At 51.7% G+C, this 57,671-nt stretch carries 52 protein-coding genes; 28 read left to right on the top strand and 24 right to left on the bottom strand.

What is annotated here, in order from left to right; genetic code table 11:
• The first annotated feature begins 20 nt into the window (after positions 1–20).
• The 3 genes from grxC to CLV80_RS14615 are packed head-to-tail and all read left to right on the top strand — an operon-like array spanning position 21 to position 1,548.
• Positions 21–275, top strand: a complete 255-nt coding sequence (gene grxC, locus CLV80_RS14625) for a glutaredoxin 3 (RefSeq protein WP_106358680.1) — start codon at positions 21–23, stop codon at positions 273–275.
• Positions 275–1,105 (top strand): carbon-nitrogen hydrolase family protein, encoded by an 831-nt coding sequence (locus CLV80_RS14620; RefSeq protein WP_106358679.1) that lies wholly within the window; start codon positions 275–277, stop codon positions 1,103–1,105. The genes grxC and CLV80_RS14620 overlap by 1 nt, the downstream gene beginning before the upstream one ends.
• Positions 1,105–1,548, top strand: a complete 444-nt coding sequence (locus CLV80_RS14615; RefSeq protein WP_106358678.1) for a MarR family winged helix-turn-helix transcriptional regulator — start codon at positions 1,105–1,107, stop codon at positions 1,546–1,548. The genes CLV80_RS14620 and CLV80_RS14615 overlap by 1 nt, the downstream gene beginning before the upstream one ends.
• Before the next feature lie 7 nt (positions 1,549–1,555).
• Here CLV80_RS14615 and ubiG read toward each other — a convergent pair whose 3' ends face one another.
• Entirely contained in the window at positions 1,556–2,302 is a 747-nt protein-coding gene (gene ubiG / locus CLV80_RS14610; protein WP_106358677.1) for a bifunctional 2-polyprenyl-6-hydroxyphenol methylase/3-demethylubiquinol 3-O-methyltransferase UbiG, read from the bottom strand.
• A gap of 49 nt (positions 2,303–2,351) precedes the next feature.
• Between ubiG and pip the strand changes: the two genes are divergently transcribed.
• From pip to infB, 9 genes are all read left to right on the top strand, one after another.
• Positions 2,352–3,347: a prolyl aminopeptidase gene (gene pip / locus CLV80_RS14605; RefSeq protein ID WP_106358676.1), complete on the top strand. Its 996-nt coding sequence runs from the start codon at positions 2,352–2,354 to the stop codon at positions 3,345–3,347.
• 59 nt (positions 3,348–3,406) lie between these two features.
• Positions 3,407–4,399: an ABC transporter permease gene (locus CLV80_RS14600; protein ID WP_106358675.1), complete on the top strand. Its 993-nt coding sequence runs from the start codon at positions 3,407–3,409 to the stop codon at positions 4,397–4,399.
• Entirely contained in the window at positions 4,396–5,595 is a 1,200-nt protein-coding gene (locus CLV80_RS14595; RefSeq protein WP_207766594.1) for an ABC transporter permease, read from the top strand. The genes CLV80_RS14600 and CLV80_RS14595 overlap by 4 nt, the downstream gene beginning before the upstream one ends.
• Complete coding sequence (locus tag CLV80_RS14590; RefSeq protein WP_106358674.1) at positions 5,592–7,238, top strand: ABC transporter ATP-binding protein; 1,647 nt, start codon at positions 5,592–5,594, stop codon at positions 7,236–7,238. Before CLV80_RS14595 ends, CLV80_RS14590 begins: the two co-directional genes overlap by 4 nt.
• A 73-nt stretch (positions 7,239–7,311) precedes the next feature.
• A complete protein-coding gene (locus CLV80_RS14585) occupies positions 7,312–8,853 on the top strand; it encodes an ABC transporter substrate-binding protein (RefSeq protein ID WP_106358673.1) in 1,542 nt (513 codons plus the stop codon).
• A gap of 225 nt (positions 8,854–9,078) precedes the next feature.
• Entirely contained in the window at positions 9,079–9,654 is a 576-nt protein-coding gene (gene rimP, locus CLV80_RS14580; protein WP_106358672.1) for a ribosome maturation factor RimP, read from the top strand.
• On the top strand, positions 9,654–11,267 hold the full coding sequence (nusA, locus tag CLV80_RS14575; protein ID WP_106358671.1) for a transcription termination factor NusA: 1,614 nt from the start codon (positions 9,654–9,656) through the stop codon (positions 11,265–11,267). The genes rimP and nusA overlap by 1 nt, the downstream gene beginning before the upstream one ends.
• A gap of 26 nt (positions 11,268–11,293) precedes the next feature.
• Positions 11,294–11,929 carry an RNA-binding protein gene (locus CLV80_RS14570; protein ID WP_106358670.1) on the top strand — a complete coding sequence of 212 codons (636 nt, stop codon included), beginning with the start codon at positions 11,294–11,296 and terminating at the stop codon, positions 11,927–11,929.
• Positions 11,926–14,424 (top strand): translation initiation factor IF-2, encoded by a 2,499-nt coding sequence (gene infB / locus CLV80_RS14565; protein WP_106358669.1) that lies wholly within the window; start codon positions 11,926–11,928, stop codon positions 14,422–14,424. Before CLV80_RS14570 ends, infB begins: the two co-directional genes overlap by 4 nt.
• 72 nt (positions 14,425–14,496) lie before the next feature.
• Here the strand turns inward: infB and mutT are convergent, their stop codons facing one another.
• The 3 genes from mutT to CLV80_RS14550 are packed head-to-tail and all read right to left on the bottom strand — an operon-like array spanning position 14,497 to position 16,956.
• Positions 14,497–14,895: an 8-oxo-dGTP diphosphatase MutT gene (mutT, locus tag CLV80_RS14560; RefSeq protein WP_106358668.1), complete on the bottom strand. Its 399-nt coding sequence runs from the start codon at positions 14,893–14,895 to the stop codon at positions 14,497–14,499.
• Positions 14,892–16,106: a bifunctional glutamate N-acetyltransferase/amino-acid acetyltransferase ArgJ gene (gene argJ, locus CLV80_RS14555; RefSeq protein ID WP_106358667.1), complete on the bottom strand. Its 1,215-nt coding sequence runs from the start codon at positions 16,104–16,106 to the stop codon at positions 14,892–14,894. Before argJ ends, mutT begins: the two co-directional genes overlap by 4 nt.
• Positions 16,107–16,110: 4 nt before the next feature.
• Positions 16,111–16,956: a peptidylprolyl isomerase gene (locus CLV80_RS14550; protein WP_106358666.1), complete on the bottom strand. Its 846-nt coding sequence runs from the start codon at positions 16,954–16,956 to the stop codon at positions 16,111–16,113.
• A gap of 183 nt (positions 16,957–17,139) precedes the next feature.
• Here CLV80_RS14550 and secA point away from each other — a divergent pair, with 183 nt between their 5' ends.
• Both secA and CLV80_RS14540 read left to right on the top strand, forming a co-directional pair.
• Entirely contained in the window at positions 17,140–19,827 is a 2,688-nt protein-coding gene (secA, locus tag CLV80_RS14545) for a preprotein translocase subunit SecA (RefSeq protein ID WP_106358665.1), read from the top strand.
• A 69-nt stretch (positions 19,828–19,896) separates the two neighbouring features.
• Positions 19,897–20,880: a hypothetical protein gene (locus tag CLV80_RS14540; protein ID WP_106358664.1), complete on the top strand. Its 984-nt coding sequence runs from the start codon at positions 19,897–19,899 to the stop codon at positions 20,878–20,880.
• Here the strand turns inward: CLV80_RS14540 and radC are convergent.
• The 4 genes from radC to CLV80_RS14520 form a co-directional block, all read right to left on the bottom strand.
• Positions 20,877–21,644 (bottom strand): RadC family protein, encoded by a 768-nt coding sequence (gene radC / locus CLV80_RS14535; protein ID WP_106358663.1) that lies wholly within the window; start codon positions 21,642–21,644, stop codon positions 20,877–20,879. The two genes, CLV80_RS14540 and radC, sit on opposite strands and share 4 nt — an antisense overlap.
• A gap of 72 nt (positions 21,645–21,716) precedes the next feature.
• Entirely contained in the window at positions 21,717–22,865 is a 1,149-nt protein-coding gene (gene dnaJ / locus CLV80_RS14530; RefSeq protein ID WP_106358662.1) for a molecular chaperone DnaJ, read from the bottom strand.
• A 76-nt stretch (positions 22,866–22,941) separates the two neighbouring features.
• The gene (dnaK, locus tag CLV80_RS14525; protein WP_106358661.1) at positions 22,942–24,846 is read right to left on the bottom strand and encodes a molecular chaperone DnaK; all 1,905 of its coding nucleotides are present in this window, start codon (positions 24,844–24,846) and stop codon (positions 22,942–22,944) included.
• Between the two features lie 211 nt (positions 24,847–25,057).
• The gene (locus CLV80_RS14520; RefSeq protein WP_311135531.1) at positions 25,058–25,759 is read right to left on the bottom strand and encodes an ABC transporter permease; all 702 of its coding nucleotides are present in this window, start codon (positions 25,757–25,759) and stop codon (positions 25,058–25,060) included.
• A 242-nt stretch (positions 25,760–26,001) separates the two neighbouring features.
• Between CLV80_RS14520 and cysQ the strand changes: the two genes are divergently transcribed.
• The 7 genes from cysQ to CLV80_RS14485 all read left to right on the top strand — a co-directional run bounded on the left by cysQ (position 26,002) and on the right by CLV80_RS14485 (position 33,787).
• Positions 26,002–26,799 (top strand): 3'(2'),5'-bisphosphate nucleotidase CysQ, encoded by a 798-nt coding sequence (gene cysQ, locus CLV80_RS14515; RefSeq protein WP_106358659.1) that lies wholly within the window; start codon positions 26,002–26,004, stop codon positions 26,797–26,799.
• Positions 26,799–27,599, top strand: coding sequence for a 3-deoxy-manno-octulosonate cytidylyltransferase (kdsB, locus tag CLV80_RS14510; RefSeq protein WP_106358658.1), 801 nt, complete (start codon positions 26,799–26,801; stop codon positions 27,597–27,599). Before cysQ ends, kdsB begins: the two co-directional genes overlap by 1 nt.
• A 90-nt stretch (positions 27,600–27,689) precedes the next feature.
• The gene (gene galU, locus CLV80_RS14505) at positions 27,690–28,583 is read left to right on the top strand and encodes a UTP--glucose-1-phosphate uridylyltransferase GalU (protein ID WP_106358657.1); all 894 of its coding nucleotides are present in this window, start codon (positions 27,690–27,692) and stop codon (positions 28,581–28,583) included.
• Positions 28,584–28,601: 18 nt separating this feature from the next.
• On the top strand, positions 28,602–29,618 hold the full coding sequence (locus CLV80_RS14500; RefSeq protein ID WP_106358656.1) for a glycosyltransferase family 2 protein: 1,017 nt from the start codon (positions 28,602–28,604) through the stop codon (positions 29,616–29,618).
• Between the two features lie 28 nt (positions 29,619–29,646).
• Complete coding sequence (locus tag CLV80_RS14495; protein ID WP_243394587.1) at positions 29,647–30,657, top strand: glycosyltransferase family 2 protein; 1,011 nt, start codon at positions 29,647–29,649, stop codon at positions 30,655–30,657.
• Entirely contained in the window at positions 30,654–32,357 is a 1,704-nt protein-coding gene (locus CLV80_RS14490) for a DUF5927 domain-containing protein (protein WP_106358654.1), read from the top strand. Before CLV80_RS14495 ends, CLV80_RS14490 begins: the two co-directional genes overlap by 4 nt.
• Positions 32,354–33,787, top strand: a complete 1,434-nt coding sequence (locus CLV80_RS14485) for a sulfotransferase family 2 domain-containing protein (protein ID WP_106358653.1) — start codon at positions 32,354–32,356, stop codon at positions 33,785–33,787. The genes CLV80_RS14490 and CLV80_RS14485 overlap by 4 nt, the downstream gene beginning before the upstream one ends.
• On the opposite strand, the gene CLV80_RS14480 is transcribed toward CLV80_RS14485, so the two are convergent.
• The 8 genes from CLV80_RS14480 to CLV80_RS14445 all read right to left on the bottom strand — a co-directional run bounded on the left by CLV80_RS14480 (position 33,784) and on the right by CLV80_RS14445 (position 40,625).
• Complete coding sequence (locus tag CLV80_RS14480; protein ID WP_106358652.1) at positions 33,784–34,248, bottom strand: PTS sugar transporter subunit IIA; 465 nt, start codon at positions 34,246–34,248, stop codon at positions 33,784–33,786. The two genes, CLV80_RS14485 and CLV80_RS14480, sit on opposite strands and share 4 nt — an antisense overlap.
• Positions 34,249–34,279: 31 nt before the next feature.
• Positions 34,280–34,855 (bottom strand): ribosome hibernation-promoting factor, HPF/YfiA family, encoded by a 576-nt coding sequence (gene hpf / locus CLV80_RS14475; protein WP_106358760.1) that lies wholly within the window; start codon positions 34,853–34,855, stop codon positions 34,280–34,282.
• A 233-nt stretch (positions 34,856–35,088) separates the two neighbouring features.
• Positions 35,089–35,838, bottom strand: a complete 750-nt coding sequence (gene lptB / locus CLV80_RS14470; protein WP_106358651.1) for an LPS export ABC transporter ATP-binding protein — start codon at positions 35,836–35,838, stop codon at positions 35,089–35,091.
• On the bottom strand, positions 35,838–36,323 hold the full coding sequence (locus CLV80_RS14465) for an LptA/OstA family protein (RefSeq protein WP_243394586.1): 486 nt from the start codon (positions 36,321–36,323) through the stop codon (positions 35,838–35,840). The genes lptB and CLV80_RS14465 overlap by 1 nt, the downstream gene beginning before the upstream one ends.
• A 29-nt stretch (positions 36,324–36,352) precedes the next feature.
• Positions 36,353–36,913 (bottom strand): hypothetical protein, encoded by a 561-nt coding sequence (locus tag CLV80_RS14460; RefSeq protein WP_243394585.1) that lies wholly within the window; start codon positions 36,911–36,913, stop codon positions 36,353–36,355.
• 41 nt (positions 36,914–36,954) lie between these two features.
• Positions 36,955–37,923, bottom strand: coding sequence for a KpsF/GutQ family sugar-phosphate isomerase (locus CLV80_RS14455; protein WP_106358649.1), 969 nt, complete (start codon positions 37,921–37,923; stop codon positions 36,955–36,957).
• Positions 37,923–38,534: a ribonuclease D gene (locus CLV80_RS14450; protein WP_106358648.1), complete on the bottom strand. Its 612-nt coding sequence runs from the start codon at positions 38,532–38,534 to the stop codon at positions 37,923–37,925. Before CLV80_RS14450 ends, CLV80_RS14455 begins: the two co-directional genes overlap by 1 nt.
• A gap of 54 nt (positions 38,535–38,588) precedes the next feature.
• On the bottom strand, positions 38,589–40,625 hold the full coding sequence (locus CLV80_RS14445) for a putative bifunctional diguanylate cyclase/phosphodiesterase (protein WP_243394584.1): 2,037 nt from the start codon (positions 40,623–40,625) through the stop codon (positions 38,589–38,591).
• A 165-nt stretch (positions 40,626–40,790) separates the two neighbouring features.
• Here CLV80_RS14445 and CLV80_RS14440 point away from each other — a divergent pair, with 165 nt between their 5' ends.
• Positions 40,791–42,125: a polysaccharide biosynthesis/export family protein gene (locus CLV80_RS14440; RefSeq protein WP_106358646.1), complete on the top strand. Its 1,335-nt coding sequence runs from the start codon at positions 40,791–40,793 to the stop codon at positions 42,123–42,125.
• Here CLV80_RS14440 and CLV80_RS14435 read toward each other — a convergent pair.
• Both CLV80_RS14435 and CLV80_RS14430 read right to left on the bottom strand, forming a co-directional pair.
• Positions 42,122–42,613, bottom strand: a complete 492-nt coding sequence (locus CLV80_RS14435; protein WP_106358645.1) for a GNAT family N-acetyltransferase — start codon at positions 42,611–42,613, stop codon at positions 42,122–42,124. The genes CLV80_RS14440 and CLV80_RS14435 overlap by 4 nt on opposite strands.
• Positions 42,610–43,200, bottom strand: a complete 591-nt coding sequence (locus CLV80_RS14430) for an HD domain-containing protein (RefSeq protein ID WP_106358644.1) — start codon at positions 43,198–43,200, stop codon at positions 42,610–42,612. Before CLV80_RS14430 ends, CLV80_RS14435 begins: the two co-directional genes overlap by 4 nt.
• Before the next feature lie 110 nt (positions 43,201–43,310).
• Here CLV80_RS14430 and ahcY point away from each other — a divergent pair, with 110 nt between their 5' ends.
• From ahcY to CLV80_RS14415, 3 genes are all read left to right on the top strand, one after another.
• Positions 43,311–44,699, top strand: coding sequence for an adenosylhomocysteinase (gene ahcY / locus CLV80_RS14425; protein ID WP_106358758.1), 1,389 nt, complete (start codon positions 43,311–43,313; stop codon positions 44,697–44,699).
• A 6-nt stretch (positions 44,700–44,705) separates the two neighbouring features.
• A complete protein-coding gene (locus CLV80_RS14420; RefSeq protein ID WP_106358643.1) occupies positions 44,706–45,479 on the top strand; it encodes an extensin-like domain-containing protein in 774 nt (257 codons plus the stop codon).
• 127 nt (positions 45,480–45,606) lie between these two features.
• Positions 45,607–45,948 (top strand): DUF2853 family protein, encoded by a 342-nt coding sequence (locus CLV80_RS14415; RefSeq protein WP_106358642.1) that lies wholly within the window; start codon positions 45,607–45,609, stop codon positions 45,946–45,948.
• A gap of 214 nt (positions 45,949–46,162) precedes the next feature.
• Here CLV80_RS14415 and CLV80_RS14410 read toward each other — a convergent pair whose 3' ends face one another.
• Genes CLV80_RS14410 through tsaD form a run of 5 tightly spaced genes read right to left on the bottom strand, consistent with a single transcriptional unit; the run spans position 46,163 to position 49,333 of the window.
• Positions 46,163–46,558: a DUF1761 domain-containing protein gene (locus CLV80_RS14410; RefSeq protein WP_106358641.1), complete on the bottom strand. Its 396-nt coding sequence runs from the start codon at positions 46,556–46,558 to the stop codon at positions 46,163–46,165.
• Between the two features lie 47 nt (positions 46,559–46,605).
• Positions 46,606–47,025 (bottom strand): EVE domain-containing protein, encoded by a 420-nt coding sequence (locus CLV80_RS14405; RefSeq protein ID WP_106358640.1) that lies wholly within the window; start codon positions 47,023–47,025, stop codon positions 46,606–46,608.
• Positions 47,025–47,297 (bottom strand): YciI family protein, encoded by a 273-nt coding sequence (locus CLV80_RS14400; protein WP_106358639.1) that lies wholly within the window; start codon positions 47,295–47,297, stop codon positions 47,025–47,027. Before CLV80_RS14400 ends, CLV80_RS14405 begins: the two co-directional genes overlap by 1 nt.
• Positions 47,298–48,260: an NAD(P)H-dependent glycerol-3-phosphate dehydrogenase gene (locus CLV80_RS14395; protein WP_106358638.1), complete on the bottom strand. Its 963-nt coding sequence runs from the start codon at positions 48,258–48,260 to the stop codon at positions 47,298–47,300.
• The gene (tsaD, locus tag CLV80_RS14390) at positions 48,257–49,333 is read right to left on the bottom strand and encodes a tRNA (adenosine(37)-N6)-threonylcarbamoyltransferase complex transferase subunit TsaD (RefSeq protein ID WP_106358637.1); all 1,077 of its coding nucleotides are present in this window, start codon (positions 49,331–49,333) and stop codon (positions 48,257–48,259) included. The genes CLV80_RS14395 and tsaD overlap by 4 nt, the downstream gene beginning before the upstream one ends.
• Positions 49,334–49,402: 69 nt before the next feature.
• On the opposite strand from tsaD, the gene CLV80_RS14385 reads away from it, so the two are divergent.
• From CLV80_RS14385 to CLV80_RS14375, 3 genes are all read left to right on the top strand, one after another.
• Complete coding sequence (locus CLV80_RS14385) at positions 49,403–50,110, top strand: uroporphyrinogen-III synthase (protein WP_106358757.1); 708 nt, start codon at positions 49,403–49,405, stop codon at positions 50,108–50,110.
• A gap of 91 nt (positions 50,111–50,201) precedes the next feature.
• A complete protein-coding gene (locus CLV80_RS14380) occupies positions 50,202–51,356 on the top strand; it encodes a COG4223 family protein (protein ID WP_106358636.1) in 1,155 nt (384 codons plus the stop codon).
• Positions 51,357–51,367: 11 nt separating this feature from the next.
• Complete coding sequence (locus tag CLV80_RS14375; RefSeq protein ID WP_106358635.1) at positions 51,368–52,810, top strand: heme biosynthesis protein HemY; 1,443 nt, start codon at positions 51,368–51,370, stop codon at positions 52,808–52,810.
• 48 nt (positions 52,811–52,858) lie between these two features.
• On the opposite strand, the gene CLV80_RS14370 is transcribed toward CLV80_RS14375, so the two are convergent.
• A complete protein-coding gene (locus CLV80_RS14370; protein WP_106358634.1) occupies positions 52,859–57,094 on the bottom strand; it encodes an ExeM/NucH family extracellular endonuclease in 4,236 nt (1,411 codons plus the stop codon).
• Between the last annotated feature and the right edge of the window lie 577 nt (positions 57,095–57,671).

The raw sequence follows: 57,671 nt of genomic DNA, 5'->3' as shown, positions 1-57,671 counted from the left end.
AATGTACTAAGGATGAAACGATGAAAACTGTTGAAATTTACACAAAATCCACTTGCGGGTTTTGCCATATGGCAAAGCGTCTTTTGACGGCCAAAGGCGTGAGCTTTGCGGAGGTCGATATTCTGGCTCAGCCTGATCGACGCGCCGAAATGATCCAGCGCGCGAATGGTGGTAGCACTGTTCCGCAGATTTTTATTGAAGGAAATCATATCGGTGGCTGTGATGACCTGATGGGGCTTGATCGAAGTGGTAAGTTGGATGCTATGCTGGCCTGATGAAGGCCGCACTTTTACAACTCAATGTCAGCGATTCTCCGGAAGCAAATTTGCCCGGAACGGTTGACCTCGTCGCGCGCGCCGCTTCGTTGGGCGCGGGTTTTGTTTTGACGCCGGAAGTGACGAATTGCATTTCGCAAAGCCGACAACAACAGCAAGAAGTCTTGCAGCACGAGGAAGACGACTTAACGCTTGCTGGGCTATGTGCTGCTGCAAAAGACAACGGCGTTTGGCTGTCGATTGGATCGCTTGCGCTGAAAACGGACGATGTGGATGGGCGTTTTGCGAACAGGTCCTTTTTGGTCAACCCAGAGGGAGAGGTTGTCGCTCGGTATGACAAAATTCATATGTTTGATGTCGCGGTGTCTGAGACCGAGGTTTATAATGAATCTGCAGGGTATCGTCCCGGTTCGCGGGCGGTTGTTGCAGAAACACCATTTGCAAAGCTGGGGCTAAGCATATGCTTTGACGTCCGTTTCCCGTATCTCTACCGCGCATTAGCGCAGGGTGGTGCGGATGTTATACTTGTTCCATCAGCATTTTCACCCGTCACAGGTGCCGTCCATTGGGAATCCCTTTTGCGTGCCCGAGCCATTGAGACCGGGTCGTACATCTTGGCTGCGGCGCAAACAGGTGAACACGCATCGTCGACGGGAAAACCCCGACGGACCTATGGGCACTCGCTGGCAATCTCACCTTGGGGCGAAGTGTTAGCGGATTCCGGCTCGGCGCCTGGCATCGCAATGGTTGATATTGACCTATCAGAAGTGGCAGAAAGCCGGAAACGTATTGCGGCCCTTACTCAAGACAGGGCCTTTGAAGGGCCTTAATGTCGGAAACCACAAATAATCTCGCTGTTTCACTGTTTAGTGAGATTCTTGTTGTCGACCAATTGGCGCGGGCAAGTGTTGCACGTGTACTGCCCAAAGGGATGGAGCTGTCGCATTTTTCGGTTTTGAACCAGCTTGGTCATGCCGGGATGGAACGTACGCCTGCACAATTGGCAAAGACGTTTCACCTGACGCGCGGTGCCATGACGAATACCGTTAATAAGCTCGAGCGCGCCGGTTGGGTTCATATTCGTCCGGATTGGGATGATGCACGCCGCAAGATGGTATCAATTAGCCCTGCAGGCCAAGCGGCTCGCGACGCAGCGCTAGCCGCGATTGCCCCCGTGATCGCCGAAGTCGTGAAGGAAGTCGGCGCCGACAAGGTGCGCATCGCGCTGCCAGTTTTGCGTGAATTACGGCTAAAGCTAAGCGAGCTAGAATAGCCTAGCGTTATGCCACCGGCTTTGTCGCTGCCGTGACATAGTTCACTGACAAATCTCGGTCAGAGATCGACCAAGTGAATTTCGCAAAATTAAACACGAACCCTTTACGATCAACAGGTGTCATCCCGGCCTTTTCAATCAGCGCGAAAAGCTCATCAGGTGTAATGAATTTCGCCCATTCGTGGGTGCCTTTGGGTAGCCAACGCATGACCCACTCTGCTCCGACAATCGCCATCGCAAACGATTTTGGGTTTCGATTGATGGTTGAACAGATGTGGATACCGCCGGGCTTGAGCAGTTGTTGACAGGCGGTCAGATAGCCAAGCGGATCTGCAACATGTTCGACTACTTCCATATTTAGTACTGCATCAAATTGTTCACCGGCTTCTGCCAGGGCTTCGGCGGTCACGTGACGATAGTCGATATCCAGCCCAGATTGTTCGGCGTGCACCATAGCGACCGGGATGTTTGCCGCCGCTGCGTCAGCGCCTACGACAGTTGCGCCCAAACGTGCCATTGGTTCGCAAAGCAACCCGCCACCGCAGCCGATATCCAGAATGCGTAAACCTTTGAATGGCTTTGGTTCGGTCAGGTCACGCCCGAATTCAGCGGCGATTTGGCGCGTGATATAGTCCAGTCGCACCGGATTCATCATATGTAATGGCTTGAACTTTCCGTTCAGGTCCCACCATTCTGCTGCCATGGCTTCGAACTTGGCGATTTCAGATGGGTCGACGGTGTTGGTGGCAGACATGCGCTCGCTCCGGATGGTCAGTGCTTCTTAGACGCGATATAGGATGATTATGGACAAAGTCGTAGGACAAAAGAGCGCATACGCATATCTTTACCCACCCATCGACCCATTTGATCGGCAAATGCTGGACGTGGGGGATGGGCATCAGATCTATGTTGAACAATGCGGCAACCCGAATGGTATACCCGTTGTCGTGCTACATGGTGGTCCGGGTGGCGGCTGTAGCCCAGCAATGCGTCGCTATTTTGATCCAGAGATTTACCGCATTGTGCTGTTCGATCAGCGCGGCTGTGGTCGTTCACGCCCGCATGCAAGTGTCATCGCCAACACGACGTGGCATTTGGTTGCTGATATTGAGCAAATCCGAAATGTTCTTGAAATTGAATCATGGGTGGTTTTCGGCGGAAGCTGGGGCGCGACGCTATCTTTGATTTATTCCCAAGCGCATCCTGACCATGTTTTGGGTTTGGCCCTGCGTGGTGTTTTCTTGATGACGCAGCCAGAGCTAGAATGGTTCTATGGCGGCGGCGCAGGTAAATTCTGGCCCGATTTATGGGATCGGTTCACATCTTTGATCCCCGACGATGAACACGACGATCTTATCGCTGCATACCACCGCCGTCTATTTGGTGGCGACCGTTCTGAAGAAGTCAAACATGCCCGTGCGTGGGCGGCTTGGGAAAACGCGTTGGCTGCGATTGATAGTGATGGCGCGACTGGAGAAGCGCCGGCTGAATATGCCCGGGCATTCGCAAGGTTAGAGAACCATTATTTCGTAAACGGCGGGTTTTTGGCAGAAAACCAACAAATTTTGCACCCCGATCAGATGGCGAAAATTGCGCATATTCCGGGGGTCATTGTGCAGGGTCGTTACGACATGATTTGTCCACCGACATCTGCGCATAAGCTATCGAAACTATGGCAGAATTCCCGGTTGACCATGGTGGGCCGTGCGGGTCACGCATTGTCCGAACCGGGTATCAGCGCAGAGCTCGTCCGCAGCATGGATGTGTTCAGCACCCAGCGGGACTTCTTGGGTCTTTAGGGTTTACAGCCCAATTCTAGCCGTTACTGTTGCGTCTAACTAACTGGGAACACGTTATTTTGGACAATGTCCTAAAGATTATCATGCAGCGTCTTGCGCTGGGCTTGCTTACTTTGCTTATCGTATCAGTGGTGATCTTTGTTGCAGTGAACATGCTGCCCGGCGATTTCGCGCAAGCGATTTTGGGGCAAGGCGCCACCGAAGAATCTGTCGCAGCTATTCGCCGTGATCTTGGTTTAGATCAGCCTATGGTCACACGCTATTTTGATTGGCTCGGCGGTGTTGTTCAGGGTGATTTTGGTGCGAGTTTTGCTAGCGCAAATGCCGCCAGTTTTAGTGGAACAACATCTGGCGTAAAAACCGTAGCGCAACAGATCGGGCCACGTTTTGCCAATACGATGTTCCTTGCGGCGGTAACCGCAGTTATTGCCGTCCCGTTGTCAGTGACGCTGGGTATTCTGGCCGCACTTTATCGCAATTCGGTGTTTGATCGTGCTGCTAACATTTTCACGCTCACGTCGATCTCTAGCCCTGAATTCTTTCTGGCCTATGTCTTGATCCTGTTTCTTGCGGTGCTGAACCCAATCTTTCCATCCTTGTCGAATATCTATGACGGGATGGCGTTTAGCGAACGGTTGAATAAATCCATGTTGCCCGCGCTGGTGCTGACCCTTGTTGTGACTGCGCACATGATGCGCATGACACGCGCGGCGATCATTAACCTGCTGGCCAGCCCATATATCGAAATGGCGCGCCTTAAGGGGATGTCGCCGATGCGGGTGATCGTTAAACATGCGCTGCCAAATGCGCTCGCGCCGATTATCAACGTGGTTGCATTGAATTTGGCCTATCTGATCACCGGCGTTGTCGTGGTCGAGGTGGTGTTTGTTTACCCCGGTATCGGTCAACTGTTCGTTGATAGCGTTAAGACCCGCGATATCCCGGTTGTTCAGGCCTGCTGCCTGATCTTTGCCGCTGCTTATATTTTGCTGAACCTGACGGCTGACATTATGTCGATCCTGTCCAATCCACGTCTGAGGCATCCGAAATGATTTTATGGATCGCAGCAGTGTTAGTTGGCATGGGCGCTTTGGCGTGGGTGTTTCGTTTTGCCGGGCAGGCTGCGACAGGGAACGTGCCCAAGTTTCGCGATATGCCGTTTGGTGTCGCCTATGGCTATATTTTGGCGGTGTTGGTCGTTGGCTGGCTGATTTGGGCCTATTTTCAGGGCCGCAGCAGTGATCCTGCCATCGCGAATAAATTCTTCTTTCTACGCATAGGCATCGAAGGTTTCATTATCTTTGCTATCGCGGCATGGCTGTTCCGTCTTGCTGGCCGTCGGGTCGGCACCGCGTGGAGCCGCAAGATGTTCCGCGCCATGCCTTTGACTGCGGCCTTTGGTGTCATGATCATTTTGATCTATGCGATCTTGGCAATCTTTGCGGGCCTACTGGCACCATATGGCCAAGAACAAATCATTCCGGGCGTAGCCGCCAACATCACCCCGGGTGGGGACCCAGCGTTGGGTGGTAATCCTGATTTCCCATTGGGCACGGACCAGATTGGTCGCGATATTCTGAGCCGCTTGATTTACGGCGCGCAGAACACTGTTGGGATTGCTTTTGCGACCACGCTTCTGGCGTTCTTCTTAGGTGGCACGTTCGGGTTCTTGGCCGCGACATTCGGCGGTTGGTTGGATCAAGTGCTGTCGCGCATGGTTGATGTCTTGATGGCGATCCCCTCACTGATCTTTGCGTTGTTGTTGATGACAATCGCAAGCGTCTGGGCGCCGCGTCTGGGTATCCCGCTTACCGTGTTCATGGTGATTATCATCGCCGTAATCGACAGTACGCGTGTTTTCCGCCTTTCGCGTGCAGTTGGGCAAAACATCGTTGTGATGGACTATATCGAGGCTGCAAAGCTGCGTGGCGAGGGCTTTGGCTACATCATTTTCAAAGAAATTCTTCCCAACGCGACCGCACCTCTTCTTGCTGAATTTGGCCTGCGCTTTTGCTTTGTGTTCTTGACCATTGCCGCACTGTCGTTCCTTGGTGTGGGTATCCAGCCACCATTGGCGGACTGGGGCACGATGGTTCGTGATCTAAGTGGTTTTGTGAACTACGCACAATTTGCGCCAATGGCCGCGACCGCGCCGCTGTTGGCAGCGGGTGCGATTGCGCTGCTAACCGTCGCTGTGAACTTTGTTGTCGACTGGATGCTGCATAAATCATCGGGGCTAAAAGAATGACCGAACCGCTGTTGAAAATGCGCGGCGTCAAGATCGAAGGCCGCAGTGACGAAACGTGGAACCCGATCATCAATGGTGTTGATCTAACGTTAGCTCGTGGAGAGGTCCTTGGCCTGATCGGTGAATCTGGTGCGGGGAAATCCACGCTGGGTCTGGCCGCGATGGGTTATACCCGAGACGGTGTTCGGATTAGCGACGGTACGATTGAATTCGACGGGATTGATTTGCTGACCGCATCTGCTGCGGTCAAACGTGAATTGCTAGGTAAGCGGATCGCATATGTCGCGCAGTCCGCCGCCGCCAGCTTTAACCCCGCGCACCGTCTGATCGACCAGCATGTCGAAGGCCCTTCGCAACATGGCGTGATGAGCCGCGCCGAAAGCGAAGCAGACGGGATGGAGTTGTACCGCAAGCTGCGGCTGCCAAACCCGGACGAGATTGGTTTTCGTTATCCGCACCAGGTGTCCGGTGGGCAATTGCAGCGTGCGATGACCGCGATGGCGATGTCATGCCGTCCTGATCTGATCGTTTTCGACGAACCCACAACTGCGCTGGATGTGACCACCCAGATCGAAGTGTTATCGGCGATCCGCGATATCGTAGATCAGTTTGGCACCGCTGCGATCTATATCACGCATGATCTGGCCGTTGTGGCGCAAATGGCTGACCGGATTAAGGTGTTGCTTAAGGGTGATGAGGTCGAAACCGCCGATACTCGCACCATGCTCGACGCGCCAACGCAAGAATACACGAAATCGCTTTGGGCTGTGCGCAGTTTTGAACGCCCGGCCAAACCTGCGATTGCGACCGGCGCTGTGCCTGTCATTAGCGTTCAGAATGTAGATGCATCCTACGGTTCTACCCCGGTGCTGCACGACGTTAGCTTTGACATGCACGAAGGTCGCACCGTCGCTGTGGTTGGTGAATCTGGGTCAGGTAAATCCACGACTGCACGGTGCATCACTGGGCTGTTGCCACCGAAGTCAGGGCAGATTTTGCTAGACGGAGAGGCACTGCCTGCGAGTTACAAAAAGCGTAGTAAGGACCAGTTGCGTCAGGTGCAGATGATCTATCAGATGGCTGACACCGCGCTAAACCCGCGTATGTCGATCGGTCAGATCATTGCGCGCCCGGTCCAGTTTTATCTGGGGCTGACGGGTGCTGCGAAACGCAAACGCGTTGATCAGTTACTTGAACAGATCGAGCTAGAGCCATCAGAATACTATAATCGCCTGCCGTCCGAACTGTCGGGCGGTCAAAAACAACGGGTTGGTATCGCGCGTGCCTTAGCAGCCGAGCCAAAATTCATCATTTGTGATGAGGTCACATCGGCGTTGGATCAACTCGTTGCCGAAGGCATCCTGCGCTTGTTGGCAAAATTGCAGGATGACTTGTCACTTTCCTATATGTTCATCACACATGACCTCGCGACTGTGCGCGCAATTGCGGATGAGGTCGTCGTGATGAAGGATGGTCGCGTGGTAGAGCAGGGGCCAAAGGTCGATATGTTTACGCCGCCACATCACGCCTACACAGATCTATTGCTGAGCTCGGTGCCCGAAATGGATCCGGATTGGCTGACTAATCTGCTGAAAGAACGCGGAGTTGATAACGTCGGCGATGCAGCAGTTGATAAGATGTAACACGAATCACCCATTCTAAGATGGGATAAGCGGGCAAAATATCGCTCGAATAAGATAACTGGGAGTACGATCAATGAATGGAATTAGTAGACGCGGTCTGTTGAAAACGGGTGTCGCCGCTGGCGTATTGGGTCTGTCCGGTATGCCGCTGCGCGCGCAAACACGTGGCGGTAAATTCACCGCTGGCCTAAACGGCGCAAACACATCCGATAGCTGGGACGGGCGTACACACGCCGATATGTTTATGATCGGTGCCGGTATGGGCGCTGTCTTTGACTGTCTGACCGAAAACGGTGCTGACGGTTCCCTCAAAGGCGAATTGGCAGAAAGCTGGGAAGCAAGCCCAGACGCCAAAGTCTGGACATTCAACCTGCGTCAGGGCGTGACATTCCACAACGGAAAATCTTTTGGCGCTGACGATGTGATTGAATCCCTTCAGCTACACGTGGCCGAAGGTTCGAAATCTGGCGCGCAGCCAATCGTGTCTGCGATCACCGAGATGAAGAAAATCACTGAGCATCAGGTTCAGTTCACGCTTGCCTCTGGCAACGCAGATTTCCCATATCTGATGTCTGACTATCACCTGTTGATCTACCCTGCTGGTCAGATCGAAGAGGCGATTGCAAAAGGTATCGGTACGGGTCTGTACGAAGTCGTCGCATTTGATCCCGGCGTGCGTTTTGTCGGCAAGCGTTATGAAAACCACTATAAAGGTGACAGCGCTGGTTTCTTCGATGAAATCGAATACATCGCGATCAACGACAACACTGCACGTATGAACGCACTGCTGACTGGTCAGGTTGATGCGATCAACCGGATCGACTTTAAGGGCGAAGCTCTGCTGAACGCGAACCCTGCTGTGCGTGTGCAAGAAGTGACTGGCAACCAGCACTATACGTTCCCAATGCACACGAACACCGCGCCATTTGATGATGTGCACGTGCGTCAGGCGCTGAAGTACGGCATCAACCGTCAGGAAATGGTCGACAAGATCCTTCTTGGTCACGGTCAGGTTGGTAACGACAGCCCGATTGGTCCAGCAAACCAGTATTACAACGCTGATATGGAGCAGCTGGCTTACGATCCAGACAAAGCAAAGTTCCACCTGCAGCAAGCTGGGCTTGATAGCCTTAGCGTTGATCTGTCTGCATCCAACGCAGCGTTTGAAGGCGCGGTTGACGCAGCACAGTTGTTCCAAGCGTCTGCGGCTGCTGGCGGCATCAATATTAACGTGGTGCAGGAACCTGCTGACGGTTACTGGTCCAACGTTTGGCTGAAGAAACCATTCTGTGCATGTTACTGGTCTGGCCGCGCGACCGAAGATTGGATGTTCTCATCTGCTTATGAATCTGGCGCACCTTGGAACGACACCAAGTGGGAAAACGCACGCTTCCAAGAACTGTTGATCACAGCTCGTGCTGAACTTGATAGCGACAAACGTCGTGATCAGTACGGCGAAATGCAGCAAATCCTAAGCACAGAAGGCGGCGCACTGGTGCCAATGTTTGCGAACTACGTACAAGCTGTGAACAACCGGATCGCATCTCCTGACGTTGTTGGTAACCTGTGGCAAATGGATAACTGCCGCATGGCAGAGCGTTGGTGGGGGGCGTAAGCCACACCGCGTTAACTAATCTAAGACGCCCCTCCGAAAGGTGGGGCGTCTTTGCTTTGGGACCGCATTTTGACGTTCTTAAATTTGCAAAACGCGGAGGGGTTGCAGACTCGGGCGTCTCGGCGTATATGATCGACAATAGCGGCGTCTTGGCTTCCAAAACCAACGGCTCCACCGGGAAATATCAACGGGCCGCGCGCCCGTTTTTTTGTGCTTGAGAGAGATATGAACGACCTGATCGCTAAAGCGGCCATCGACCGCCGTATCGCTGAAATTATCACCCCTGTTGTCGAAGACATGGGGTTCGAAGTTGTGCGCGTTCGGCTGATGTCGGGCAAGGAAACGATCTTGCAAGTCATGGTGCAAAAACCTGATGGCACGATGGAAGTTGACGATTGCGGACACGTGTCCACAGCGCTGAGCGCTGTGTTGGATGTCGAAGACCCTATTGTTGATGTCTATAACCTTGAGGTTTCCAGCCCGGGCATCGACCGCCCGCTGACCCGCCTGAAAGACTTTGACCAGTGGGAAGGCTTTGAAGCCAAGATCGAAACGGATGAACTGATCGACGGTCGTCGCCGGTTCAAAGGTGCGTTGGCCGGTACTGAAGGCGACGAAATCCTGATCACGATCCCTGAGGGAACGATTGGTCTGAAATTTGAATGGCTGTCAGATGCCAAGCTGGTTCTGACAGATGAATTGATCCGCGACGTACTGCGCGGGCGCAAAGATGCGGGCCAGATTGATGAGGCCCAATTTGATGAGATTGAAACCATAATCGACGGTGAGGAGAACACCTGATGGCATATACTTCCGCGAACCAGCTGGAACTTTTGCAAACGGCCGAAGCCGTCGCGCGCGAAAAGAACATCGAGGCCGGCTTGGTTGTCGAGGCGATGGAAGAATCGCTCGCTCGGGCTGCTAAATCCCGTTACGGCGCTGAAATGGACATTCGTGTTTCCATCGACCGCAAGACAGGTAAGGCAACGTTTACACGCGTGCGTACCGTCGTCGAAGACGAAGAGCTGGAAAACTACCAGTCTGAATTCACCGTCGAGCAAGCCAAAGAATACATGGAAAACCCCGAAGTGGGTCAGCAGTTCATCGAGGAAGTTCCCCCCGTTGAGCTGGGTCGTATCGCGGCGCAATCTGCGAAACAGGTTATTTTGCAAAAAGTCCGCGAAGCTGAGCGTGACAAGCAATACGAAGAATTCAAAGACAAGGCCGGTACAATCATCAACGCGCTGGTTAAGCGCGAAGAGTACGGCAATGTTATCGTTGATGTGGGTGCTGGCGAAGCGGTCCTGCGTCGTAACGAAAAAATCGGCCGCGAGGCATACCGCCCGAACGATCGTATCCGTTGCTTTATTAAAGAAGTACGTCGCGAACAGCGCGGTCCGCAGATTTTCCTTTCTCGCACAGCGCCAGAATTCATGGCTGAGCTGTTCAAGATGGAAGTTCCTGAGATCTATGAGGGTGTGATTGATATCAAAGCCGTTGCACGTGACCCAGGTTCACGCGCTAAGATCGCTGTAATTTCTTACGACAACTCGATCGACCCTGTCGGTGCCTGTGTTGGTATGCGCGGTAGCCGCGTTCAGGCTGTTGTGAACGAACTTCAGGGCGAGAAAATTGACATCATTCCTTGGAATGAAGATATGCCAACGTTCCTTGTGAACGCGCTTCAGCCTGCCGAAGTGTCCAAAGTTGTTTTGGATGAAGAAGCTGGCAAAATCGAAGTTGTTGTTCCTGATGAGCAATTGTCACTGGCAATTGGCCGTCGCGGTCAAAACGTGCGCCTTGCTTCGCAACTGACCGGTCTGGATATCGACATTCTGACCGAAGAGGAAGAATCCAAGCGTCGTCAGGCAGAATTCGAACTGCGTACGAAATTGTTCATGGATGCACTTGATCTGGACGAGTTCTTTGCCCAATTACTCGTATCAGAAGGGTTCACCAACCTTGAAGAAGTCGCATACGTTGAAGTTGACGAATTGACTGTCATCGAGGGCGTTGACGAAGATACAGCAAGCGAACTGCAAACCCGTGCTCGCGAGTTTTTGGAAGCAAAAGCCAAGAAAGCCATGGATGCTGCCCGTGCATTGGGTGTGGAAGATAGCCTTGCAAGCTTTGAAGGTCTGACACCGCAGATGCTTGAAGCATTGGGTAATGATGGCGTTAAGACGTTGGAAGACTTTGCAACCTGCGCCGACTGGGAACTAGCCGGTGGGTGGACCATCGTCGATGGCGAGCGTTCCAAAGACGATGGTGTTCTAGAGCCATTCGACGTGTCCTTGGAAGAGGCGCAGAACATGGTCATGACTGCGCGTGTGATGTTGGGTTGGGTTGATCCGGCTGAACTCGAAGCGGACACAGACGACGAAGACGATCTGACAGAGGAAGAAGAGGCCTAAATTTAGGCCTTTTAAGGGGATAATATATGGCACGTGGTGGCCACAACAAACTAAAAGACGACGAGGCGACACGTAAGTGCATCGTCACCGGAGAGGCGCAGCCAAAAGCTGGGCTTATCCGGTTCGTTGTGGGTCCTGACAACCAAGTTTATCCCGATGTGTTGGGAAAACTACCCGGCCGCGGCATGTATGTGTCTTCAACGCGTGAAGCATTGGAAGCGGCAACAAGGGGACAGTTTTCCCGTTCTGCCAAACAGCCGGTCACCGTGCCCGACGGTTTGGCGGTTGAAGTTGAGCGTCAGCTTGCACGTCATACGGTAGATATGATCGCAATGGCCCGTAAAGCGGGCCGTGCGGTTTGTGGATTTGAAAAGGTAAAGGGTTGGCTCGCCGGTGGCGAGCGGGTCCGCGTCTTGGTTCAGGCTTCTGATGGGTCCGAACGCGGCAAGGCGAAATTGTGGACGCCCGAAGGTGCCCGATATTTTGGCTGTTTTACTGCTGAAGAATTGGGTTTGGCTTTTGGGCGGCAAAGTGTGATACATGGCGCGCTTGCGACTGGCGGACTCAGCAATCGTGTTGTAGACGAAGCCACAAAGCTACGTGGCTTGCGCGAAGTGGACGGTGGCGATACGGCCTCCGGGAAGGATAAAGAAGCTAAATGAGCGATAACGACGGTAAAAAGACACTCGGTCTCGGTGGTTCGCGTCCAAGCAACGTGAAGCAAAGCTTTAGCCATGGGCGGACCAAGAACGTCGTGGTGGAAACCAAACGTAAACGCGTTGTGGTGCCAAAGCCCGGCACGGCCAAGCCATCTGGTGGTTCAGGCCCGATTGGTGGCGACCCTTCAAAACGGCCCGCAGGCATTTCGGATGTCGAGCTGGAACGCCGGATGAAGGCGCTTGCGATGGCGAAAGCCCGCGAAGCCGAAGAACAAGCGAAGCGCGAAGCCGAAGAAAAGGCCCGTGCAGCAGAGCGTGAAGCACGTCGTGCAGAGATCGAAGCAAAAGAAGCTGAAGATCGCGCCCGTGAAGAACGCGCAAAGGCGAAAGCCGAAGAAGAAGAGCGTAAGCGTGTAGAAGCTGCAAAAGCGAAGGCGAAAGCCGCTGCACCTGCGCCAGCCGCACCTGACGCGGCGGCGGTTCCTGGTGAAACAGCTGTTACGCGCCCATCTTCTGCGCCACGTAAAACAGACCGTGATCCTTCCGGCCGTGATAAAGCAACAAAAGCAAAGCCAGGCCGTGGTGGCGCCAACGATGGTCGCCGTTCCGGCAAACTGACGTTGAACAACGCGACAGCTGGCCGCGAAGGTGGTCGTCAGCGTTCCATGGCTGCAATGAAGCGCAAGCAAGATCGCGCCCGCGCCAAGGCGATGGGTGTCTCTGCTGAGCGTGAAAAGGTATTCCGCGACGTTGCCCTGCCAGAAGCGATCACCGTTTCTGAATTGGCGAACCGTATGTCCGAACGTGTTGCTGATGTCGTTAAGGCATTGATGACAAACGGCATCATGGCGACGCAAAACCAAACAATCGACGCTGATACGGCTGAATTGATCATCGAAGAATTCGGCCACAAAGTGGTCCGTGTTTCTGACGCTGACGTCGAAGACGTGATCACTAAAATTGACGACGATCCAAAAGATCTGCAATCACGTCCGCCGATCATCACGATCATGGGTCACGTTGACCACGGTAAAACGTCGCTTCTTGATGCGATCCGTAACGCGAAAGTGGTTGCTGGCGAAGCTGGCGGGATCACACAGCACATTGGTGCTTATCAGGTCACTACAGACAGCGGTGCTGTTCTGTCGTTCTTGGATACACCGGGTCACGCTGCCTTTACGTCGATGCGTTCGCGCGGTGCACAGGTCACGGATATCGTTGTTCTGGTTGTTGCTGCTGATGATGCGGTTATGCCGCAAACCATCGAAGCGATTAACCACGCTAAGGCCGCAAAGGTCCCAATGATCGTCGCGATCAACAAGATTGATAAGCCTGCAGCAAATGCTGACAAAGTGCGCACCGATCTGTTGCAGCACGAGGTCATCGTTGAAAAAATGTCCGGCGATGTGCAGGATGTTGAAGTCTCAGCAATGACGGGTCAGGGCCTTGATACTTTGCTCGAAGCGATTGCGCTTCAGGCGGAAATCTTGGAACTGAAAGCGAACCCTGATCGCGCTGCCGAAGGTGCTGTGATCGAAGCTCAACTTGATGTTGGTCGCGGTCCCGTTGCGACTGTTTTGATCCAGAACGGTACGCTGCGCCAAGGTGACATCTTTGTTGTGGGTGAGCAGTACGGTAAAGTGCGTGCGTTGATTAACGACAAAGGCGAGCGTGTAACCGAAGCTGGTCCAGCGGTTCCTGTTGAGGTGCTTGGTCTGAATGGTACACCTGAAGCTGGTGACGTTCTGAACGTTGTCGACACTGATGCGCAGGCACGTGAAATCGCGGAATACCGTGAAAAAGCGGCCAAAGAAAAACGTGCAGCAGCTGGTGCAGCTACGACGCTTGAGCAGCTTATGGCGAACGCCAAAGCCGACGAAAACGTCAGCGAGTTGCCGATTGTTGTTAAGGCCGACGTTCAAGGTTCTGCCGAAGCGATCGTTCAGGCGATGGAAAAAATCGGTAACGATGAAGTCCGCGTCCGCGTTCTGCATTCCGGCGTTGGTGCGATCACTGAAACAGATATCGGTCTTGCCGAAGCGTCTGGCGCACCAGTGTTTGGCTTTAACGTACGTGCCAATACATCGGCGCGTAACACTGCCAACCAGAAGGGCATCGAAATTCGCTACTATTCAGTCATCTACGATCTTGTAGACGACGTGAAGAAAGCGGCATCTGGCCTGCTGTCCGCCGAAATTCGCGAGAAATTCATCGGTTACGCTGCAATCAAAGAAGTCTTCAAGGTGTCCAACGTCGGCAAGGTTGCTGGTTGTATCGTCACCGAAGGTGTGGCTCGTCGTTCTGCAGGCGTACGCCTGCTACGCGACAACGTGGTTATCCACGAAGGTACGCTGAAGACGCTGAAGCGCTTTAAAGACGAAGTTGCAGAAGTTCAGTCTGGTCAAGAATGCGGTATGGCGTTCGAAAACTACGACGATATCCGTCCAGATGACGTGATCGAAATCTTCGAACGTGAAGAAGTCGAACGTAACCTGTAATAAGCGTTACATAGAAATAAAAAGGGCGGTCCGAATTGGGCCGCCCTTTGTTTTTTATTTAACTGTTTGAATTTATAGCCAATCTCGAAGGATTGGTATCAGCGGAATATCTGCCGCTGGCATAGGATAGTCGCGCAATTCATTTGGGCGCACCCATTTCAGCGTCTGACCTTCGCGTGCCCGTGGCGTGCCTTCCCATTTGCGGCAGGCAAACAGCGGCATGAGTAAATGAAAATCATCATAGCTGTGGCTTGCGAAAGTGAGCGGGGCGAGACATGACGCCCAAGTGTCGATGCCTAACTCTTCTTTAAGTTCACGGATAAGCGCAGCTTCTGGGGTTTCGCCAGCCTCGATTTTGCCGCCCGGGAATTCCCATAGGCCTGCCATCGATTTGCCCTCGGGGCGCTGTGCAAGCAGCACACGCCCGTCGGGGTCAATCAGTGCGACAGCGGAAACAAGAACAGTCTTCAAGACCGGTAATCCGCGTTGATGTCGATGTAACCATGGGTCAAATCACAGGTCCAAACGGTCGATTTGCCGGAACCTAGCCCCAGATCAACACTGATCGTTAGTTCTTGGTTCTTCATATACGCGCTTGCGACTTCTTCAGAGTAGTCGGGCGAACGCCAGCCATTTTCTGCAACAAGTATGTCACCAAACCGAATGCTCAGCAGGTCGCGATCTGCCGCGGCACCAGATTTACCAACAGCCATGACAATCCGACCCCAGTTGGCATCTTCGCCAGCAATCGCCGTTTTCACCAGCGGAGAGTTGGCAATCGACATAGCTACCTTGCGCGCATCCGTATCATCGGCTGCACCTGTCACGTCAACCGTCACGAACTTGGTCGCGCCTTCGCCGTCACGGACGACTTGGTGTGCAAGATCCAGCATGACGCCGTGCATGGCATCAGCGAATGCATCGTTTCCGGTGACATCAATACCCGATGCACCAGTGGCAGCAGCGACAAGACTGTCTGACGTCGATGTATCGCTATCAACTGTGATGCAGTTGAACGTCCTGTCGTTTTGCGTGCTGATGATCTTTTGCAGGTCTGGTTGACTGATATTGGCATCCGTAAAGATGTAGACAAGCATCGTCGCCATATCAGGCGCGATCATTCCTGACCCTTTTGCGATACCAGCGATCTTAACGGGTTTCCCATCGACCATCACTGTCGCTGTGGCACCTTTGGGGAAGGTATCCGTGGTCATGATCGCGCGGGCGGCCTCTTCGATCTTGGAAGGGCTTTGGTTGGCGACCAGTTCGCTTACTTTGGATGTGATCCGTTCGTGAGGAAGGCGTTCACCAATTACACCTGTCGACGCGGTAAAGACGCGACTTGGTTCGATCTTTAGCTCATCCGCGACAGCAGTACAGATCGCAGAAACGCTGCCATCACCGTGTTTGCCCGTGAACGCGTTTGAGTTTCCAGAATTGACGATGATCGCTGCGGCGCCAGTTGGGTCGCTGCCTAGCTTTGATTGGCAATCAAGTACGTTTGCTGATCGTGTCGCCGAGCGAGTGAACACGCCTGCAACGGCAGAACCCACAGTCAGGCATGCTAGCATTACATCCGTTCGGCCCGCATAGCGCACCCCCGCAGCCGCAGATGCAAAGGTGACGCCATCGATTTCCGGAAGTTCCGGAAACCGTTCAGGTGCAAGTGGTGAAACAGCCATGTGTTTAGTCCAGCAATTCGAAGCGACCGATGATTTCTGGATCGAATTGGTCAGCTTCAGGTTTAACGATATCCTGACCCGCAGTCAGTTCATCCAGATAAGCTGTAATAGCGGCTTCTTGCAATTCGCTAGTTAACTGTGGCGTCATTTCTTCCAACGTTGGTAGAGCCTGCACACGTTGTTCGATAAGTGTCGCGACGTGCCAGCCAAACTGGGTTTCAAATGGTTCTGAAACGCCGCCAACTTCAAGGTTGCTAATGGCTGTTTCGAATTCTGGAACCATTGCGCCCGGGCCAAACCAACCCAGATCACCACCGTTTGGACCAGTTGGACCGGTTGAAACATCGCGTGCAACGTCGGCGAATTCTTCACCTTTGTCGATGCGTGTTTTTGCTGCTGCGGCTTCTTCTTGTGTTTCAGTTAGCAAATGCGCGCCGTGAAATTCGGGTACTTCTTCTGCATCGGCAAAGCGTTCGTCATATGCGGCTTGGATCATTTCCGGCGTGACAGAGTTTTCTGCGATGTTCGTGATAACTTCACCAGCGAGCAGAGTGCGTTCTTCGTTTTGCAAAGAATAGGTAACCCGCGCTGGGACGTCTTCGATAGCATCTGCAAGAAGCTGCTGTTGCACTAACTGATCCACAAGACCTTCGAACAGCATTTCGTTAGGAAGTGTTGCGTATTGTTCGGGCAGTTGGGTGCGCGCGATCAACAGTTCGCCCAGTGTGATTTCAGTTTCGCCGACAGTTGCGATGACTGTACCGGCTGTTACGTCGTCTTGGGCGAAGGCGGCGCTAGACAAAGATAATGTCAGTGCAGATGCACCCAAAAATGTAACATGTTTCAGCATAAATCGATCCCTTAATGACCCACGCGGGTGCGTGGCGTTGACACTGCATATCCGGCCCCTTACATCCCTAAGATGCCTCGACGGGGCTGGTCTCGGCCCTTTGTATGTGGCCAATCACGGGCCTACAAGCGACCTCGTCTCAAATTGATGTCAGACAGGCGCGGATGCGCCGCCGGAGTGAATATGCTGGGTATCGGAACGATTGCCAAAAAGGTGTTTGGCACACCGAACGACCGCAAAGTAAAAGCTGTCCGCCCACTGGTCGGAAAGATTAACGCGCTAGAGCCCGAATTTGAGGCGCTTTCTGACGAAGGCATCAAGGCAAAGACCGAAGAGCTTGCCAAGCGTGCGATGGGCGGTGAAACCCTTGATGCGCTGTTGCCCGAAGCATTTGCGAACTGTCGCGAAGCTGCCAAGCGGGCATTGGGGCTGCGGGCCTTTGATACACAATTGATGGGCGGCATCTTCCTGCACCAAGGCAACATTTCAGAGATGAAAACCGGTGAGGGTAAAACCCTTGTTGCGACGTTCCCGGCCTATCTGAACGCACTGACAGGCAAAGGCGTACATATCGTTACTGTGAACGACTATCTTGCCAGTCGTGACGCGGAATGGATGAGCCGTGTTTATACCGCCCTAGGTCTGACGACGGGTGTTGTGGTTCCCAATCAGCCAGACCCTGAAAAGAAAAATGCCTACTCGTGCGACGTGACCTATGCCACGAACAATGAACTGGGCTTTGATTACCTACGCGATAATATGAAATCTGAGCTGTCTCAGATGTACCAGCGCCCTCACAATTTCGCGATTGTGGATGAGGTCGATAGTATTCTGATCGACGAAGCGCGGACACCGCTGATTATCTCTGGTCCTGCCGAAGATCGTAGTGAAATGTATGCGACCATCGATAAGGTGATCCCCGAAGTTCAGGACGAGCACTTTACGCTGGATGAAAAAACCAAGCAGGCGACTTTCACCGAGGAAGGTAATGATTTCCTCGAAGCACGGCTAGTAGAATTGGGCCTACTGTCCGAAGGTCAGACGCTGTACGATCCTGAAAGCGCGACATTGGTTCACCACGTGAACCAAGCGCTAAAGGCGCACAAGTTATTCGTCAAAGACGACAACTATATCGTACGCAATGATCAGGTCGTTCTGATTGATGAATTCACCGGCCGTATGATGGACGGTCGTCGTCTGTCCGATGGCCTGCATCAGGCGATCGAAGCCAAAGAAAACGTCGCGATCAAGCCCGAAAACGTGACGCTCGCGTCTGTTACATTCCAAAACTATTTCCGGCTTTATGAAAAACTGGGCGGAATGACGGGTACTGCGACCACTGAAGCCGAAGAATTCATGGAAATCTATGGCCTGGGTGTTGTCGAAGTTCCGACCAACCGTCCAATCGCGCGTGTCGATGATCACGATCAGGTTTACCGCACCGCCAAAGAAAAATTCGAAGGCGTCGTCAAAGAGATCAAAGAGGCCCACGCAACTGGGCAACCGATCCTTGTTGGTACAACCTCTATCGAAAAGTCAGAGCACCTTGCGCGTCTACTTCAGGCGGAAGGGATTAAGTTTAACGTTCTCAACGCACGCCAGCACGAACAAGAAGCTCAAATTGTTGCTGACGCGGGTCGTCTGAACGCTGTGACAATCGCTACTAACATGGCGGGTCGCGGTACAGATATTAAGCTGGGCGGTAACGTAGAGTTTTCAATCATGGAGGCCATTGAGGCGAACCCCGATGGTGACCACGCGACAATCCGAGCAGAGATCGAAGCTGCACATGATACCGATGAGCAGGCCGTAAAAGACGCTGGTGGTCTATTTGTTCTGGCTACTGAACGTCACGAAAGCCGCCGTATTGATAACCAACTACGTGGTCGTTCTGGCCGACAAGGTGACCCGGGCCGTTCATCGTTCTTTCTATCGCTCGAAGATGATTTGATGCGAATTTTCGGATCAGAACGGCTTGATAAGGTGCTGTCTGGGCTGGGTATGAAAGACGGCGAAGCGATCGTTCACCCTTGGGTGAACAAGTCGCTGGAACGTGCACAGGCCAAAGTCGAAGCACGTAACTTTGACACGCGTAAGCAGTTGTTGAAATACGACGATGTGATGAACGACCAGCGCAAGGTGATCTTTTCGCAGCGCCGCGAAATCATGGAAGCAACTGACCTTTCCGAAATCGTCAAAGATATGCGCGACCAAGTGATCGACGACTTGGTAACTGATTACATCCCTCCCAAAAGCTATGCTGATCAATGGGACGCTGCGGGTTTAGCCGAGGCTGTGAAAGAAAATTTTGGGCTTGAGTTGCCAATCGTTGAATGGGCGGCAGAAGAAGGCGTTGATGATGGCGACATTATTGAACGGCTCGAAAATGCCTGCGATAAATACATGGGTGAAAAGACCGATGCATTCGGTGCGGACACCATGCGCCGTGTTGAAAAACAGTTCTTGCTGCAAACTATTGACAGTAAGTGGCGCGAGCATCTGCTCACTTTGAACCACCTGCGGTCAGTCGTAGGTTTTCGTGGGTACGCGCAACGTGATCCATTGAACGAGTATAAAACCGAAGGCTTTCAATTGTTCGAAAGCTTGCTTGATGGATTGCGCACAGATGTAACTAAACAGCTGTCTCGTATTCGCCCCATGTCGAAAGAAGAGCAAGAAGAAATGGTGGCGCAGGCACGTCAGCAGCAACAGGCTATGGCAGCGCAACAAGCCGCTGCAGCAGTCGCTGGACAAGTACGCGAAGGGTTTGACGAAAAAGATCCCACAACATGGGGTAACCCATCGCGCAACGATGACTGTCCATGCGGGTCTGGCAAGAAGTTCAAACATTGCCACGGGCGTATTGCTTGAATTATTGCTTAATCACTTTGCTAAGTGCTGCTATTGTACCTGCAGAGTGATTAGTTATCGGAAGTTTCAATGTCCCGTATGTCAACGATAAAGACGGTCCTACGGACCTTCGTAGTTGCGTTGGGGATTGGATTCTTTGTGCAATACGGGGAAGCACCCGTTGCTGATACTGGAGAGCCGCTTACGGTTCCGCGCCCCGTTACAGTTGTGACAAATAGGAAAGCCCATTCTGTTTTTGGAGTGGCTGAAAATCCTCGTCGGTCCACAGGATACATTTCCGATGTTCAAACCGTTGCGCTGGTCAATCAGGAATACACGGAAGAACGGCTGCCGGAGCTGAGTATGATTTCCGCAACGCGTGTGATTGATGACGCGTGTAAAGTGTCACTGTCAGCGCAGGCCGCGCCTGCCGCGATGGCCCGGCTGACGGTCAATGCGCCCTGTCATAAGCGGACAGAATTCACACTTATCCATAGCGGTATGCGTTTTTCGAACCGCACTAATGCTGAGGGGCGAGCCATTGTGTCGCTTCCTATACTATCTGTAGATGCGAAAATTTCGTTACTTATCAATAATGTTGAACAAGCGCACGTTGCTCTTTATGCGCCCGAGGTTCCCCAATATGATCGCACTGTCTTGCAATGGCGCGGCTTTGCTAACCTCCAACTTCATGTGCTTGAGGATGGTGCCAGCTTTGGTGAGGTCGGCCACATCTGGACTGGCTCTGTTCACACGCCAAACTTTGCGATTTTAGGGCAGCATGGATTTGTTAGCCGATTTGGAACGCGATATGCAGACATCCCTTATCAGGCAGAGGTTTACACCTATCCTGCGCGTTTAGTGCGCCCTGATATGGCGGTTATGATGCCTGTGGGGGTGATGGTAACTGATGAGCTGTGCGGTGTTGTGTTGAATGTTCAGATAATCCAAGTGATTTCTGGTCAAGTTAATGCGCCTATAGACGTGTCGATCAAAGGGCCATCATGTGACAACGTTGGCCAGTTTATTATATTGCCTGACGTCCTGAGACCCGTCACCGGCGGCTTTCGTTAAAAGTTTTCACCAAATAGACCCTCGGCCCGAAAGCTAACTTCACAAGATTTACCAATGATTAGGTGGTCGTGGACAGTGATACCCAACGCTTTGGCAGCCGTGTCAATTTTTCCAGTCATTTCAATATCAGCCTGTGACGGAGTGGGGTCGCCTGATGGATGATTGTGTACTAAAATCAAAGCGGCAGCATTTAGCTCTAAGGCGCGTTTGACGACCTCCCGGGGGTAAACGGGAACGTGATCCACCGTGCCCTTTGCCTGTTCTTCATCGCCAATCACGGTGTTTTTAGTATCTAAAAATAGAATCCTAAACTGTTCTGTATCTCGGTGGGCCATGGTGGTGTGGCAATAATCTAGCAAAGCATCCCAACTAGAAACAACATGCCTTTGCATAACCTTGGCACGGGCAAGGCGATGTGCGGTCGCCTCTACGATTTTGATTTCGAGCGCGACAGCGTCACCAACACCGTTGATTTGCCGCAACTGATGTAGTGGAGCCGACAGCACCCGGTTGAAGTCACCAAAAGTGTTGATCAAATCATGTGCAAGAGGTTTCACATCCTGACGCGGGATTGCGCGGAATAGGATGAGCTCAAGCAGTTCATAGTCCGGAACCGCAGTTGCGCCGCCTGTCAAAAACCGTTCGCGCAGTCGTTTTCGGTGATCGCGCATATAGGACGGTGTTCGACCTGATGGCATTGGCACGGCTTCGACAATTTCGTCGATTTCGGAAAACAGGGAACGGGATTCGGCAAAATCGGACATACCCCGAGTGTCTGCCATAATCAGTTAATGAACGGTGAATTTGGCCCCGGTGCTATCATCGGGGCCAAATATCTAGCCTTTCATAGAATCCCAAAAGTTTTTGACAGAATTAAAGAAGCTAGATCCTTGCGGGTTGTTGTCTTCGCTAAGTTCGTCGAACTCTTTCAAGATTTCGCGCTGGCGCGCAGTGAGTTTCACAGGTGTTTCCACAGCCAGTTCAATGAACATATCGCCGTTTCCACCACCGCGTAGCGCTGGCATACCTTTGCTACGCAAGCGCATCTGGCGACCAGATTGTGAACCTTCTGGAACCTTCACACGGCTACGGCCACCGTCGATGGTTGGTACTTCGATTTCACCACCAAGCGCTGCTGTCGCCATTGAAACAGGAACCCGACAGAACAGGTTGCTTGCTTCGCGTTCGAATAGCGCGTGGTCGTTGACCTCGATAAAGATGTACAGATCACCTGTTGGACCGCCACGCATTCCGGCCTCGCCTTCGCCAGCAAGGCGAATACGGGTGCCAGTTTCGACGCCAGCAGGAATGTTAACCGAAAGCGATTTCTCTTTCTCGGTACGTCCTTGGCCATGACAGGATTTGCACGGGTTTTTGATTGTTTGGCCCATGCCTGAACATGTCGGGCAAGTGCGTTCGACGGTAAAGAAACCTTGCTGCGCACGGACCTTACCCATACCGGCACATGTCGGACATGTCTGGGGTTCAGAACCACCTTCGGCACCGGTGCCGTTACAGGAGTCACATCCAACAGCAGTTGGAACAGTGATCGTCTTTTTCAGACCAGCATAGGCGTCTTCAAGGTTAATCCGAAGATTATAGCGCAGGTCGTTCCCGCGTTGCGCGCCACCACGACGGCCACCGCCACCGCGGCCACCACCCATGAAATCGCCAAACAAATCGTCGAACACGTCTGAGAATGCGCTACCAAAATCACCTTGGCCGCCACCCGGACGTTGACCGCCGCCACCCATGCCGTTTTCAAACGCAGCATGACCGTAGCGGTCATAAGCAGCTTTTTTGTTCTCGTCCTTTAGGACTTCGTAAGCTTCGTTAGCTTCTTTGAACTTTGCCTCGGCAGTTGGGTCGTCAGCATTGCGGTCAGGGTGCAGCTCTTTCGCCTTTTGGCGATAGGCTTTCTTGATGGCAGCAGCGTCGGCACCTTTAGCGATGCCAAGCACTTCATAATAGTCACGTTTTGCCATGATAAATTTTCCCCCTTGGGAATGGAAAAGACCGACCCGGATTTGGGCCGGTCCACTTTCCTAAACGCGCGCTAGCTTATTCGCCGCGCTTGTTGTCATCCAGATCTTCGAAGTCGGCATCAAGGATGTCATCATCGGCTGCTGGTGCTTCGGGTTCTGCTTCACCAGCCTCTTCCTGAGCGGATTTGTAGATGGCTTCGCCCAGCTTCATCGCAGATTCAGTCACGTTCTGAATACCGGATTTGATCTTCTCGGCGGTGCCGTCTTCAAGGTCATCCTTAAGTGCAGCGATTGCCAGTTCGATCGCTTCGATCGTTGTTGGGTCAACCTTGTCTGCGTGCTCTTCCATGGACTTTTCAGTCGAGTGGATCAGGCTCTCAGCTTGGTTTTTCGCTTCGATCAATTCGCGACGATCTTTATCTGCCTCGGCGTTATCCTCGGCGTCTTTGACCATTGCTTCGATGTCTTCATCGGACAGACCGCCAGATGCTTGAATCGTGATCTTCTGCTCTTTACCGGTGCCTTTGTCTTTCGCGCCTACTTCAACGATACCGTTGGCATCAATGTCGAAGGTGACTTCGATCTGTGGCAGACCGCGTGGCGCTGGTGGAATCTCTTCGAGGTTGAACTGACCCAACATTTTGTTGTCGGCAGCCATCTCACGCTCACCTTGGAACACGCGCAGTGTCACAGCATTCTGGTTGTCTTCGGCAGTCGAGAAAACCTGAGACTTTTTCGTTGGGATCGTTGTGTTGCGGTCGATCAAACGAGTGAACACGCCACCCAGTGTTTCGATACCCAGCGACAGTGGTGTCACGTCCAAAAGAACAACGTCTTTCACGTCACCCTGCAGAACGCCGGCCTGAATAGCAGCACCCATGGCAACAACTTCATCTGGGTTCACGCCCTGATGTGGTTCTTTACCAAAGAATTTACCGACTTCTTCTTTCACGCGTGGCATGCGGGTCATACCTCCAACAAGAACAACCTCGTCGATGTCACCAACAGATAGGCCAGCATCTTTGATCGCGTCTTTACATGGTTTGATCGAGTTTTTGATCAGGTCAAGTACAAGCGATTCCAGCTTTGCGCGGGTCAGTTTCATGACCATGTGCAGTGGCTGACCGTTTGAACCCATAGAGATAAACGGCTGGTTGATTTCAGTGCTGGAAGAAGAAGACAGTTCGATCTTCGCTTTTTCAGCAGCTTCTTTCAGACGCTGTAGCGCCATCTTGTCTTTGGTTAGGTCGACAGAGTGTTCTTTTTTGAACTCGTCTGCGAGGTAGTTAACGATGCGCATGTCAAAGTCTTCACCACCAAGGAACGTGTCACCGTTGGTAGATTTCACTTCGAACAGGCCGTCGTCTATTTCCAAGATGGTTACATCGAATGTACCGCCACCAAGGTCATAAACTGCGATTGTTTGTGTGTCTTTTTTATCAAGGCCATATGCCAGCGCAGCCGCTGTTGGCTCGTTGATGATACGCAGTACTTCGAGGCCAGCGATCTTACCGGCGTCTTTCGTCGCCTGACGCTGAGCATCGTTAAAGTATGCAGGAACCGTGATAACGGCTTGGGAAACTTCTTCGCCAAGGTAGCTTTCGGCGGTTTCTTTCATCTTACCAAGGATGAACGCAGAGATTTGGCTAGGGGAGTACTTCTCACCCTTTGCTTCAACCCATGCGTCGCCGTTGCCGCCGTTGACGATGTCAAACGGCATGTTCTTCTTTTCTTTCGCCAGATCAGTATCGTCGAAACGGCGACCGATCAGACGCTTAACAGCGAAAATTGTGTTTTCTGGGTTTGTGACCGCCTGGCGTTTCGCCGGCTGACCGACAAGACGTTCGTCGTCGGTGAACGCAACGATAGATGGCGTTGTGCGCGCACCTTCGGCATTTTCAATCACACGTGGTTTAGAGCCATCCATGATGGCGATACAAGAGTTAGTCGTTCCTAGGTCGATACCAATAACTTTGGCCATTTCAAATCCCTCTACATTAGGCGGTTTGAGTAGCGCGAACCCGTTTCGGCACCCGCGCCAGTTACGTTCTGATGATCAGGGGAAGCCCCCAAACAAATGATCTAGGCGTATATAGGGATGCACAAACGTGGCTGCAAGCGCTCTAAGGGGACTCAATAGGCAAAAAATAGGCATTTTCCCGCAGAAACGTTAATGTAGTTGGGTCCTTGACTTAACGCCCGGCGCTCCAACTGGCGGATACGTGTTGTCTGGTGAAAAACATACCCATCATCCCAATCACAAGCAGGGTTAGCGATACATAAAGCGGGTAGGAAATAGTCGTGAAGTGTGGGTTGTAGTGCAGAAACACAAAACCTTTGTTTTGGTCAATGATGTGAAACAGCGGGTTCCAGTCAAACATTGCGATCATGCTTGCCGGTAGTGAATTTACCAAGAACATTTTCCCCGAAGCAATCATGTTTAACCGGCGGTACATTTGCCCAACGATACCCATCGTGCGCGGAAACCAAGGCGTAATCGCGAGAAACACAATTCCCACACCGATGCCTGAAAACCAAGCTAGCAAAAGCATTCCCATTGCTCCGATCGGATTGTCAATGCTGATTGGGGTAAACGCGCAGTGATAAATCGTCAGGACAATTATGATGGATAAGGTCTGTTGATATAGTTCCGCGAGCGCCGCAGACGTCATCGTAACGATGGGGTTCATCGGCGCATATAGCATCATCGGTGCAAGCGCACCGCCCGCGCCTTGAACTGCTTTTACGGTTTGAATGTGCGCCCGAAACAATAAAACACCGGACATGATGTAGAGCAGGAAGTCGCCTCGTATCGGAGAGCTGCGCATTCCGATCACCATGTACATGAGTAGAAACACGGCAACCATGACCATACTTTGTAAAACAGTGATCACTAAGCCTACGACCGCATTTCGATTGCCGCCGCGGACAGTCCTTACTGTAACATGGTATATCAACTCTAGATTGCTAAAAAGGCTTCCCGCGGTGCTTGCATTTCGGCGTGTCTGAAACATGATTATGCTTTCACTGCGTGCCTACCGGAACCGGCAGGTATGTCCCTGCATCGGGTTGCCCAAATGGCGATGAACATTCATAACGGCTATATCGTAACTTTTCAATAAACAGGACCCGTCATATGGATTTCGATAAGCTGACAAAAGTAATGCGAAAGCTAGCGTTGTTAGCTGGTGATAAGATTATGGAAATCTATGCAGCCGATGATTTTGAAGTTCGTGCAAAAAGCGACGAAAGTCCAGTCACGGCAGCAGACGAAGCAGCGGATGCGATTATTAGCGCTGGTCTACGTGAAGCCTTTCCTGATGTGCCGCTCGTAACCGAAGAACAGTCTGCTTCGCATGGTCAATCTGTCAGCACATTCCTGATCGTAGATCCTCTGGATGGTACAAAAGAATTCATCAAGCGCCGAGGCGACTTTACTGTTAATATTGCGTATGTTGTCGACGGCGTTCCTGTACGTGGCATTGTATATGCACCTGCAAAGGATCGGCTGTTTTATACATCTGCAGATGGATCAGCCGTAGAGGAAACCGGAGAATTCGCAAAAGATGTCGTTGGGAACACGAAACCAATCCGGGTTTCAGTGCCTGATAACGATGCTCTTTTGGTTGTTGCTTCGAAATCTCATCGAGATCAAGCGACCGATGATTACATCAGTAAATACAATGTAGCTGACATGAAGAGCGCCGGATCGTCGCTTAAGTTTTGCTTGGTCGCGACTGGTGAGGCCGATCTGTACCCACGGGTTGGACGTACGATGGAATGGGATACGGCTGCAGGGCATGCTGTGCTTACTGGTGCTGGTGGTCAGGTTGTGCGGTTCGATGATCATACCCCGCTGGTCTACGGTAAACCTGAGTTTGCGAACCCTTTCTTTATTGCGCTTTCACCTGATGTGAAGTTGGAGAAAGCTTAATGCCTGTCTTAATCGTTATTCCAGCGCGCTACGCGTCTACACGTTATCCGGGTAAGCCCCTTGTTGAATTGCGCGGCGCTGACGGCGAAGCAAAAAGCCTTATCCGTCGGTCTTGGGATGCCGCCATGCAGGTGAGCGGTGTCGATCGTGTTGTTGTAGCGACCGACGACGACCGGATCGCAGACGCAGCGCGTAGTTTCGGCGCCGATGTTGTTATGACTTCGGTGGATTGCCAAAATGGCACAGAGCGGTGCGCAGAGGCCGTCAAAAATATTGATGGAGATTACGATATTGTCGTCAATTTGCAGGGCGACGCACCGTTGACCCCGGCATGGTTTGTCGAAGACCTTGTCGCGGGCCTGCGTGCGCAACCCGATGCGGATGTGGCGACGCCTGTTTTGCGGACCGAGGGGCGCGCGCTGAACGGATTTCTAGCTGATCGCCGTGCGGGACGTGTTGGCGGTACAACTGCTGTGTTCGGAACCAATCACAATGCATTGTATTTCTCAAAAGAAGTGATCCCTTATACCGGGAAAAATTTTGCTGATGATGACGAAACACCTGTTTTTCATCACGTTGGTGTTTATGCCTATCGACCTAAGGCATTAGCAGCGTACCCAGGATGGACCTCTGGGCCTCTTGAGCAGCTTGAAGGTCTGGAGCAACTTCGGTTTCTTGAACGTGGTACACCGGTTCTTTGCGTCGAAGTTGATGGAAAGGGTCGCGAGTTTTGGGAGTTGAACAACCCAGAAGATGTGCCACTTATTGAGGCAATGTTGAGCAAGATGGGGCACGCCTAGATATTGGTGACGATCATTTGGGGTTTACCCTTAAGTTTCACAGCTGCTCACGCTAAGCTTTTATTAAGAAATAAGTAAAAAGGTACCGTTATGAAAAGAAAAGTGACCAAGGCAATTTTTCCTGTTGCAGGCTTGGGGACTAGATTTCTTCCTGCAACCAAATCGGTTCCTAAGGAAATTATGACTCTGGTTGATCGCCCGCTTATTCAATACGCAATTGATGAAGCACGCGCTGCGGGGATTGAGGATTTCATTTTCGTGACTTCTCGGGGTAAATCGGCCCTTGAAGATTATTTCGATCACTCGCCAGAGCTGGAAAGTGCGCTGCGTAAATCGGGTAAGACGGAATTACTAGAAACGCTTAAAGCAACCAACATGGATAGCGGTGCGATTGCGTATATTCGTCAACACAAGGCCTTGGGGCTTGGACATGCGGTTTCTTGCGCTAGAAAGTTGATTGGGGATGAACCTTTTGCGGTTATTCTTCCGGATGATTTGATTGCGTCTGAAAAACCATGCCTTCAGCAAATGATCGAAGCCTACCAAGACACCGGCGGCGCTATGGTTGCTGCGATGGAGGTGACACCGGAGCAAACGTCGTCTTACGGTGTGCTTGATGTGCTGAGCGAGGACGGTTCCGTTGTTAAAGTTAAGGGTATGGTCGAAAAGCCTGCTGCGGGAACCGCGCCATCAAACCTTGCTGTGATTGGTCGCTATATTCTTACGCCAAGAATTATGCAGAACTTTAAAAATATCGAACGTGGCGCCGGCGGGGAAATTCAGCTGACCGATGCGATTGCATATGAGCTAACAGCAGGCCGCGACATCTTTGGTTATAAGTTTGAAGGTGAACGTTTTGACTGCGGGTCGAAGGCCGGGTTTTTGCAAGCAACGGTTTCATTTGCGTTGAAACGACCAGAATTGCGCGATGAAATGGCAGGTTTTCTGAAAAACTTGGATCTGGATAAAGCGCTAGCTGGATAAAGGCTTAATTTGAAAGGTATGATTGGCGACGCATGGTTGAACTATCGGATGCGCTGGAAGCGGCGGCGATTGTTGCTGCGGATTTGGCGTAAACGTAAACAACTGAAATGCGTCGCTGACAAGACCAGTCAGATCGCGCCTAATGCTATCTTGGTATTTTCAACGGTACGCAATGAAATGCTGCGCTTGCCGCATTTTTTAGACTATTATCGTAAGTTAGGCGTCGCGCATTTTCTGTTTGTTGATAACGCGAGCGATGATGGCACCGCAGAATATTTGGCTGCGCAACCAGATGTTTCTGTTTGGGCTGCAGATGCCAGTTACAAGCTGTCTCGTTTTGGGATGGATTGGTTGGGCTGGCTGCAATGGCAGTTCGGGAATGGGCATTGGTGCCTAACTGTGGATGCGGACGAATTATTGGTGTACCCCTATTGCGATAGTCGGGACCTACACGCACTAACCCATCATTTGGACGAAAAAAACATCCCGACTTTCGGCGCTGTGATGTTGGACATGTACCCAAAGGGGCCCACGATTTCCACCGCATATAAGGCAGGTGATGATCCGATTTCAGTTATCCCTTGGTTCGACAGTGATGGCTACAGACACGAACGCCACGCCGTTTTTGATAATCATTGGATTCAAGGAGGCGTACGTGAGCGGATGTTCTTTGCAGAACAGCCAGATCGCGCACCCACGTTGAACAAGACACCTCTCGTGAAATGGCATTGGCGCAATGTTTATGTCACTTCAACGCATCATATGTTGCCGCGGCGCTTAAACAGGGTATTTGATTGGCCTGACAAGGGTTTGCTAACTGGCGCATTACTACATACGAAATTTTTGCCTGATATTGGTGTTCGGTCGTCTGAAGAACTGGATCGAAAGCAACATTTCGAAAATAGCGCGCTTTATGGACCATATTACCAACAGCTAGTTGCTGGACCTGATTTGTGGACCGACGCGTCAGTTATGTATATGGGCTGGCAACAGCTTGAGACGTTGGGACTTATGTCGCAAGGTAGTTGGAACTAAGTTTTGCCAGTGCAAAAGAGGAACTAGTTTGGGAGCATGGACTTCATATCGTTTGCGGATGCGCCGAAAGCGTTGGAAGTTCCGCGCACGCCGTAAAGGACGCGAGCTGACGGCTGTGCAAGATCGCACACAGTCAATCCGCCCGACCGATATTATTTTGTTCTGCACGTTTCGAAACGAAGACATTCGGCTACCGTTTTTTCTGCAGTATTACCGCGATTTAGGTGTGAACCACTTTATCTTCGTCGACAACGGCAGCGACGATGGTGGGGCTGACTATGTAGCAGGCGATCCTGATGTGTCGCTATGGAAAACAGATGGCGCATATGGTCAGTCGCGATATGGCATCGATTGGCTAACCTATTTGCAAGACAAACATGCACATGGTCATTGGGCTTTGACCGTCGATGTGGACGAATTTTTTGTCTATCCATTTTGCGATACGCGCCCGATACGCGCGCTTGCCGATTGGCTTGAGGCATCCGAAGTACGTTCATTCGGGACGATGATGCTGGACATGTATCCAAAGGGTCCTGTGGCCGCCGCAGTATATCGGCGTGGTGACGATCCTTTTAAATTGGCGAATTGGTTTGATCCCGGGAATTACACAATCAAGTTAAACGACCTTTATCGCAATTTGTGGATTCAAGGTGGCCCCCGCGCACGCGTTTTCTTTGACGACAAGCCTAGTCAATCGCCCGCACTGAATAAGATACCATTTGTAAAGTGGGATAGATCATACACCTATGTGAGTTCGACCCATATGTTACTGCCGCGTGGGCTAAACCTTGTTTACGGGCAAAACGGTGGCGAAAAATCGTCAGGCGTGTTGCTGCACGCAAAATTTCTTAACATCTTTTCTAAACGGGCGTTGGAAGAGGCGGATCGTGCGGAACACTACAGCCACGGGCGTGAATACAAATCCTATGTGACTGAAAACGATACCGACCCTGAAATTTGGTGCCAATGGAGCGAGCAATACATTAACTGGCGTCAATTGGAGGCGCTTGGCTTAATGTCAAAGGGAAACTGGGCATGACATTTGGTGTTGTCATGTTGGTGCATACAGAGTTCGCTCGCGCCGAGCAGGTGGTCCGACATTGGGTTGATGGCGGCTGCCCGGTCGTCGTGCATATAGATACTACCGTCGACGCCGAAGCTTACGATGGTTTTGTGCGCTCACTTGCTGATTTAGAAACGGTGCGGTTCAGCCAGCGATTTCGTTGTGAGTGGGGAATGTGGGGGCTGGTCGAAGCGACGCAGGCTGCCTCTGAAATGATGTTGCGTAATTTTCCTGAGGTGAGCCACGTATTTCTAGCGTCTGGATCATGCTTGCCGCTGCGCCCGGTATCTGAATTGCGCGGGTTTCTATCCAATTGGCCAAAAACGGATTTCATTGAAAGCGCGACGACAGCTGATGTGCCATGGACTGTTGGCGGTCTTGATCGAGAACGGTTTACGTTGCGATTTCCGTTTTCGTGGAAAAAGCGACGCAAATTATTCGATAGATATGTTCGTTTGCAACAGGTTCTGCGCGTGAAACGCAAAATTCCGGCTGGCTTGGTACCTCATATGGGGTCTCAGTGGTGGTGCTTAACTCGCGATACGTTAAGTGCGATTTTGACGGATCCGAAACGTCGTGCCTATGACAAGTATTTCCGGCGTGTTTGGATCCCGGATGAAAGCTATTTTCAGACACTTGCGCGTTTGCACGCGAAACGGATCCAAAGTCGGTCTTTGACGTTGTCAAAATTCGATTTTCAGGGAAAACCACATATTTTCTATAACGATCACGCCGAAATATTGCGTAGGTCTGAATGTTTTGTCGCGCGTAAGATTTGGCCAAATGCGGGCCTTTTGTATCGCATGTTTCCAAGACAGCCGAATAGTCAGTTGACAGATGCAAAGCCAAATACAGGAAAAGTCGATCGGATTTTTGGTCGCGCCTTAGAAAGGCGAACGCGCGGGCGGCAAGGTCTGTACATGCAAAGCCGCTTTCCCAATGTGGCGCGTGCAAATGGAATTACGGCGGTTCCCTTTTCTGTGATGCAGGGCTTTGACTGCCTGTTTCCTAATTTTGAAAAATGGCTATCTGGGCAAACGGGCGCACAAGTGCACGGACACGTTTATGCAAAAGATAGGGCGCATTTTGCGGGTGATGCCCCGATTTTCAGCGGTGCTTTATCCGACAGCGCTGTTTTGCGGGACTATAATGCTGTTGGGTTTTTAACCAATCTGGTTTGGAACGCACGAGATACGCACCAGTGTATTATGTTTGGTCCTCAAGACACGCAATCCATCCGTTGGTTACTGGCGCATGACACAAACGCACGTGTCTGGGTGATATCTGGGGCGTGGTCAATTCCGCTGTTTTTATCGGGTAAACCAGCACGCCAAGTACGGGCGGAAGCGGCTCGGTTGCAGCGGATTGAGCATAAACTGCTAAAGGCATTACGTGCGCCTGATGCCCATGCGCGGATTCAAATCTGTACACTTGCTGATTTTCTCGAAAATCCACATGCCATTCTACAAGAAGTGGTCGACGAGATCGCCGGCCACAAGGCAGAAGAACTATCAGAATTACCCGAAATGGCTGATTTGACGGGGCTGGCAGAGTTCCTTCAAGAACTGAAGAACCAAGGGATGCACCCCTTTTTGACTGGGGATATTTTGGTCGATGCGGAAAAGCAGCCGCAGCCCGCGTCAGAACCAAAATCATATGTGGTTGGTCATAAATGAGAAATTTCGACTACTTTATTGTGCTGGCGGAAATGCGCACGGGGTCCAATTTTCTAGAGGCCAATCTGAATGCACTTGATGGCGTGAGTTGTCAGGGCGAGGCTTTTAATCCAGCGTTCATCGGTTACCCAAAGACCGAAGACATCTTGGGGATAACTTATGAACAGCGCGAGGCGGATCCGCAGTCCTTGCTTGAACGTGTGAAATCCTATGACGGCCTGTGCGGGTTTCGGTTTTTCCATAGCCATGACCGTCGGGCATTAAATGTGTGTTTGACTGATCCGCGATGTGCAAAAATTATTCTGACTCGTAATCCGATTGATAGCTATGTTAGTTGGAAAACTGCTCAGGAAACTGGACAGTGGAAGCTGACCAACGCAACCCATTCCAAATCGCTACAAATTAAGTTTGATCGCGATGAATTCGAAGCACAGCTTTCTGCGATACAGGAATTCCAGATTGAGGTGCAAAACGCGTTACAGCGAAGTGGTCAAACTGCGTTTTATATCGGTTATGATGATTTGCGTGATATGGATGTCATGAACGGTTTGGCGGCGTATTTGGGTGTTGAGGCGCGCTTGGATAATCTCGACAAGAAACTTAAAAAACAAAATCCAGAGCCGCTTGAAGATCGGGTTAGCAATTTTTCAGAAATGAAAGATGCGTTGCGAGAGACTGACCGCTTTGACCTCACACGTACCCCGAATTTCGAACCTCGGCGCGGGGCCGCCGTTCCAACCTACATTGCGGCTGACAAAGCTGGGCTGTTGTATATGCCATTACGTTCGGGCCCTGATTGGGCTGTTAAGCGTTGGTTGGGTGATCTTGAAGGGGTTAGACCGCGCGATTTACAGCGTAAGTTCACACAAAAATCGCTACGGCATTGGCAGCAAGATCATGTAGGTCATCGTAGCTTTACGGTGGTAAGGCACCCGGTAGCGCGTGCGCATGCAGCGTTTTGCGATTGTATCATTGATGATGGACCGGCAAGTTTTCCCGGCATTCGGGCGAACCTGCGCAAGGTCCACCGTTTGGCAATACCTGAACAGGCACCCGATTTGTCTGATAGATCGGGCTACGGCGATAGGCTGCATCGCAAATTGTTTCTGGGTTTCCTAAAGTTCCTTAAAAGTAATTTGGCGGGACAAACGTCAATTCGTGTTGATCCAGCATGGGCTAGCCAACTGACATTACTACAGGGCATGGCTGATTTTTCGGTGCCTGACATGATCCTGCGCGAAGATCGGTTGCTGAATGATTTACAGGTTTTGGCAGGGCAGGTGGGGATCGCCGATTGCCCAGACCTTATCGTATCTGATCATCCGCATCATGACCGACTTGCGTCGATCTATGATCAAGAAATAGAAGACGCCGCGCGCGAAGCTTTCACACGCGACTATACAGTATTTGGGTTTTCGAATTGGGCCTAAGCAGCCTGCGATGACTGGGCTTCGGTTAGGATTGTATGAAGAGTTGCCGGATCGCTATTTGCACGCAGTTTTGTACAGGTGGCGGAATCGCGCATTGTCCGTGACACCAAAGCGAGTGCCTTTAGATGATCAACACCCGCGCATTCAGGCGCAATAAGGCAAAACACCAAATCAACAGGCTGCCGGTCAACTGAATCGAAATTCAGCGGTTTTTCCAAACGCAAAAAGATACCTTGAACGGCTGTCGCACCAGCGAGCCGCGCATGCGGAAGGGCAATCCCATGGCCAACACCCGTTGGACCAAGACCTTCACGCTCGATGAGGGCCTCGATCACTTCGGCAGATTTCAGGTCATAGCTCGTCTCTGCCAATTCACCCAAATCGTGAAATAGCCGCTTCTTGCTGGTGCAAGAGGCGATTGTCTTTACCGCCTCCGGCTTTAGGATATCTGCAATTTGCATCGGCCGTTTCTCTCACCAATTTCGCTGGGGCTTAACCCTGCGTTTTGGGGTCAATCCAGCCAATATTTCCGTCGTCACGTCGATAGACGACATTAATTCCGTTGTGTTTCTCGTTGCGGAAAACCAGTACCGGAGCACTTGCAATTTCCATTTGCATCACCGCTTCACCAACCGAGAGTGATGGAATTTTGGTTTCCATCTCTGCGACGATCATCGCGTTTACAGTGTCTTGCTCGGCCTCATCTGACTCATCTGTTGGTGCGAGGATATAGGACCCAGCATCAGAAAGTTCAACCGGTTGCGACCGATCAGAGTGGTGATCCTTCAACCGTCGCTTGTAACGACGTAGCTGTTTGTCCATTTTCGCGGCGCTGCTATCAAGAGCTGCGTAGATTTCAGTCGCTTTGCCAGTGGCTTGCGCCGTAAGCCCAGTTGAAAGATGCACAACGGATTCGCAGACATATTCGTGACCAGATTTAGAGAAAACGACGTATGCCTCGGTCGGGCGCCCCGCATATTTATTCAAAATATCCGAGAGTTCTGATTTCACATGTGTCTGCAGTGCTTCGCCAATGTCGATTTGCTTACCGCTGATTTGATACCGCATCGTTTCTCCTATCTTGTGGTTGCAGACATCCAATACGTCACCGCCAACGCGGTGCAGCATCGCACGCCTAATCTATGGAAAACGATAACACCCCAAATTTGTTAATCTTATTCCCTAAACCCAGCACAAAAGCCGGCGAGGTTGCGGGAAAAGAAGTTTGGTCAGTCATCTACTACAGTTGGCGACGAAAATGGGATTTTGTCAATATTGCAGTGGCTAAAGTCGGCAAAGAATCAGTTTACGCGAAAGCTGTCGCCCAGATACACGCGCCGGACATTTTCGTCTGCGATCACTTCGGCGGTGGTGCCGTGCATCAAAACTGTTCCATCGTGTAGAATATAGGCACGGTCTACAATCTGAAGCGTTTCTTGGACGTTGTGATCTGTGATGAGAACACCAATCCCACGATTTTTCAGGTCAGCGACCAAGTGCCGGATTTCGCCAACGGCGATTGGGTCGACACCTGCAAAGGGTTCATCAAGCAGCACATATTTTGGCCCCGCCGCAAGACAGCGCGCGATTTCAACACGGCGCCGTTCACCACCAGAAAGGGCCATTGCCGATGCACGACGCAGATGTTCTATCGAAAACTCTGATAGCAATTCTTCCAGCCGTTCGCGTCGACGATGGCGGTCTTTCACGGCGATTTCTAGGATCGACATGATGTTGTCTTCGACATTCATACCACGAAAGATCGACATCTCTTGGGGGAGATACCCGATGCCAAGCTGAGCGCGGCGATACATCGGAAGCGTCGTTACCTCGCGCCCGTCAATGATGACTTTGCCACCTTCGGGGGCCACAAGGCCAGCGATAGAATAAAAGCATGTTGTCTTGCCAGAACCATTAGGGCCGAGCAGCGCGACAACCTCTCCGCGGCCTAAATCGATTGTTACATCACGGATAACTGGGCGCTTGCGATAGCTTTTACGCAAGTTAACGATATGTAACCCGATATCGGAGTTTAGCGTTGAGCCATCCATTAGTTGCCGCCTTGCTGAAGAACGGTGCGCACACGACCTTCCATTGAGGCAGTGCCGGTTGACACATTGACCACCATAGTTTGCGCTGAAATCGCGCTTGCGCCTTGTGTTAACAGCACGTCACCCGTCAGTGTCAAAAGCCCTGTCGTGATATCATAGTTAGCGCTTAGCGCTTCCGCGGCTTCTGTTGCAGTGACAAACGTTACGCCGCCGGTCGCAATGAGCTGGGCGATTTCACTGTTTTCCGCAGCATAAACGACCTCAACTTGGGCCGCTGACAGGCGCAGATCACCTTGGCCAATAATAACGTTGCCGGTGAATGTTGCTTTGCCACTGTCTTGATCGACGGCAAGACTATCTGACGAAACTTCGATTGCGGCTGCCGTATCGACGGCCATGCCGCCCAAATTAATATTAGTTTGAGCATAAGACGCGCTGCCAATGGAAAACATGATGGCCGACAATATGGCGATATTCTTGAACACTTGGCTGAGTTCCTTTGCTAATGCGGCGATCACTCTTGCGGTTTGTATATCAGTTTGACGCCATTGGTGAATAGCATCTGCTGTCCAACATGATCAGAGGAAACCTGAAACGTGACTTTTCCTGCAGTCAATTCGCCGAACGGGGCATGTATTTCGAGCAACCCATCTGATGTAACGACCCCGCTATCAAGTTCAGCGATAAGACCATTTGTCTCCATCTCGTATCCGGTCGAGGTTTCAAGCCGCGCGAGCCCTAAAAACCGTGCGATCCGTGCAGGTCCATCCAGTTCGCCATTCGTTGCTGTTACTTCGATCGAGCTGCCGCCGGGATTGTCCATTCGCATCTGAATGCTATCGATCGTGACCGTGTCGGGGTTTGTTAGGCTTGGGTGCGCGCTGCGTGCGGCAATCGATAAAACGGCACCATCGTCGGTAACCCCTGAGAACCTTGGAGAAGATAATCGCTGCTCGCGCGCAATCTCTGCAACTTCCGTAAGATCAATATCTGCAGGCTCGTTTGGATCACGGGCAAACATAAACAACGTGGACAGCAGCGCGAGAGCACCAATTGGCAGCACAATTTTGGCCAATCCTACAATTCTAGAATAAGTGTTGTCTCGCCCACCCATTATTAAACGACCCCCGCACGAAGGCAGTCATGGATGTGCAATATCCCTGCAATTTTATCTGGGTTGCTTTGGTCGGCGGCGAATAGGCAAGTAATTTTGCGGTTATTCATAATGGCCAATGCCTCTGCCGCCAGTGATTGCGATGAAATGACGGTTGGGTTTGTTGTCATGATCTCACCAGCGCTATGATCAAGTAAACCTGACATATGCCGCCGTAGGTCGCCATCGGTGACAATGCCAATGAGCGTTTGGTTTTCGTCAACCACACCGACCACGCCAAATCCCTTTTGGCTAATGATTAACAAGGTGTCAGTCATCGGTGTGTTGAATGAAACGACCGGGACGGTTTGACCAACGTGCATCAGGTCAGAAACTTTGGCTAATTGAGCACCCAATTTGCCGCCCGGGTGAAATTCGCGAAAGTTTTCGGGGGTGAAATTTCTATGCTCCATCAGCGCAACCGCGAGCGCGTCACCAAGCGCAAGAGTCATGGTCGTCGATGTGGTTGGAACAACGCCTGATCCACATGCTTCGCCAAGTTGCGGTAGTGTGATGCTGACATCGGCTTGTTGCAGCAGCGTGCTGTTTGAGCGGCTGGCGACGCCGATCATCGGAATTCCAAAACGGCGGGTGTAGGTCACGAGGTCAGCTAATTCGGGTGTTTCACCGGAATTCGATAAAACTAAGACAACATCTCCTGATGTCATCATGCCAAGATCGCCGTGGCTCGCTTCGGCTGGATGGACAAAATGTGCAGGCGTGCCTGTACTTGCAAAGGTAGCCGCAATTTTTCGCGCGATATGCCCAGATTTACCCATGCCAGACACGATGGCGCGCCCTTTGACCCCAAGTAAAAGATCAACCGCCATTGCAAAACTGTCATCAAGACCGTCTGCCAATTGCTCCAACGCAGTCGCTTCCTCGCGGATAACGCGCCGGCCAGTGCTTAGGAATTTATTTGGATCTGCCATTAGTGCGAAAAAATGTCGACGTCAGACCAACCAGCAAGATCTAGTTTGGCGCGCGTGGGCAGAAAATCAAAACAAGACTGCGCGATTTCGGTGCGGCCTTCGCGGTCCAACATGGCATCAAGCGCAGATTTGAGTTTATGCAGATGCAAAACATCAGATGCCGCATAGTTTAGCTGCGCATCTGTAAGCTTTTCGGCGCCCCAGTCGCTTTGCTGTTGGTGCTTTGAAATATCGGTGCCGACCAAATCTTGCAGCAATGTTCGAAGCCTATGTCGGTCAGTATATGTGCGGACCAATTTTGAAGCGATTTTTGTGCAGTAAACGGGGGCGGTTAGTGTACCAAAGGCATTATAAAGCGCCGCAATATCAAAACGACCAAAGTGGAACAGCTTTAGCACATTTGGGTCTTCTAGCATGGCGCATAAATTTGGTGCGCGTGTTTGTCCTTTCGTGAGTTGGACCAGATGGCATTCACCATCGCCGCTAGACATTTGAATCAGGCACAACCGATCGCGCTGAGGATTAAGTCCCATTGTCTCGCAATCGATTGCTATAATGGGTCCGAGGTCCAGGCCGTCTGGCAAGTCATTCTGATAAAGATGATTGGCCAATGATATGTCCTTTGAACTATCTCTTCTCTCAAATACGTTGTGGCGGCCTAATCCTCAAGTGTGCTGGATAAATTGTGTGTCAGGTGCTGGGATGCGTAGGGTGGTTTTCGCGTGTTTTTCAAGCCAAGTTCGAAACTCAGCTGCTGGCATTGGTTTGGCATAGCCGTACCCCTGAGCAATAGCGCAACCGCGATCATTTAGATGTTGTGCCTGAACGTCTTCTTCGACTCCTTCTGCAACGACACTTAGGCCAAGTTCACTTGCCAGCGCTAAGATAGCGCGAATTACACTGTCGGCGGCAGCATCAGGCAGCGGAGCGACAAGCGAACGATCAAGCTTAATCCCATTTAACGGTAATTGGGTAAGTTTTGAGAGCGAAGCGTAGCCAGTCCCAAAGTCGTCTAATTCGAGCCCGATGCCACATTCAGATAAGCTATCTATGTTGATCGCGGCCATGTCGTCCGCGCCATTGATTAACGTCGTTTCCAAGACTTCGATGTTGACTTGATCCACGCCAAGACCTGACCGCTGCAATTCAAGTAAGAAACGTTCAATGAGGTAGGGGTCCGAAATTGTATCTGGCGCGGCATTCAATGAAATGCATGGACGCCAAAGATCTTCTTTTTGCCATAGAACGGCATGGGCCATAGCCGAACGCCAAATCGTGTGATCCATGTCGATGATAAGCCCAGCGCGTTCAGCCGCGGGTATGAAACGATCGGGCGTAAGCAGCCCGCGGGTCGGATGCCGCCAGCGCGCCAACACTTCAACGCCATGAAGCCGCCCATCACACAACCGAATTTGAGGTTGGAACCACGGTTCGATTTCGCCGCGCTTTATCGCGTCATCAATTTCTGTTTGAAGCAACTGAAGGTTATTCGCGTCCACACGCAACGATTGGGTAAAAAGCTGTGTGCTGTTTTCGCCCAAGCTTTTGGCGGAATGCAGTGCAACGGCGGCATTTGCGATGACCTCCATTGGGTCGGCGTCTTTTGAATTGAATTCAAGATACCCAATGCTGACATTAATCGCGATACGGCGCCCTTTGACGTCGAATGGGTCGGTGACAGAAGCACGTATTCGCCCGATCAACTCTTTTGCGGGTTCGTCAGTGACGACAACGAATTCGTCGCCGCCAACGCGAGCAACCATGTGGTCTTCGTCAATGCAGCTTTGTAATGCTTGGCCAACGGCGATCAGCAAACCGTCACCACAATCATGTCCAGCAGAGTTGTTGACAGACTTAAAGTTATCGAGGCCAATAAACAGTATCGATAACTCTTTGGTTCTTTTCCGCTTACTCATCTTTTCCAAGTATGCCGCCAAATGGGCACGATTGGGTAGACCGGTTAGAGGATCTTGGTGTGCAAGCTGTTCTAATTTAGAATTTACTTGCTGAAGCTGCGACCGTGAATCTCGTAATGTCGCTGTTTGGCGTTGTAGCTGCTGAATAGTGGACTGAACGGCGAGGTGGGTTGGTAAAAAGACAAACCCAGCCTCAGCAAGAAGTGCGATCGCTGAAAAAATTAATATTGCGCGCTGTAACGATGACAGACGCTTGGTATCGTTATGCGCCTGTTGTTCCATAAGTGTGGTCGCTGCAGTGAGGTGAGTTTGCAGTCCTTGTTCGACGTATAGTTCGTTAAGTTGCTGTGCTAAATTGCGACGTTGTTCAGGTGTCGCCTGATCAAGGCGCTTGGCGGTATCTGTAAAACGCTGCACCATGATACTGACCGAATTTGCAGCATCAAATGACCTGAGCCAACGCTGGTCTGCGATCAAGGTATCATAGCTATTTTCGAATTGCGCTATTGCTTCGTTAAGGTGGGAAATATCAGATTGATCACTGATCGCCAGTTTGTCGGCGATTAAGATAATTTCATGCGCGTACATGATTTGCGTATGGGATGCACGTATTCCTGTGGCGGCGACCATTTGTTTGTCGATGATGGCCCGGTTGATGGATTGGGTCGCGGCGAGTAGACAAAGGATGGTTAGCAAGGCGACACAAGAATGAACCCAGAGCCGTTCTGGGCGGCGCTGAGTAAACATTTTGCTAAGGCGTAACGCTATGGGTCTTATAAGCTGCATTAATCGAATCCTGCGGGACAACTTGAAGCAAAATGGACTCGATTGCTTAAGGTAAGGTTAGGTGTAATCGCTTTGCTCTTATTAAGTAATCGTTAACCATTATTCGTTCATTCTGGGGCTTGGGGCGTCGGTAGGAATGAGAAAATTCAATTACTTCGATTGATCATGCAGCCGTGTCATGTGCTGTTTGGGATAGCCCTGATATTGCAGGGGTGTGGTGCTATCTATGTGTCGCCGCGGGTTGCTGATCAAAATGACAACGTATTGGTGCGCCAGCTTACCGGGGAAAGCTTGGTTAGTGCCAATCAGACTGATTACACGCCTCGTCGCCTTCCCGATTATTTCACCCAAAATGCTCGTGTGTCGGGCAATGCTTTAGGTGTTGGTCCGCTGCCAGATCTGGGCAGCCCACCAGTGGTTCCACCGATGAAAACAAGTATACCGCCCGCAGTTGATCCTGGCCCATATTTGATCGGGGTAGGTGATGTCGTGTCGATCCAAACACAGGATCCGCATCGCATATCGGAAAATTTGGCTGGTGGTGTGGCAACCCAAACGCACGTCCAAGAATATACTGTGCGCGACGACGGGGGGATAACGATACCTGATGTTGGCAGTGTGATTATCGGTGGGCTGACGGTTGATCAGGCAGAAGCAGCGTTATTCCAAAGCCTGATTTCCGCGCAGATAAACCCCAAATTTAGTTTCGACATTACCCAATTTAACGCTGCAAGCGTGTCTTTGGGGGGCGCAGTAAACGCGCCTGTCGTGATCGCGATGGATCTTACTCCACTTTATTTGGACGAGGCGCTGACCCGTGCTGGTGGCATTGTGGTTGCTGATCGAGATTATGTTTCGATCCGAATGTATCGTGATGACACGCTGTATCAGATCCCATTTGCGCAATACTTAGACGATCCGGGACTTCAAAAACTGCGGCTTGTCGCGGGGGACAGCATTTTCGTAGATGTCACGTTTGAACTGGAGCAAGCGCACGCGTATTTCGAAAAACAGATAGCGCTGACACAGTGGCGACAGCAGGCGCGAGTGCAGGCTCTGGCGGCGTTAACTGCTGAAATGGATTTGCAGCGCGCTACTCTTACCGAACAACGCACCAATTTTCAGGATAGGGCGGTGTTGGATGCCGTGCCGCGCGACTATGTTTACCTAACAGGAGAGATAAGCGAGCCAGGACGATTTGCTTTGCCGTTCGAAAGCTACGCTTCGCTTGCTGATGCATTATACGCGAAGGGTGGGTTTTCTAATAAAACTGCTAATTCATCTCAAATCTATGTGCTGCGTGGCGACGAAAACGGTCAAATCACTGCGTGGCAGCTCGATGGACGTAATGCAGCAAATCTTGTGCTGGCAACGCGCATGACTATGCTGCCTAACGACATCATTTTCATTGCAGAACAACCAGTGACACGGTGGCATCGTGTGATTCAGCAGATTGTGCCATCCTTGATTACCAGCGGCGCAGGTCTGGCCGTGAACTAAAGATCAAAGCGTTTGCGTATGCGGTCTACCGGGGTACCATCGCGTAGTGGAATATTGCGAAGCCGGTCATAGTCCTGAAATCCAAGTCCCGAATAGTACCGCAGCCCCGCCACGTTATCGGCGCGGATTGTGGCATCTATTACCTTTGTTCCAGCTTCCAACGCCGCTGCTTTGGTTGCACGGAACAGGTGCTGGCCGACGCCCTTTCCTGCGGCGTCCGGTGAAACAAAGCTTGCTATAATTCCCCAGTCCGCGGGCATCGGGTCGTCTGGGTCCACCGCCCAACCTAGCCATTGAAAGCCGATGACGGCCCCAGCGTCTTCTGCGACTTGGCAACTAATCAATGCCGAAGGCGCGATGTAGTGGGATTGCATTTGCGCCACGCCGAACGGCGTTTGGTGCGCCGTAGAGCCACCAAGTGTGATGATTTTGTTCAGCAGCGCTGTCATGTCTGCGGCATCTGCGTGGGCCGCTGTGCGAATAATCATAAGGCATCCATTAGTTGTTGATGTCGCTTTGTGAATTCGTCGCGCACCTCGATCGGAGCGCGTAATCGGATCGTTAGCTTCTCGGTCAGCATTGGGTCTTGTTTGCCGAAGAACTTGTTCGCTTCGGCCTCGGTGAAACCAGCGATTTGAACAGCCTCTAACCACGCGGATAGCTTGTCGGCCTTTTTTATTTGCCGCTTTACCGTTGCGGGGATCTGCGCGGGTAGTCCGAACCTGATATGGATTGCGGCAGTTAGCCGGGTATCTAAGGCTTCGTAATCGGGGCCGACGGCGGCTTTGACCGGGCTGATCATATCGCCGATCACGTACTCGGGCGCGTCATGAAGCAGGGCGGCAAGCTGCCATTTCACGGGTGCGCTGGGCTGTTGAAGTTTGAATATCTCGGTCACAAGCAGCGAGTGTTCGGCAACTGAATAGGCGAAATCGCCACGAGTTTGCCCATTCCAACGCGCCACAAAAGCCAAACCGTGTGCAATGTCTTCGATTTCAATATCTACTGGAGTGGGATCCAGCAGGTCTAATCTTCGTCCTGATAGCATCCGTTGCCATGCGCGTGGTTGCTTCATAATAAATCCGCCTTAATTAACGACTGAATGAACTGGATAATACGTGGCTTTGGATTGTGGCAAGGTGCTTGCAGTGGTATTGGCCCTCAACCTTCTTAGGAGAATGAATGATGTCGCAAGATTATGTTGTAAAAGATATCGACCTCGCCGCGTTTGGTCGTAAAGAACTGGATATCGCTGAAACTGAAATGCCGGGCCTGATGGCGCTGCGTGCAGAATACGGTGATAGCAAGCCGCTCGCCGGTTCACGGATCGTTGGTTCGCTGCATATGACGATCCAGACTGCGGTTTTGATCGAAACGCTGGTCGCACTGGGCGCTGATGTGCGCTGGGCGTCTTGCAACATCTTTTCAACCCAAGACCACGCTGCTGCGGCAATCGCTGCGGGTGGTACGCCTGTCTTTGCGATCAAAGGTCAGTCACTGGTTGAGCACTGGGATTATCTTGACCGTTCCTTCCAGTTCCCGGAAGGCGCTAACATGATCCTTGATGATGGCGGCGACGCAACGCTTTACATCCTTTTGGGTGCGCGCGCTGAAGCTGGCGAAGACGTTTTGTCTGTCCCGACATCTGAAGAAGAAGAAGCGATCTTTAACCAGATCAAAAAGCGGATGGCGGAATCGCCCGGTTGGTTCACGAAAACACGTGAAGCCATCAAAGGCGTTTCTGAAGAAACAACAACAGGTGTTCACCGCCTTTATGATCTGCACAAGAAAGGCCAGCTGCCTTTCCCTGCGATCAACGTGAACGACTCTGTCACGAAGTCAAAGTTCGACAACAAATACGGCTGTAAGGAATCGCTGGTCGACGGTATCCGTCGCGCAACTGACACCATGTTGGCAGGTAAAGTCGCTGTCGTTTGTGGTTACGGCGATGTTGGTAAAGGCTCTGCAGCGTCATTGGCCGGTGCCGGTGCCCGCGTCAAAGTAACCGAAGTCGACCCAATCTGCGCGCTTCAGGCGGCAATGGACGGTTTCGAAGTTGTTGTGCTTGAGGATGTTGTCGACAGCGCTGACGTCTTTATCACCACCACTGGCAACAAAGACGTCATCCGTATCGAGCACATGCGCGAGATGAAGGATATGGCGATCGTTGGTAACATCGGTCACTTTGACAACGAAATTCAGGTTGCGGCGCTCAAGAATCACAAGTGGACGAACATCAAAGAGCAGGTCGATATGATCGAGATGCCTTCTGGCAGCCGTTTGATCCTGCTTTCTGAAGGTCGTTTGCTGAACCTTGGTAACGCGACTGGTCACCCATCATTTGTGATGTCTGCTTCGTTCACGAACCAAGTACTGGCGCAGATCGAAATTTGGACCAAAGGCGACGAATATGCGCCCGGCGTGTTTATCCTGCCCAAGCATCTGGACGAAAAAGTTGCTCGTCTGCACCTTGATCGGATCGGTGTGAAACTGACCGAGCTGAAGAAAGAGCAGGCCGACTATATCGGCGTTACCGTCGAAGGCCCGTTCAAGCCAGAACACTACCGCTACTAACCGGTCATGCGACACAGCATACGTCAAGCAAAGGCGCAGCAGGTCGCAAAAGAAACGAAAAAACGCGGTCACCCCTTGTTACGAGGGGCGGCCGCGTTGCTGTTTATGGGGATGCTGGGGTTCGGCGGTTATCAATTACTGATGCATCCGAACACGCCGTTGCCGTCCAGTTGGAACCCTGTTCACCCGCTGAAAATATCAGACCCGCTAACGCCATTAACGCAATGGAAACTGTTGCAGGCAGCATCGGAACCCGCTGTGTGCCTTCGCGTGCTGGAGGAATACAGCTCAATCACTGCGATGCCTGACTTTGAGCACACGGATCAGTGCCATATCCGAAATCGTGTAGAGGTTTCAGGTGTCGGTGACGCATCTATTGATGCAGTCGAAACCAGTTGCCCCATCGCGTTGCGCCTTGCCATGTGGGAACGGCATAGTTTGCAGCCAGCAGCGATGGCGCTTTTGGGCGCGCCCGTTCAGAAAATTAACCATATCGGCAGCTATAACTGCCGGGCGATGCGGACCGGCAGGGGGGAAACGACAAGAATGAGCACTCACGCCACCGCTGCAGCAATTGATATCAGCGGCTTCCGGCTTGCTGATGGTCGCAGGCTAAATTTGATCGACGATTGGACAGGTGATACCCCCGACGCACGGTTCTTGCGTCGAGCCCGGGATGGCGGATGTCAGTTCTTTAAGCTGACGCTTTCACCAGACTACAATGCGCTGCACGCAGACCATTTCCACCTGCAATCACGCGGGTGGGGGTTGTGTCGGTAAAGGCGAAACATCGCCGCCTTCAGGCTTTTTTCTTTACGAAATGTAACTTGCCCCTTTAACGTGCACCCAACGCTGCGCAAACATGCGGCGTCGACTAGATAATGACACCAACACTGGGGACAATCTCATGGGTAAAAGAGACGATTTGATCGCAAAGTACGCGGACGACCTGAAAAACAAGTGCGGCATGACACCAGACATGGATCTGCTGACTAAAGTGACCATCGGTTGTGGGCCCGCGATCTATAACGCTGACGCTTCAACTGTCGCATCCAGCCAACCTGACGAGATTGCGACTGTAAAAAACAACTTCCTGATCAAGAAACTTGGTCTCAAAGATAGCGCCGACCTTGATTCCGCAATCGACTCTGTTCTGGAAACATATGGCAAATCAGAGCGTAACAAATACCGCGCTGTCGTTTATTACATGCTGACAAAGCACTTCAAAAAAGAATCTATTTACGGCTAAAGCTGTGATGTATTGACGGTAAGACGCCCGCAGTTTTCGCGGGCGTTTCGCGTTTTAATTAAATGCGAAATTCTATTCGTTTGTCCTAGATGAACGAATGACGCTAGATTGCGATCAGGACCAGTAGGTCCGGACTTAAAGATTCATATGCGTGTGGTGGCTTAGGAGCACGCGGGGTGAAAAGAGGGTTCGGATTGTGTCTGAACCCTCTTTTTCAGAATAGCGTCAGGACAAGCCCGATTATGCCACACCCAAAGGTCGCGTAGCCGCCGTCAATTAGCGTTAGCTTAAAAGGGCGACCTGCGTAGGCATTGTTAATCATGATCCAAGGGCTGATAAAAAATAGTCCAACGCCCAACCCGGATGTCAGCCCTTTACCAAGCGTTTCGATGTCAGAAAGCGCAAAGATATGCCGCATCATGCCCGCTACAAGAACCATAGCAATTGCCGAAAGCACAAACGGTAGCGGGCTTCCGTCGCCATCTGGTTTGCCGTCAGCAGTCATTTTGATGCCAGCGGCCTGCATCCAAGGTTTTGCAAGCGTCATGTACCAAGCCGCGCCAAACGCAAACCCCGCTGCCGCGGCGACCAAAACAGAAATATAGCCCATGATTTCCTCCCATTTTTGTTAATTATGAGTGGGAATTACATTTCGGGCTAGGGTTTTGTTTCGCCCATTGCGCAGACGATTTCCCATTCTTCATCAGTGACTGGCTGTACCGATAAGCGCGAGCTTTTCACGAGGGCCATCTCGGTCAGGCGATCATCCGCTTTGATTTGTTCGAGAGTGACGGGTTTGATGAATGGGCGCACGGCTTTGATATCAACGCAATCCCAGCGTTCGTCATCGGTGGTGCTGTCTTGATGTGCTTCGGCACAGACTTCGACGATGCCGACAATCTCAAGCCCGGTGCGTGAATGGTAAAAGAACCCGCGGTCACCCAGCTTCATTGCACGCATGTTGTTGCGCGCCTGATAGTTGCGCACACCGTCCCATTCTTCGCCTGCGTCGCCTTTAGCGACCTGTTTGTCCCAACCCCAAACGTCAGGTTCGGATTTGAACAACCAATGTGCCATTAGCCCACCACCTTTTTCCAAGCTTGAATACGAACGTCGCTAAATAGGCCCGCCTTTGCATATGGGTCATTATCGGCCCAAGCCTGCGCTGCTGCCATGTCGGCAACCTCTAGTACGATCATCGATCCGCACATTTGATCGTTGTCGTCCAAGAACGGCCCCGCCATTTCGACCACACCGGTTTCCGCAATATATGCCAAATGGGCATCGCGGTTGTCTTTGCGGGTTTGCAGCGCGCCGGGTTTGTCGGTGGTGATCAGGGCAAAGCGCATTTATTCTTCCTTTAGTGGGCGCGAAAGCAACGCGTTTAGCGCGCTCATCACGTCAGTTTTGTTTTCTGTTAAATCTGCCACGACTGTGCAGATTGGCATATCAATGTCCAGATCAGTCGCAAGCTGACGCACGGCGCGGGCGGTTGCCGCCCCTTCGACGGTTGTTTCGCTGTCAAAGCTTTCACCACGCCCAAGCGCTAGACCATATCGGAAGTTTCGCGACTGTTCAGACGTGCAGGTCAACACGAGGTCACCAAAGCCGGACAGCCCTGACAGGGTTTCAGCTTGACCGCCAAGTTCAGTCGCCAATCGCTGCATTTCAGGAAAGCCGCGCGTAATCAGCGCAGCGCGTGCGCTTTCTCCAAGGCCAGCGCCAATGGCGACACCTGACGCAATCGCCATCACATTCTTCAATGCGCCGCCCAGCTCTGCGCCTATTGTATCGGTCGTTCGATAGATACGAAGCGATGTCGTCGAAAGAGCTGTCTGAAGGATCCCGCCATCTGCATCGTCGGCACAGGCAAGCGTCAGTGCAGTGGGCAGGCCGCGCGCAATATCTGCGGCAAAGCTGGGGCCAGTTAACATTGCAGCAGTCGCATCAGGCACCAAATCCCTGATCGTGCTTGCTGGACCGGTCATCCGCTTAAGGTCGATGCCCTTGCAACAAGCAACAAGATACTTGCCTTTCAGTCGCTCAACATGTGCGTTCAAGAACGCTGGCAATGTTTGCGCAGGGATAGCCAAAAGGATGGTGTCGCAAACAAAAATAGACTCTAATTCAGCTGAAAACGTAATATTTTTGGGCAGCGTCACACCGGGTAGTTTAGGATTGGCGCGGTCATTTTGCATTGTGGCAACCGCGTCCGGATTGCGTGCCCACAGCGAGATTTCATTGCCGTCAAGCGCCAGCGCCACCCCCAGCGCGGTTCCAAATGCCCCGCCGCCTGCGATCCCGATCTTCATGCTTTTGCTCCCTTTTTTCCCGATCCGAGCATGGGAGTGGCCCGTTGGTCAAGCGGCCATCTTGGTCTTGCAGACAAGGTAAGATCATCGCGATGCCCTGCTCGCATCATTTCGATCCCAGCATAGGCGATCATCGCGGCGTTATCGGTGCACAAGCGTAGTGGCGGAGCGACAAAATCAGTCTCTAATTCGGCGCAAAGCTGCATTAATCCGTCGCGGATCGTACCATTTGCAGCAACGCCGCCTGCAATCGCAAAGCTGCGTTTTGCTGGGTTCAGGTCAAGATAAAGCTGCATCGCACGCCGTGTCTTTTCGGTTAGCACATCGGTGACTGCAGCCTGAAAGCCAGCGCATAAATCGGCTTGATCTTGGACAGTTAGCCCGTCCTTTTCTGCGACCACGCTATCGCGGGCGCGAAGAATTGCGGTTTTAAGGCCAGAGAACGACATATCGCAGCCGGGCTGGTTCAATAGGGGCCGTGGCATTTTGAACCTTTTCGGATCACCTGATTTCGCCGCTTGTTCGACGGATGGGCCACCGGGCTGTGGAAGGCCAAGGATACGCGCGGTTTTATCAAACGCCTCGCCGGGGGCGTCGTCGATAGTCCCGCCGATCCGTTGATATTTATCATGCGCCTCGACAATCAAAAATTGGCAATGACCGCCTGAAACCAGCAGCATCAAATAAGGGTAGGGTATTTGATCGGTCAGGCGGGGCGTCAGTGCGTGCCCGGCTAGGTGATTTACACCGATCAAGGGCAGGCCAGTCGCGGCAGAAATACCCTTTGCACACATCACCCCGGACAGAACTCCGCCGATCAGGCCGGGGCCCGCCGTTACAGCGATTCCATCCAAATCACCCAATGTTAGACCCGCATTTTGCATTGCTTCTTCGATACAGTGGTCCAGCTTTTCGGCATGTGCGCGTGCTGCAATCTCGGGGACGACCCCGCCAAAGTCAGCGTGCAAATCGGTTTGGCCATAGACCACGGACGATAGCACCTCGTTGTCGCGTACGACGGCGGCGGCCGTATCATCGCAGCTGCTTTCGATTCCTAGAATGGTCAGTGTCATGGTGTAACTCGGTTGCGTGTGTGTTCTAGGCAGGTAACATTGCACAACCGTCCAAACAATGGTGAGCAGATGACGCCGACCCTGATCGTGACAAGACCCGCGCAGCAGGGAGAAGAGTTCGCGCGTCATATCCGTGATCGGTTTGGCGATCGTGTTAAAATTATTCAATCGCCTTTGATTGAAATCGTTCCAGTCCCTGTGAATGTCGATTTAGCACATCTGTCAGGGGTGATATTTACGTCTGTTCACGCTGTGAATGCTGTTAAATTACCCGCAGGTATTACTGCGTGGTGTGTCGGCCCGCGAACGGCGGCTTGCGCAACGAAAGCCGGGTTTCGTGCGATAACGGGGCCCGGCGATGCTAAGGCGCTATGTGATGTGATCCAAAAACAGGCACCCTGCGGCCCATTGGCGCATATCAGGGGGGTGCACGCGCGCGGATACATAGCGAGAACGCTGACTGAAGCCGGCCTGCCATGCGATGATGTTGTTGCCTACGATCAGCACGATTTGCCACTAAACAGTGACGCATTATCAGTGCTCAAGGGGGAATTTCCTGTGGTATTACCCCTATTTTCCCCGCGTACAGCTACCATATTTAGTAGGCAGAGGCCGTTTGTTGCGCCTCTACACCTAGTGGTAATGAGTAACGTTGTAAAAAAGGCAACAGGCACGGTTGATGCGCAAACCATCGCCGTCGCCTTGCAGCCAACTGGCCATTCGATGATTGGGGCAACGTTTGCGCGTCTTGATGCCCTGCTTAATAATGTTTCATAGCTAAGCCGACGGTTGAGCGTCCGGCATTGCCGCGCTAGTGTATTTAGGTTCTTCACGCAAACAGTGGATGAATCTGAGAAAGGGTTAAAACGTGGCAACACAGCCAGCAACGGGCCGTAAGGTACCATCTAATTCCGCCGAAGCGGTGAATCCGCTGATCGACTCGATTCCTGCTGAAGTTTACCCGTCAGATGTACCTCTTGCCCCCGACGTGCAAACGCCCGAAGCCGAAGCTGCATCGCAAGTTGTGCCGGACCCGATTGTCGATGAACCAGCGCCAGCAATGGCAAAGGAGAGCAGCAGCAGTGGATTTCTGCCCTTGTTGCTTGGTGGTGTTATTGCTGGTGGGATTGGGTTTGCAGTTGCATCGCTGACAATGCCAACTGCCGACACTGCACTGTCGAACCAAGTAGCGACCCAAGCAAGCGCGATCCAAAGCCTAAACCGGCAGGTTGCAGCAATGGGCGACGTCAACGCTGTTGGCATTGAGAATGCGCAAGATGATTTGTCCAGCCATATCGTTATGCTTGAGACAGAGTTACGTGCGACGTTGGCAGACTTGGAAGAGCGCACCGCAATTTTGGAGAATACACCTAGTGGTTCTGGTGGTGGTCTTTCGACCACTGCATATCAGGCAGAGCTTGATGCGCTACGTGCGCAGCTTGCTGATATGACCGAAGTTGCAGAAACCCGCTTGGATACCGCCCGTGCCGAAGCAGCAGCGATCGAAGAAAACGCAGCCGCAGCCGCGCGAAATGCGGCCGCGCGTGCAGCATTGGCCCGTGTTCAAACTGCGCTGGAAAGCGGTGCGCCGATTGGGGCAGCCTTGGGTGATCTGGAAGATGCAATTGGTGAACCCACGCCAGAAGCGTTGATTGCGGTTCAGGATGGCGTGCCAACAATGCAAAATCTACGCGAAGGTTATGCCGATGTTGCACGTGCCGCGTTGGCGACAGCCCGTAATGAAGGTGTGTCCGGCGAAGATGTAAGTGGTTTTAGTGCGTTCTTGCGCGACCAATTTGATTTGCGGTCTACTGCCCCGCGCGAAGGAAACGACGCTGATGCAATCTTGTCGCGGGCTGAATCAGCGCTGAATAGTGGGCGGCTGTCGGATGCTTTGGCCGAAATTAGCGGTTTACCTGAAGTCGCTCGTGCTGAAATGTCAGAATGGTTAACCCTTGCCGAGTCACGCGCAGATGCGCTGGCTGCTGTCGATATGCTTTCAACCTCACTCAGTGACAACTAAAGGCGATTTGTATGCTCTGGTCCTTGATAAAAATTATTGCTTTTGTTGTTGCCGTCACTGCGCTGACCTTTGGGGCAACGATGTTGATGGACGTCGAAGGCGGTGCCACAATCGGCGTCGCTGGAAAGGAAATCACGCTTAGCACGCTGGAAATGGTGTTTGCGCTGGTGGCGCTCGCCGTTACAGTTTGGCTGGGGCTTAAATTCCTCGTGTTTTTGGTTGCGGCGTTTAAGTTTTTGAACGGCGACGAAACCGCTATTTCGCGGTACTTTGATCGGAACCGTGAACGTAAAGGATATGAGGCGCTGTCCGAAGGCATGATGGCGCTTGCTTCTGGTGAAGGCCATCTTGCGATGACCAAAGCCACCCGCGCGGATAAGTATCTTAAGCAGCCACAGTTAACGAACCTGCTGACTGCGCAAGCTGCGGAGATGACAGGCGACCGTCGTAAGGCCGAAGAAACATACAAGAAACTGCTCCAAGATGATCGGACCCGGTTTGTTGGTGTGCGTGGTATCATGAAACAAAAACTGTCCGAAGGTGATACGGAAACCGCTTTTGCATTGGCGCAAAAAGCATTCGCTTTGAAGCCAAAGCACGAAGAAACACAGGATGTGTTACTGCGCCTTCAGGCTGATAAGGCAGACTGGGCTGGGGCACGTCAGACACTGGGTGCAAAACTAAAGGCGGGTTACTTACCGCGTGACGTGCACAAGCGTCGCGATGCGGTGCTCGCATTGTCTGAAGCGCGTGAAATTTTGGATGGAGGTAAAACGATTGAGGCGCGCGAAGCCGCAGTTGAGGCCAACCGTCTGTCTCCTGATTTGATACCTGCGGCGATCATGGCTGCACGCAGCTATATTTCCGATGGAAATGCGCGTTATGCGACACGGGTTCTTACAAAAACATGGAACGCACAGCCGCATCCCGATATCGCCACTGCATTTGCTGAAATCGTGCCAGATGAAAATCCAGAGCAGCGTATTAAGCGGTTCCGTACATTGACCAAATCTACTGCCGAGCATCCAGAAACAAAGATGTTGCTGGCCGAGCTTCATATCGCCGCAGAAGATTTTCCCGCTGCTAAACGTGCGTTGGGCGACCTGAATGACAAAGAGCCTACAGCCCGTAGCCTAACGTTGATGGCTGCAATTGAGCGGGGCGAAGGTGCCGAGGATTCTGTCGTTCGTGGTTGGTTGACCCGTGCCCTTACTGCGCCACGTGGCCCACAGTGGATTTGCGACAATTGCCAGCATATCCATCCGAAATGGGCACCGACGTGCGGCAACTGCGGTTCGTTCGATACGCTTTCTTGGAAAAACGCACCAACCGAAGAGGTCGCAATGCCTTCTGGCACAGAGATGCTTCCACTGATCGTGGGGCAGGATGCGCCGCAAGAGCTTCCTACTGAAATCGCGATCACTGATGCTGATGTTGTTGAACCAGAGAAATGAGTCTCTGCTACAGGCGCGCTGGATTAGCGCGCCTGTCATCGTTTCGTCTTAGGCTGCGAGCAGGTCATCAGTTGTCGTGAAATCCAGCCCGATGATAAGCGGGTCATGATCAGATGATGCGTAGACCCCTTCGTTATAGAAACCTGGATCGTTGTAATCGGTATCGTACCCGATCAAATCAGGCTCGTCGGCGTTGATGTGCCATTCAGTAACGCCAGTCACATTGTCAGCGATTTCGTTATCACCCAGGCCCTGGTCGAGCGTCCCTTGCTGCCCATTGAATACATATGAATACGCTTCGTCTTGACCGATAAATGTGTCGATCAGATCGGTTAGCCCAGCGTCGTCATCAAGGTACTGCACGGCGTCTTCTTCAGCATAGGAGTTCATATCGCCCAACAGCAGATAGTTCGTGACGCCACCGTTGTAGTCGTTAGCGACCCAATCGGCGAGCTCAACAGCACCGTCTAGCCGCACAGCATTCCAGAACCCCTGACCGTCACCCTGGTCAAAGTTGGGGTCGGCGTAGAGGTCAGCCAGCAGACTTGTGACCTGAGCATAATCGGCCGATCCTGCATTGGCGCTATTTGCCAGCCACGCCTCGGCAGCATCTGCAACGTCTTGCAGATCGCTATCGCCTTTGGATTTGAAGTGCGAAGAAACCACCGTAAAGGTTTCGCCGCTTTCGTTATCGGTGAATGTTGCTGCAACAGATGGGCGGTTGCGCTGGTAGTCATTGAATTCTTCGCCAATAAGCCCGCCAAGTGAAGACGCAATTCCGTATGTCGCGTCAGCCGAGGTTTCGTCGAACACGATGTAATCGGAATAGACCAAAGTCACCGCAGAGCTATCATAAATGATGCCTGTCGTGATCGCATCTGTTCCTACGAAATCGCCTGTGCCCGTTGGATCGACGTAGGCGTAGGTTGCATCAGTGCCTTCTGCATTTAGGATATCGACAAGGGTTCCGATTGTCTCGGTGCCGTTGTTTTCAATCTCTTGTAGGGCGACGACTTCTGCGCCTGTTCCAATGATCCCTTCAGCGATTTTGGATGATTGGCGGTCGAACTCATCCTGATTGTCGGCGCCGCGTGGACTTAGACCGCCGTCTGGTCCCGTCCCACCCGAGAATGTCGTGAAGAAATTCAACACATTGTAAGACGCGACCTGAAGCGTGCCACCAACATCGGCTGGTGTTTCTTCGCGCGCGCCAGAATTGGTGTCTTCGACGAACTCAATCGTGTCGGTGACGTTTAATGTCCATTCATCATACGAAAACGTCAAAACACCATCAACAGAATCTGCAATCTCTGCGCCAAGCCGCACAGTCGTTCCTGTGTCAGAAAAATCATCGCCGCTATCTAATACACCGTCGCCATCATCACCCGCACCGCCTGACAGATACCCAAATTCGGTTGGGTTCTCGGTCGACGATCCATCATCCAGCAGCAGGCTGGCATTTTCGTTGGCTTCAGTAAGCGCGGCGATCTCATCTGCTTGCGTTTGTGCATCGTAAATTTGGGTCGGCTGTGTTTGAACGCCCGCCGCGATGGAAATTTGCCCGTACCGATCAAGGTTAAAGTTTTCGGTCACTGTTAGGGCATCGTCTGTGCCAGTTTCGACTGACAGCAGCATACCTTCAAGCGCCTCGTAGTTAGGGGCAACGTCAGGCGATAGCGTAACAGTCGTGAGCGCTGGTAAATCTGCATTTGAATATGTCACTTCAAGAGATGTTACCGATGTGATTTCGGTCAGCCCGAAGAACTCTGTGACCGTCCCGGTGACCTGCACCAAATCAGCGACCGATACCGCATATGCGCCAGCCGTATAAACAAAGATTCCTTCAGAAGTGAGCGCATTTCCATCGCTATCGGCGTCTTCTTCCTGAAGGTAAAAGCCGTCATCGGTCACAAGAGTAACCACTGCGGAAACGGTTGCAGTTTCGCCATCGTAATCGGACGCATCACCTTCGCCTTGTATAGCCGAGATGAGCATGAGCTCTGGTTCAGGATCGACCGAAGGTGTTTCTGGGTCTGATGTTGCAATCACATTGTCAAAAAAGATCGCTTCGGAGGCGGAATTGCTGTCGAATTCTACGACGAGCTGTGCGGTGTCTATGTCGTCGCCCAAGGTGGTCGATAGTGTCATCCAAGCACCTTCGACGCCCATGTCATCGATATCTTGGCCTGTGCTATCTAACAGTGCAACCGTGCCCTGATCCGTGACGACATATATGTTAATTAGATCGTCAGCCTCCCATCCGGTGGCTTGGACGAAAGTATCAAGCGACAGTGTAACTTCGCCCACGGCGGATAGGTCAATTTCATCAAATGTCATTACTAACAGGCCATCTGCATCAGATAATTCATACCCCTGAACGCCGTCTGTATACTCACCCACAACGCCTGCGAAACTCTGAACCCCGATATAATCGGCGTCCGATATCCCAGTGTCGCCGCGCGTGTTAACCCAGCTAAGATCATATCCAAGCTGCCCAATGGACGCGTCAGTACTATCCACGGTGGCAAGACCGTCGACATTGATCAAATCAACGATTTCGCCAATGCCAACAGTAGTGCCATCTGCGGCCGCAAATTCATATTTGCCACCGGTTGCCTCGGTCTCAAAGCTTTGACCGATATAGAACACCTCTTGGATCGCAACGTTATCGATATAAAGGTTTTCCGCGCTTGAATTACTGTCTAGCTCAACAACCAAGGTCGCTTCTGTGACATCGGCCCCAAGGGTCACGCTTAGGTTTTGCCAAATACCTTCGATATCAAGATCATCGATGTCTGCGCCTGTCGTATCGAGAAGCATCACCGTACCTAGGTTCGTTTCCACATAGATGCTTACTAAATCGTCGGCTTCCCATCCTGTGTCATTCACAAACGCATCCAATGATATTTTTACCACTGTCGAATCCGCCCGCGCGGACAGGTCCACAGTGTCAAAGGTCAAGCGCAGCAAACCGTCAGCGTCTTGCATTTCATAGCCCTGCGCCCCTTCGGAAAACTGTGAAACATCACCTGTGAAATCCGTTACGCCAATGTAATCGCCATCAGAAATGCCGCTACCATCGCGCGTATTTACCCAAGACAAGTCAAAGCCGAGCAAGCCTTCAGATGCAGCGGTGCTATCAACGGTCGCCTGTCCGTTATTCACAAGGTCAACTTCGGCACCATCGGCAAGCACTGATCCATCGGTATCAGTGGCGGTATAAAATCCACCGGTTGCTTCGGTTTCGAACCCTTGGGTCAACGCAATAGGGTCCCAAATATCGTTGATGGAAACTGACAGATCGGCACTATCTGCTGCACCAAATTCATCTGTTACTGTAATGGTGATTTCATAGACATTGTCGGCGTTCGCATCCGCCGGTGCTTCAAAATCAGGGCTCGACGCAAAAGAGATTTCGCCTGTATCCGCATTAATGGTGAACAGCGCGGCATCGTCACCGGACAGGTCATACGTTAAGTTACCGCCTGCATCAGCATCTTGCGCGTTGATGCCTGCGGCCAAGCCAATCACGCCTTCGTCCATTGAAATAGCAGCATCGTCGACCACAAGAACCGGCGCGTCGTTGGTACCGGTCACAGTTACAGTCACGGTGGCTATATCTGATCCGCCAAAACCATCGTCGACGGTGTAAGTGAACATATCTGTCACAACTTCGCCTTGGGCAAGCGCATCAAACGTAGTGCCAGGCAGATAGACGATTTCGCCACCTTGAAAAGAGATTTCAGCACCAAGGGTAGAAGTCACATCAACGGAAACAACCGTGATTTCATCACCGTCAAAATCGGTATCGTTGGCCAACAGCTCATCGGTATTTAAAACTGTTGCGGTGTTCTCGATTGCGTTTGTTGTATCGTCGCTTGCTAAGGCCGCGTTGTTGCGGCCATCAAGATAGAGCGTGTAATCATCTTCCTCGAAATATAGCGCCTCGACATTTTTTATGGCTGAAACCCCAGCGAAATCACCGTTTGCATCATAGGTGGTGACTAACGCTGTTGTGCTTCTCATCCAGTTCCAAGGGTTGCCAAGTAAGGCAATGTCAGCATCCAAAATCGAACCTTGGAATGTCACCGTATCAAAGCCGCGCCCGCCATTGATAAAGTCGAAACCTGAGGAAGCGTGAATAATATCATTTCCTGAAAGCCCGAATATAAAATCTGTGCCAGCAGTACCATTCAGTAAGTCATCACCACGACTCCCTATTTCGAAATTTGAGCGATGTTCGGTACGGTTGTGCGACGACTTGTTGAAATTCCAATGATACATCTGTCTATCCCCAACGTTGGTTTGCAGCTTAGCCTTGATTTGCACGTTTCAGTAACACTTGCATGAAAAACTTTTGCGGGAAATGTAAAATTTAAGACAACCAAAGGGCGATATTGGCAATATCGATAACACTGAGTCGAAAGACCCCATGGGCGCCTGTGCCCTGAAGTTCATTTTTTGAGCACTGTGCATCAATTGTATTGGGTTGAGAGAAAATTAAAGCGATCATATCGCAATGAAGTTAATAAAAGTTACCTTAAATTCAAAATTCTACATTTATTATATTGAATTATAAATGTTAAGATTTATGAGTATTCCTCATACTATTATTTGGTTAATTAATGTTTTTTCGAAACGTCATTTATGGGGTAATTCATCTGCCTTTGGCGTGTAGATGTATGACAACTTGCGCAATTTTGAGAAGGCGAAGTTTTTGAAAATTGAATATACTGGTTTGGCAGGTGTTCTTGAAATTACACCCCTGTCTGACGTCAGCGCTTATGGGTTCAAATAGTGCAATTTGCTAAGAGAGTGTTTGTTGCTCATCGTAGCCACCGAGGAGTGGAAGATGAGAAAG

The sequence above is a fragment of the Yoonia maritima genome (assembly GCF_003003285.1).
Taxonomy (GTDB): Bacteria; Pseudomonadota; Alphaproteobacteria; order Rhodobacterales; family Rhodobacteraceae; genus Yoonia; species Yoonia maritima.
The sequence above is the reverse complement of the archived record's forward strand: the minus strand, read 5'-3'. Positions and strand labels throughout refer to the sequence as shown.

Excerpts from the sequence above, each read along its gene's own strand:
- CLV80_RS14490 (WP_106358654.1), top strand. The coding sequence starts at position 30,654 with ATGACATTTGGTGTTGTCATGTTGGTGCATACAGAGTTCGCTCGCGCC.
- CLV80_RS14570 (WP_106358670.1), top strand. The coding sequence starts at position 11,294 with ATGGCACGTGGTGGCCACAACAAACTAAAAGACGACGAGGCGACACGT.
- CLV80_RS14445 (WP_243394584.1), bottom strand. The coding sequence starts at position 40,625 with ATGCAGCTTATAAGACCCATAGCGTTACGCCTTAGCAAAATGTTTACT.
- CLV80_RS14615 (WP_106358678.1), top strand. The coding sequence starts at position 1,105 with ATGTCGGAAACCACAAATAATCTCGCTGTTTCACTGTTTAGTGAGATT.
- CLV80_RS14620 (WP_106358679.1), top strand. The coding sequence starts at position 275 with ATGAAGGCCGCACTTTTACAACTCAATGTCAGCGATTCTCCGGAAGCA.
- secA (WP_106358665.1), top strand. The coding sequence starts at position 17,140 with ATGCTGGGTATCGGAACGATTGCCAAAAAGGTGTTTGGCACACCGAAC.
- CLV80_RS14370 (WP_106358634.1), bottom strand. The coding sequence starts at position 57,094 with ATGTATCATTGGAATTTCAACAAGTCGTCGCACAACCGTACCGAACAT.
- CLV80_RS14595 (WP_207766594.1), top strand. The coding sequence starts at position 4,396 with ATGATTTTATGGATCGCAGCAGTGTTAGTTGGCATGGGCGCTTTGGCG.
- cysQ (WP_106358659.1), top strand. The coding sequence starts at position 26,002 with ATGGATTTCGATAAGCTGACAAAAGTAATGCGAAAGCTAGCGTTGTTA.
- CLV80_RS14540 (WP_106358664.1), top strand. The coding sequence starts at position 19,897 with ATGTCCCGTATGTCAACGATAAAGACGGTCCTACGGACCTTCGTAGTT.
- CLV80_RS14385 (WP_106358757.1), top strand. The coding sequence starts at position 49,403 with ATGACGCCGACCCTGATCGTGACAAGACCCGCGCAGCAGGGAGAAGAG.
- rimP (WP_106358672.1), top strand. The coding sequence starts at position 9,079 with ATGAACGACCTGATCGCTAAAGCGGCCATCGACCGCCGTATCGCTGAA.
- radC (WP_106358663.1), bottom strand. The coding sequence starts at position 21,644 with ATGTCCGATTTTGCCGAATCCCGTTCCCTGTTTTCCGAAATCGACGAA.
- CLV80_RS14550 (WP_106358666.1), bottom strand. The coding sequence starts at position 16,956 with ATGCTGAAACATGTTACATTTTTGGGTGCATCTGCACTGACATTATCT.
- CLV80_RS14480 (WP_106358652.1), bottom strand. The coding sequence starts at position 34,248 with ATGCAAATTGCAGATATCCTAAAGCCGGAGGCGGTAAAGACAATCGCC.
- dnaJ (WP_106358662.1), bottom strand. The coding sequence starts at position 22,865 with ATGGCAAAACGTGACTATTATGAAGTGCTTGGCATCGCTAAAGGTGCC.
- CLV80_RS14400 (WP_106358639.1), bottom strand. The coding sequence starts at position 47,297 with ATGCGCTTTGCCCTGATCACCACCGACAAACCCGGCGCGCTGCAAACC.
- CLV80_RS14435 (WP_106358645.1), bottom strand. The coding sequence starts at position 42,613 with ATGATTATTCGCACAGCGGCCCACGCAGATGCCGCAGACATGACAGCG.
- CLV80_RS14590 (WP_106358674.1), top strand. The coding sequence starts at position 5,592 with ATGACCGAACCGCTGTTGAAAATGCGCGGCGTCAAGATCGAAGGCCGC.
- CLV80_RS14585 (WP_106358673.1), top strand. The coding sequence starts at position 7,312 with ATGAATGGAATTAGTAGACGCGGTCTGTTGAAAACGGGTGTCGCCGCT.
- CLV80_RS14375 (WP_106358635.1), top strand. The coding sequence starts at position 51,368 with ATGCTCTGGTCCTTGATAAAAATTATTGCTTTTGTTGTTGCCGTCACT.
- hpf (WP_106358760.1), bottom strand. The coding sequence starts at position 34,855 with ATGCGGTATCAAATCAGCGGTAAGCAAATCGACATTGGCGAAGCACTG.
- CLV80_RS14410 (WP_106358641.1), bottom strand. The coding sequence starts at position 46,558 with ATGGGCTATATTTCTGTTTTGGTCGCCGCGGCAGCGGGGTTTGCGTTT.
- CLV80_RS14430 (WP_106358644.1), bottom strand. The coding sequence starts at position 43,200 with ATGAAGCAACCACGCGCATGGCAACGGATGCTATCAGGACGAAGATTA.
- nusA (WP_106358671.1), top strand. The coding sequence starts at position 9,654 with ATGGCATATACTTCCGCGAACCAGCTGGAACTTTTGCAAACGGCCGAA.
- CLV80_RS14405 (WP_106358640.1), bottom strand. The coding sequence starts at position 47,025 with ATGGCACATTGGTTGTTCAAATCCGAACCTGACGTTTGGGGTTGGGAC.
- ahcY (WP_106358758.1), top strand. The coding sequence starts at position 43,311 with ATGTCGCAAGATTATGTTGTAAAAGATATCGACCTCGCCGCGTTTGGT.
- CLV80_RS14395 (WP_106358638.1), bottom strand. The coding sequence starts at position 48,260 with ATGAAGATCGGGATCGCAGGCGGCGGGGCATTTGGAACCGCGCTGGGG.
- galU (WP_106358657.1), top strand. The coding sequence starts at position 27,690 with ATGAAAAGAAAAGTGACCAAGGCAATTTTTCCTGTTGCAGGCTTGGGG.
- CLV80_RS14420 (WP_106358643.1), top strand. The coding sequence starts at position 44,706 with ATGCGACACAGCATACGTCAAGCAAAGGCGCAGCAGGTCGCAAAAGAA.
- CLV80_RS14415 (WP_106358642.1), top strand. The coding sequence starts at position 45,607 with ATGGGTAAAAGAGACGATTTGATCGCAAAGTACGCGGACGACCTGAAA.
- argJ (WP_106358667.1), bottom strand. The coding sequence starts at position 16,106 with ATGGCTGTTTCACCACTTGCACCTGAACGGTTTCCGGAACTTCCGGAA.
- kdsB (WP_106358658.1), top strand. The coding sequence starts at position 26,799 with ATGCCTGTCTTAATCGTTATTCCAGCGCGCTACGCGTCTACACGTTAT.
- pip (WP_106358676.1), top strand. The coding sequence starts at position 2,352 with ATGGACAAAGTCGTAGGACAAAAGAGCGCATACGCATATCTTTACCCA.
- tsaD (WP_106358637.1), bottom strand. The coding sequence starts at position 49,333 with ATGACACTGACCATTCTAGGAATCGAAAGCAGCTGCGATGATACGGCC.
- ubiG (WP_106358677.1), bottom strand. The coding sequence starts at position 2,302 with ATGTCTGCCACCAACACCGTCGACCCATCTGAAATCGCCAAGTTCGAA.
- lptB (WP_106358651.1), bottom strand. The coding sequence starts at position 35,838 with ATGGATGGCTCAACGCTAAACTCCGATATCGGGTTACATATCGTTAAC.
- dnaK (WP_106358661.1), bottom strand. The coding sequence starts at position 24,846 with ATGGCCAAAGTTATTGGTATCGACCTAGGAACGACTAACTCTTGTATC.
- CLV80_RS14485 (WP_106358653.1), top strand. The coding sequence starts at position 32,354 with ATGAGAAATTTCGACTACTTTATTGTGCTGGCGGAAATGCGCACGGGG.
- infB (WP_106358669.1), top strand. The coding sequence starts at position 11,926 with ATGAGCGATAACGACGGTAAAAAGACACTCGGTCTCGGTGGTTCGCGT.
- CLV80_RS14500 (WP_106358656.1), top strand. The coding sequence starts at position 28,602 with ATGATTGGCGACGCATGGTTGAACTATCGGATGCGCTGGAAGCGGCGG.
- grxC (WP_106358680.1), top strand. The coding sequence starts at position 21 with ATGAAAACTGTTGAAATTTACACAAAATCCACTTGCGGGTTTTGCCAT.
- CLV80_RS14455 (WP_106358649.1), bottom strand. The coding sequence starts at position 37,923 with ATGGCAGATCCAAATAAATTCCTAAGCACTGGCCGGCGCGTTATCCGC.
- CLV80_RS14440 (WP_106358646.1), top strand. The coding sequence starts at position 40,791 with ATGCAGCCGTGTCATGTGCTGTTTGGGATAGCCCTGATATTGCAGGGG.